At 69.9% G+C, this 55,776-nt stretch carries 53 protein-coding genes, 1 pseudogene and 1 riboswitch (1 of these 55 cut by a window edge); of the genes and pseudogenes, 34 read left to right on the top strand and 20 right to left on the bottom strand.

The window, feature by feature from the left end; genetic code table 11:
• On the top strand, positions 1–172 hold the 3' portion of the coding sequence (locus EV670_RS01305; protein WP_130430011.1) for a hypothetical protein. 197 nt of this gene lie to the left of the window's left edge; 172 of the gene's 369 nt are visible here — the last part of the coding sequence; its start codon lies beyond the left edge, outside the window; it ends in the stop codon at positions 170–172.
• A 16-nt stretch (positions 173–188) separates the two neighbouring features.
• Here the strand turns inward: EV670_RS01305 and EV670_RS01300 are convergent, their stop codons facing one another.
• The 3 genes from EV670_RS01300 to EV670_RS01290 all read right to left on the bottom strand — a co-directional run bounded on the left by EV670_RS01300 (position 189) and on the right by EV670_RS01290 (position 5,229).
• Positions 189–1,577, bottom strand: a complete 1,389-nt coding sequence (locus tag EV670_RS01300; protein WP_242616796.1) for an MFS transporter — start codon at positions 1,575–1,577, stop codon at positions 189–191.
• A 244-nt stretch (positions 1,578–1,821) separates the two neighbouring features.
• Positions 1,822–3,669 (bottom strand): tetratricopeptide repeat-containing diguanylate cyclase, encoded by a 1,848-nt coding sequence (locus EV670_RS01295; protein WP_130430010.1) that lies wholly within the window; start codon positions 3,667–3,669, stop codon positions 1,822–1,824.
• Positions 3,670–3,705: 36 nt separating this feature from the next.
• Positions 3,706–5,229, bottom strand: coding sequence for an AMP nucleosidase (locus tag EV670_RS01290; RefSeq protein WP_130430009.1), 1,524 nt, complete (start codon positions 5,227–5,229; stop codon positions 3,706–3,708).
• A gap of 182 nt (positions 5,230–5,411) precedes the next feature.
• Here EV670_RS01290 and EV670_RS01285 point away from each other — a divergent pair, with 182 nt between their 5' ends.
• Positions 5,412–6,008 (top strand): restriction endonuclease, encoded by a 597-nt coding sequence (locus EV670_RS01285; protein ID WP_242616795.1) that lies wholly within the window; start codon positions 5,412–5,414, stop codon positions 6,006–6,008.
• A 25-nt stretch (positions 6,009–6,033) separates the two neighbouring features.
• On the opposite strand, the gene EV670_RS01280 is transcribed toward EV670_RS01285, so the two are convergent.
• Positions 6,034–6,921 (bottom strand): MBL fold metallo-hydrolase, encoded by an 888-nt coding sequence (locus EV670_RS01280; RefSeq protein ID WP_130430008.1) that lies wholly within the window; start codon positions 6,919–6,921, stop codon positions 6,034–6,036.
• Between the two features lie 114 nt (positions 6,922–7,035).
• On the opposite strand from EV670_RS01280, the gene EV670_RS01275 reads away from it, so the two are divergent.
• Entirely contained in the window at positions 7,036–7,587 is a 552-nt protein-coding gene (locus EV670_RS01275; protein ID WP_130430007.1) for a DUF3280 domain-containing protein, read from the top strand.
• Here the strand turns inward: EV670_RS01275 and EV670_RS01270 are convergent.
• The 8 genes from EV670_RS01270 to EV670_RS01235 form a co-directional block, all read right to left on the bottom strand.
• Positions 7,572–8,465, bottom strand: coding sequence for a quinoprotein dehydrogenase-associated SoxYZ-like carrier (locus EV670_RS01270; RefSeq protein ID WP_242616794.1), 894 nt, complete (start codon positions 8,463–8,465; stop codon positions 7,572–7,574). The two genes, EV670_RS01275 and EV670_RS01270, sit on opposite strands and share 16 nt — an antisense overlap.
• 61 nt (positions 8,466–8,526) lie before the next feature.
• Positions 8,527–9,477 carry a quinoprotein relay system zinc metallohydrolase 2 gene (locus tag EV670_RS01265; protein WP_130430005.1) on the bottom strand — a complete coding sequence of 317 codons (951 nt, stop codon included), beginning with the start codon at positions 9,475–9,477 and terminating at the stop codon, positions 8,527–8,529.
• Positions 9,474–9,848 carry a hypothetical protein gene (locus tag EV670_RS01260; RefSeq protein WP_242616793.1) on the bottom strand — a complete coding sequence of 125 codons (375 nt, stop codon included), beginning with the start codon at positions 9,846–9,848 and terminating at the stop codon, positions 9,474–9,476. The genes EV670_RS01265 and EV670_RS01260 overlap by 4 nt, the downstream gene beginning before the upstream one ends.
• An 11-nt stretch (positions 9,849–9,859) precedes the next feature.
• Positions 9,860–10,627 carry a hypothetical protein gene (locus tag EV670_RS01255; RefSeq protein ID WP_130430004.1) on the bottom strand — a complete coding sequence of 256 codons (768 nt, stop codon included), beginning with the start codon at positions 10,625–10,627 and terminating at the stop codon, positions 9,860–9,862.
• A 23-nt stretch (positions 10,628–10,650) separates the two neighbouring features.
• Complete coding sequence (locus EV670_RS01250) at positions 10,651–11,694, bottom strand: S1 family peptidase (protein ID WP_130430003.1); 1,044 nt, start codon at positions 11,692–11,694, stop codon at positions 10,651–10,653.
• A gap of 33 nt (positions 11,695–11,727) precedes the next feature.
• Positions 11,728–12,627, bottom strand: a complete 900-nt coding sequence (locus tag EV670_RS01245; RefSeq protein WP_130430002.1) for a substrate-binding domain-containing protein — start codon at positions 12,625–12,627, stop codon at positions 11,728–11,730.
• On the bottom strand, positions 12,624–13,031 hold the full coding sequence (locus EV670_RS01240) for a c-type cytochrome (protein WP_130430001.1): 408 nt from the start codon (positions 13,029–13,031) through the stop codon (positions 12,624–12,626). Before EV670_RS01240 ends, EV670_RS01245 begins: the two co-directional genes overlap by 4 nt.
• 108 nt (positions 13,032–13,139) lie before the next feature.
• Complete coding sequence (locus EV670_RS01235) at positions 13,140–14,960, bottom strand: methanol/ethanol family PQQ-dependent dehydrogenase (protein WP_130430000.1); 1,821 nt, start codon at positions 14,958–14,960, stop codon at positions 13,140–13,142.
• A 545-nt stretch (positions 14,961–15,505) separates the two neighbouring features.
• Here EV670_RS01235 and EV670_RS01230 point away from each other — a divergent pair.
• The 11 genes and pseudogenes from EV670_RS01230 to EV670_RS01180 form a co-directional block, all read left to right on the top strand.
• Positions 15,506–17,323 (top strand): annotated as a pseudogene (locus tag EV670_RS01230) (carboxyl transferase domain-containing protein); the annotation flags it as partial.
• On the top strand, positions 17,320–17,628 hold the full coding sequence (locus EV670_RS01225) for an antibiotic biosynthesis monooxygenase family protein (protein ID WP_130429998.1): 309 nt from the start codon (positions 17,320–17,322) through the stop codon (positions 17,626–17,628). The pseudogene EV670_RS01230 and the gene EV670_RS01225, both read left to right, overlap by 4 nt.
• Before the next feature lie 55 nt (positions 17,629–17,683).
• Complete coding sequence (solA, locus tag EV670_RS01220; protein ID WP_130429997.1) at positions 17,684–18,853, top strand: N-methyl-L-tryptophan oxidase; 1,170 nt, start codon at positions 17,684–17,686, stop codon at positions 18,851–18,853.
• Between the two features lie 286 nt (positions 18,854–19,139).
• Complete coding sequence (locus EV670_RS01215) at positions 19,140–19,745, top strand: carboxymuconolactone decarboxylase family protein (protein ID WP_242616791.1); 606 nt, start codon at positions 19,140–19,142, stop codon at positions 19,743–19,745.
• Between the two features lie 78 nt (positions 19,746–19,823).
• The gene (locus tag EV670_RS01210) at positions 19,824–20,645 is read left to right on the top strand and encodes a dienelactone hydrolase family protein (protein WP_130429996.1); all 822 of its coding nucleotides are present in this window, start codon (positions 19,824–19,826) and stop codon (positions 20,643–20,645) included.
• 238 nt (positions 20,646–20,883) lie between these two features.
• On the top strand, positions 20,884–21,333 hold the full coding sequence (locus tag EV670_RS01205; RefSeq protein WP_130429995.1) for a protease complex subunit PrcB family protein: 450 nt from the start codon (positions 20,884–20,886) through the stop codon (positions 21,331–21,333).
• A 96-nt stretch (positions 21,334–21,429) separates the two neighbouring features.
• Positions 21,430–21,825 carry a DUF1801 domain-containing protein gene (locus tag EV670_RS01200; protein WP_130429994.1) on the top strand — a complete coding sequence of 132 codons (396 nt, stop codon included), beginning with the start codon at positions 21,430–21,432 and terminating at the stop codon, positions 21,823–21,825.
• A gap of 6 nt (positions 21,826–21,831) precedes the next feature.
• A complete protein-coding gene (locus EV670_RS01195) occupies positions 21,832–22,242 on the top strand; it encodes a GFA family protein (RefSeq protein ID WP_130429993.1) in 411 nt (136 codons plus the stop codon).
• Between the two features lie 114 nt (positions 22,243–22,356).
• Positions 22,357–22,797, top strand: a complete 441-nt coding sequence (locus tag EV670_RS01190; RefSeq protein ID WP_130429992.1) for an SRPBCC family protein — start codon at positions 22,357–22,359, stop codon at positions 22,795–22,797.
• Positions 22,798–22,822: 25 nt separating this feature from the next.
• Positions 22,823–23,188 carry a GFA family protein gene (locus EV670_RS01185; RefSeq protein ID WP_207224975.1) on the top strand — a complete coding sequence of 122 codons (366 nt, stop codon included), beginning with the start codon at positions 22,823–22,825 and terminating at the stop codon, positions 23,186–23,188.
• Between the two features lie 230 nt (positions 23,189–23,418).
• Positions 23,419–23,973 (top strand): DUF2087 domain-containing protein, encoded by a 555-nt coding sequence (locus EV670_RS01180; protein WP_130429991.1) that lies wholly within the window; start codon positions 23,419–23,421, stop codon positions 23,971–23,973.
• Between the two features lie 18 nt (positions 23,974–23,991).
• Here the strand turns inward: EV670_RS01180 and icmF are convergent, their stop codons facing one another.
• Positions 23,992–27,282, bottom strand: coding sequence for a fused isobutyryl-CoA mutase/GTPase IcmF (gene icmF, locus EV670_RS01175; RefSeq protein ID WP_130429990.1), 3,291 nt, complete (start codon positions 27,280–27,282; stop codon positions 23,992–23,994).
• Positions 27,283–27,398: 116 nt separating this feature from the next.
• Here icmF and EV670_RS01170 point away from each other — a divergent pair, with 116 nt between their 5' ends.
• From EV670_RS01170 to EV670_RS01125, 9 genes are all read left to right on the top strand, one after another.
• Complete coding sequence (locus EV670_RS01170) at positions 27,399–27,995, top strand: ANTAR domain-containing response regulator (protein ID WP_130429989.1); 597 nt, start codon at positions 27,399–27,401, stop codon at positions 27,993–27,995.
• A 163-nt stretch (positions 27,996–28,158) separates the two neighbouring features.
• On the top strand, positions 28,159–29,412 hold the full coding sequence (locus EV670_RS01165; protein WP_207224974.1) for a CmpA/NrtA family ABC transporter substrate-binding protein: 1,254 nt from the start codon (positions 28,159–28,161) through the stop codon (positions 29,410–29,412).
• 27 nt (positions 29,413–29,439) lie between these two features.
• Positions 29,440–30,351 carry a nitrate ABC transporter permease gene (ntrB, locus tag EV670_RS01160; RefSeq protein ID WP_130429988.1) on the top strand — a complete coding sequence of 304 codons (912 nt, stop codon included), beginning with the start codon at positions 29,440–29,442 and terminating at the stop codon, positions 30,349–30,351.
• Positions 30,352–30,367: 16 nt separating this feature from the next.
• Positions 30,368–31,177 carry an ABC transporter ATP-binding protein gene (locus EV670_RS01155; RefSeq protein WP_130429987.1) on the top strand — a complete coding sequence of 270 codons (810 nt, stop codon included), beginning with the start codon at positions 30,368–30,370 and terminating at the stop codon, positions 31,175–31,177.
• Positions 31,178–31,193: 16 nt separating this feature from the next.
• Positions 31,194–33,656, top strand: coding sequence for a nitrite reductase large subunit NirB (nirB, locus tag EV670_RS01150; RefSeq protein WP_278044404.1), 2,463 nt, complete (start codon positions 31,194–31,196; stop codon positions 33,654–33,656).
• 3 nt (positions 33,657–33,659) lie between these two features.
• Complete coding sequence (gene nirD / locus EV670_RS01145) at positions 33,660–34,037, top strand: nitrite reductase small subunit NirD (protein ID WP_130429986.1); 378 nt, start codon at positions 33,660–33,662, stop codon at positions 34,035–34,037.
• 143 nt (positions 34,038–34,180) lie between these two features.
• Entirely contained in the window at positions 34,181–37,042 is a 2,862-nt protein-coding gene (locus tag EV670_RS01135; RefSeq protein ID WP_130429984.1) for a nitrate reductase, read from the top strand.
• On the top strand, positions 37,039–37,845 hold the full coding sequence (gene cobA / locus EV670_RS01130) for a uroporphyrinogen-III C-methyltransferase (protein WP_130429983.1): 807 nt from the start codon (positions 37,039–37,041) through the stop codon (positions 37,843–37,845). Before EV670_RS01135 ends, cobA begins: the two co-directional genes overlap by 4 nt.
• Before the next feature lie 64 nt (positions 37,846–37,909).
• A complete protein-coding gene (locus EV670_RS01125) occupies positions 37,910–38,683 on the top strand; it encodes a type III pantothenate kinase (protein WP_130429982.1) in 774 nt (257 codons plus the stop codon).
• 390 nt (positions 38,684–39,073) lie between these two features.
• On the opposite strand, the gene EV670_RS01120 is transcribed toward EV670_RS01125, so the two are convergent.
• Together EV670_RS01120 and EV670_RS01115 are read right to left on the bottom strand one after the other, a co-directional pair.
• Complete coding sequence (locus tag EV670_RS01120; RefSeq protein ID WP_130429981.1) at positions 39,074–39,946, bottom strand: LpxL/LpxP family acyltransferase; 873 nt, start codon at positions 39,944–39,946, stop codon at positions 39,074–39,076.
• Positions 39,947–39,950: 4 nt separating this feature from the next.
• Positions 39,951–40,865 (bottom strand): lysophospholipid acyltransferase family protein, encoded by a 915-nt coding sequence (locus EV670_RS01115; protein ID WP_130429980.1) that lies wholly within the window; start codon positions 40,863–40,865, stop codon positions 39,951–39,953.
• Positions 40,866–41,118: 253 nt separating this feature from the next.
• On the opposite strand from EV670_RS01115, the gene metK reads away from it, so the two are divergent.
• From metK to EV670_RS01100, 3 genes are all read left to right on the top strand, one after another.
• Positions 41,119–42,303 carry a methionine adenosyltransferase gene (gene metK, locus EV670_RS01110; protein WP_130429979.1) on the top strand — a complete coding sequence of 395 codons (1,185 nt, stop codon included), beginning with the start codon at positions 41,119–41,121 and terminating at the stop codon, positions 42,301–42,303.
• Between the two features lie 23 nt (positions 42,304–42,326).
• Positions 42,327–43,412, top strand: coding sequence for an aromatic ring-hydroxylating oxygenase subunit alpha (locus tag EV670_RS01105; protein ID WP_130429978.1), 1,086 nt, complete (start codon positions 42,327–42,329; stop codon positions 43,410–43,412).
• Positions 43,413–43,482: 70 nt separating this feature from the next.
• The gene (locus EV670_RS01100) at positions 43,483–44,121 is read left to right on the top strand and encodes a DUF2238 domain-containing protein (protein WP_130429977.1); all 639 of its coding nucleotides are present in this window, start codon (positions 43,483–43,485) and stop codon (positions 44,119–44,121) included.
• Between the two features lie 7 nt (positions 44,122–44,128).
• Here the strand turns inward: EV670_RS01100 and EV670_RS01095 are convergent, their stop codons facing one another.
• Positions 44,129–44,848 (bottom strand): Hcp family type VI secretion system effector, encoded by a 720-nt coding sequence (locus tag EV670_RS01095; protein WP_130429976.1) that lies wholly within the window; start codon positions 44,846–44,848, stop codon positions 44,129–44,131.
• 104 nt (positions 44,849–44,952) lie between these two features.
• Here EV670_RS01095 and EV670_RS01090 point away from each other — a divergent pair, with 104 nt between their 5' ends.
• A complete protein-coding gene (locus tag EV670_RS01090; RefSeq protein ID WP_130429975.1) occupies positions 44,953–46,080 on the top strand; it encodes a DNA glycosylase AlkZ-like family protein in 1,128 nt (375 codons plus the stop codon).
• Positions 46,081–46,094: 14 nt separating this feature from the next.
• Here EV670_RS01090 and EV670_RS01085 read toward each other — a convergent pair whose 3' ends face one another.
• Together EV670_RS01085 and EV670_RS01080 are read right to left on the bottom strand one after the other, a co-directional pair.
• Positions 46,095–47,249, bottom strand: a complete 1,155-nt coding sequence (locus EV670_RS01085; protein ID WP_242616790.1) for a YbfB/YjiJ family MFS transporter — start codon at positions 47,247–47,249, stop codon at positions 46,095–46,097.
• 33 nt (positions 47,250–47,282) lie between these two features.
• Positions 47,283–48,914, bottom strand: a complete 1,632-nt coding sequence (locus EV670_RS01080; protein ID WP_130429973.1) for a peptide chain release factor 3 — start codon at positions 48,912–48,914, stop codon at positions 47,283–47,285.
• Positions 48,915–49,041: 127 nt separating this feature from the next.
• A riboswitch (S-adenosyl-L-homocysteine riboswitch) is annotated at positions 49,042–49,120 on the top strand.
• A gap of 85 nt (positions 49,121–49,205) precedes the next feature.
• Here EV670_RS01080 and ahcY point away from each other — a divergent pair.
• From ahcY to EV670_RS01050, 6 genes are read left to right on the top strand one after another with little or no spacing between them, the layout of a single operon-like run.
• A complete protein-coding gene (gene ahcY, locus EV670_RS01075; protein ID WP_130429972.1) occupies positions 49,206–50,633 on the top strand; it encodes an adenosylhomocysteinase in 1,428 nt (475 codons plus the stop codon).
• A 57-nt stretch (positions 50,634–50,690) separates the two neighbouring features.
• Complete coding sequence (locus EV670_RS01070) at positions 50,691–50,978, top strand: FitA-like ribbon-helix-helix domain-containing protein (protein WP_130429971.1); 288 nt, start codon at positions 50,691–50,693, stop codon at positions 50,976–50,978.
• Positions 50,975–51,415: a type II toxin-antitoxin system VapC family toxin gene (locus tag EV670_RS01065; protein WP_130429970.1), complete on the top strand. Its 441-nt coding sequence runs from the start codon at positions 50,975–50,977 to the stop codon at positions 51,413–51,415. The genes EV670_RS01070 and EV670_RS01065 overlap by 4 nt, the downstream gene beginning before the upstream one ends.
• A 6-nt stretch (positions 51,416–51,421) precedes the next feature.
• Positions 51,422–52,195, top strand: coding sequence for a TlyA family RNA methyltransferase (locus EV670_RS01060; RefSeq protein ID WP_130429969.1), 774 nt, complete (start codon positions 51,422–51,424; stop codon positions 52,193–52,195).
• Entirely contained in the window at positions 52,192–53,037 is an 846-nt protein-coding gene (gene metF / locus EV670_RS01055; protein ID WP_130429968.1) for a methylenetetrahydrofolate reductase [NAD(P)H], read from the top strand. The genes EV670_RS01060 and metF overlap by 4 nt, the downstream gene beginning before the upstream one ends.
• Positions 53,034–53,606 carry a GNAT family N-acetyltransferase gene (locus EV670_RS01050; protein WP_242616789.1) on the top strand — a complete coding sequence of 191 codons (573 nt, stop codon included), beginning with the start codon at positions 53,034–53,036 and terminating at the stop codon, positions 53,604–53,606. The genes metF and EV670_RS01050 overlap by 4 nt, the downstream gene beginning before the upstream one ends.
• A 13-nt stretch (positions 53,607–53,619) precedes the next feature.
• On the opposite strand, the gene EV670_RS01045 is transcribed toward EV670_RS01050, so the two are convergent.
• Positions 53,620–54,453 carry a PPK2 family polyphosphate kinase gene (locus EV670_RS01045; protein WP_130429967.1) on the bottom strand — a complete coding sequence of 278 codons (834 nt, stop codon included), beginning with the start codon at positions 54,451–54,453 and terminating at the stop codon, positions 53,620–53,622.
• Between the two features lie 10 nt (positions 54,454–54,463).
• Positions 54,464–55,111 carry a 5-formyltetrahydrofolate cyclo-ligase gene (locus EV670_RS01040; RefSeq protein ID WP_130429966.1) on the bottom strand — a complete coding sequence of 216 codons (648 nt, stop codon included), beginning with the start codon at positions 55,109–55,111 and terminating at the stop codon, positions 54,464–54,466.
• Between the two features lie 117 nt (positions 55,112–55,228).
• On the opposite strand from EV670_RS01040, the gene EV670_RS01035 reads away from it, so the two are divergent.
• Positions 55,229–55,612: a TfoX/Sxy family protein gene (locus EV670_RS01035; protein WP_130429965.1), complete on the top strand. Its 384-nt coding sequence runs from the start codon at positions 55,229–55,231 to the stop codon at positions 55,610–55,612.
• Positions 55,613–55,776: the final 164 nt, after the last annotated feature.

Below are 55,776 nucleotides of genomic sequence, written 5' to 3'. Positions count from 1 at the left end.
CTGGATCGTCGCCGCCCAGCGCTGCCTCGAACTCACCGACGCCGAACTCATCGAGCATGGCCTGGGCCCGCGCCGGCCGCTGCGCGACACGCGCGGCCGCCAGGTAGCGCTGCTGTTGCTGCTGGCCACCGGCGGCATCTGGGTGCTGCTCGGCATGCACGACCTGCGCTGAGGAGCCCGCGGCTCGCTCAGGCCCGCCCTTCCACTACGTCGCGCAACTCGCCCGCCTCGACGCCCAGCGTCGATTCCACGTCTTCCGTCGCGGGCAGCTCGCTCACGGTGCGGATCAGCGTCAATCGCCAGGCCAGCAGCGCCAGCAGCAGCGCGCCGCCGCCCGAAAAGGCCAGCGCCGCGCGCAGCCCCACGTGCTCGCCGAGCCAGCCGGCGAACAGCGCGCCGGGCGCGGCGGCGAGCGTGGTGAGCCAGCGCATCGCGCTGGTCATGCGGCCGAGCAGTTGCGCCGGCGTCACCGCCTGGCGCAGCGCGAGGAAGTTGATGAAGATCAGCGTCGCACCGAAGCCGAAGCACAGCAGCATGAAGGCGAAGGCGGCAATGCCGACCGTGTTCGCCGGTGCCAGCGCCAGCTGGCCCCAGCCGAGGCCGCAGATCGCAATGCCCATCAGCAGGCAGGGTCCGGGCCCGAGCCGGCGCGAGATGCGGTTGCCGAACACGCTGGCGCCGACAGTGCCGACGCCGAGCACGACGTAGCTCAGGCCGACCTGCGAGGCCTCGAGGCCGAGCGTGCGAGTGGCGAACAGGATCTGCACCACCAGTGCGCCGTGATAGAACATCTGCCACAGCCCGACCGTGATCGACAGCGCCAGCAGCAGCGGCGTGCCGACCACGAAGCGCAGGCCGGCCTTGAGGTCTAGCCAGAAGTGCTGGTCCTTGCGCCGCTCGATGCGCTCGTGCACGCGGATGCCGCGCAGGATGCCCACCGAGATGACGAGCAGCAGCGCGTCGACCAGCAGCGCCAGCGGCGCACCGACCAGCTTGATCAGCGCGCCGGCCACGCCCGGGCCGGCGACCTCGGCGCCGGAACTCGCCAGTGCGTTCTTGGCATGCGCCTCGACCAGCCGGTCGCGCGTGACCACCTGGGTCAGCACGATCTGCGCCGCCGAGCCGGCCACCACGTAGACGCTGCCGAGCAGGAACCCGGTGGCATACATCCACGGCATCGACAGCCAGCCCAGCCAGTGCGCCAGCGGCACGCCGGCCACCAGCAGCGCGATGGTGAGCTCGCCGTAGATGTAGACCGGCAACTTGCGCACCCGGTCGAGCCAGACGCCGGCCGGCAGCGAAAGCAGCACGAAGGGCGCGATCTCGATCGCGGTGAGCAGACCCATCTGGGTCGGCGTGGCGTGCAGCAGCACGGCCGCGGTCAGCGGCAGCGCGAGCATCGTGACCTGGCCGCCGAAGGAGCTGATCAGGATCGAGCTCCACAGGCGGCGATAGGTGACGTCGTGCAGCAGGTCGCCGGCCGGCAGCCGCAGGCAGGCACGCAGGCGCTCGATCAGGCTGCGCCAGAGGCCGGGGGCCGCGCGCGGCGCGGCCAGAGATTCTTCTTGGGTCCTCACGGACTCGTCCTTCCTGGCGCGATCCGGGAACGGATCGCGACGGCATTCTTCAGCAGGGCATGAAGGCGCGATGGGCCATCGCGCCAGGCTCGAGCGTTGCGCCGGCCGGCGCTCGCGAGCCGCAGGAACTGCCGGCTACCGACGAGCGCGGACCGCACGCAACGCGGCGTGCGCGCCGGGTGCGATTCGTCGGTCCTTGTCGAGCAGCGTGGTCATCGGCTTCGCGTCCTGTGCAGCGACTTTATCAGCGTCCGGAGCCGGTCAGTTGGCCGAGCGGCGCGGCACTCGCCACCGGCCCCAGCAGCACGCGGTTGCGGCCCTCGCGCTTGGCCGCGAGCAAGGCCTCGTCGGCCGCCTTGAGCAGCGCCGCCGCCGATTCGCCGACCGCGCCGGAGTCGCAGACCCCGGCCGAGAAACTCAGGCCCTGCAGGCGCACATGGCCGAGCGTGAAGACCTCGGCGCGCCAGCGCCGCAGCAGCGCGGCGATCTTGCGCTGCGCCGCGGCGGCACCGGTGCGTGGCATCAGCAGGCAGAACTCCTCGCCGCCCCAGCGGCAGGCCACGTCGCTGCGTCGGCTGCTGCCATCGAGCAGGCGGCCAAAGGCGGCCAGCACCGCGTCGCCGGCGTCGTGGCCATGCTGGTCGTTGACGAGCTTGAAGTGGTCGAGGTCGATGATCGCCACCGCCAGCGGCTGGCGGTCGCGCTGCGCCAGCGCCCACATCGCGGGCAGCGTGTCGTTGAGGTGGCGACGGTTGAAGAGGCCGGTGAGCGCGTCGCGCGAGGCCTGCTCGCGCAGCGCCGACTGCAGCGCCTGGACCTCCTGCACCGTGCGCGAGAGCTGCTCGTTGCTGGCCTGCAGCTCGCTGCGCGCGCGCTCGACAGTGCGGCGCTGGGCGTCGTTCTCGGCCAGCTTGTGCTGCAGCCGCAGCAGTTCGGTCTGCAGCGCCGCGGCCTGGTAGCGCGCCTGCGAGGCCAGGCGTGCGCGCTCCACGTGCAGGCGCTTCCAGTGGCGCATCGACTCGAGCGCCGCCGCCACGTCGCCGCATTGCTGCTGGATCTCGGCGCGGGTCAGGAAGAACAGGCAGCGCACGCGCAGGCTCAGACCATCGATGTCGTCGCTGGCGGCCAGCGGCAGCGCCTGCGCGAGGTGATCGTCGGCCTCGCGCCAGCGTGCATGGCGCCCAGCCAGCAGCGCGGTGGCCAGGGCCAGCTCGAGCTGGCCCTCGGGCAGCAGCGGCCGGACCTGGTGCTGCGCCTGTGCCTGGGCCACCAGGTCGGCGCCGAGCGCGACATCGCCGCCATGCAGCGCGGCGATCGCCAGCGTCTCGAAGTGGGCCGCCAGCGCGCCGCGACCGGTGGCGTCGGGCGGCAGCGCGCAGACCCGGTCGATGTCGGGCAGCGCCTCGACGGTGCGGTCGAGTTCGATCAGGCAGATGATGCGGTTGATCAGCAGCACGCAGTGCAGGCGCGCGTTGTTGAGGCTGGCGCAGCGGGCCAGGCCCTCGTCGACATGGCGCAGCGCCTCGTGGTAGTCGCCGATCTGCAGCAGCTCATGGGCGAGGTTGCAATGCAGCACCACGTCGAAGCCGTGGCTGCGCGCCGGGCCGGTGCCGCGCAGCGCCTGGTACATGTAGGCGAAGGCCTGCTCCGAGCGGCCCTGGGCCGAGTAGCAGCCGGCGATGGTGTTGAGCAGCACGCTGCGCTGCTCGTTGCGCAGCAGGCCCAGGCCCTCGTCGCGCAAGGGCAGCACGATCTGCAGCGAGTCCTCGAAGCGCCCGTCGCGCCAGGCCGAGCGCGCCATGCCGGCGCGGGCGAGGACGTGGCCGGCACGGTCGGCCACCGCATCGCAGCAGCGCACCGCGCGCTCGAGTTCGGCGATCGCCTCGGCCGGCGTGGCGAAGTGCAGCAGGTGGTAGCCGCGCACCAGGTGGGCCCGGCCCTGCGCGGCGATGTCCTGCTGCGCCTGCGCGCGCACCAGCGCCCGCTCGGCGAGTTCGGCGGCCTGGACCGAGTCGACATGCAACAGCTGCCAGGCACGACGCGCCAGGCGCATCGGCTCGGAAGCGGTGGAGCGTGTCGTCGGCCCGTCCATCGGATCGATTATCGGCAGCGAAGCCCTGCGCCCGCCTTACTGGAACGCCACCTCGGCAAAACTGCGCAGCTTGCGGCTGTGCAGCGCGTCCATGCCCTGCGCGCGCAACAGTTCGACCGCGCGCAGCCCGATGCGCAGGTGCTGGTTGACGCGCTCGCGGTAGAAGTGGTTGGCCATGCCGGGCAGCTTGATCTCGCCGTGCAGCGGCTTGTCGCTGACGCACAGCAAGGTGCCGTAGGGCACGCGGAAGCGAAAGCCGTTGGCGGCGATGGTGGCACTTTCCATGTCGAGCGCCACCGCGCGGCTCTGCGAGAAGCGCCTCTCGGGCGTGGTCGCCGAATCGTGAAAGGGCAGCAACTCCCAGTTGCGGTTGTCGGTGGTGGCGACGGTGCCGGTGCGCAGCACGCTCTTGAGCGCGTAGCCCGAGAGCTGAGTCACGTCGGCCACCGCCTGCTCGAGCGCGACCTGTATCTCGGCCAGCGGCGGGATCGGCACCCACAGCGGCAACTCCTCGTCGAGCACATGGTCCTCGCGCACGTAGCCGTGGGCCAGCACGTAGTCGCCGAGCTGCTGGGTGTTGCGCAGGCCGGCGCAGTGGCCGAGCATCATCCAGGCATGCGGGCGCAGCACCGCGATGTGGTCGGTGATGGTCTTGGCGTTGCTCGGTCCGACGCCGATGTTGACCATCGTGATGCCGGCGCCGTCCTTGCGCACCAGGTGGTAGGCCGGCATCTGCGGCAGCCGCGGCGGCGCGGCACCGAGGAAATCGGCCGGCTCCAGTGGCAGCCCCTTGCGCCGCGAGACCACGTTGCCGGGCTGCACGAAGGCGGTGTAGCCCTCGTCGGCACCGCTCTCGAACAAGCCGCCCTGCCCCGGCGGCTCGGACATCAGCTCGGCACCGAGCTTGATGAACTCGTCGATGTAGAACTGGTAATTGGTGAACAGCACGAAGTTCTGGAAATGCTCGGGTGCGGTGCCGGTGTAGTGGCGCAGGCGGTGCAGCGAGTAGTCGACGCGCGGCGCGGTGAACAGCGACAGCGGCTTGGGCTCGCCCGGTGCCGGCTCGTGGGTGCCGTTGGCGATACCGTCGTCCATCGCCGCCAGGTCGGGCAGGTCGAACAGGTCGCGCATCAGCAGGCGGCGCTCGGCGCTGAGCGTGCCTTCGACGTGGTCGTTCTCGGCGAAGGAGAAATGCACGGGAATCGGATGCGTGCCGGGCCCGACCTCGAGCGCCACCGCATGGTTGCGCAGCAGCAGGCGGAACTGCTCGCGGTAGTAGTCGCCGAACAGGTCGAGCCGGGTCAGCGAGGTCTCGTAGCGCCCGGGCCCGGCAACGAAACCGTAGGCCAGGCGCGAGTCGGCACGCGCGACGGTATCGGTCTGCACCCGCAACTGCGGATAGCAGGCACGCACCCGCAGGCCCATCGAGGCGCCGCCGACGAACTCGGCCATGCGCTGGCGCAGGTGCCGGATGCCGGCGTCGTAGATGGCACGGGCGTGCTCGAGGGCAGCATCGGGATCGCTGAACTCGCGGCGGGGGAGCGTGACGGGCAGGTCCATGAACGACGACGGCGGGTGGACGACGACCCATCCTAGCGTGCGCCGATGGCAGGCCGTCGCGATGTCCATCGACGCTGCGCGAACGCAACTGGCGCGGCGCGGCCAAGCCGCGCCGGCGACCTACCATCGCGGATGATCGACAGGGCGCGACGAGCGCCAGCCCTCACCCACAGGAGACCCGATTGAAGTTCCAGATGGCGAAGAACTCGCTCTTTGCGATCCTGCTGCGCTCGCCGTGGTGGATCAGCATCGTCATTGCGCTGCTGATCGTCCTGCTCTGCATGGCGCTGCTGCCGGTGCAGTTTCGCGTGATCGGTGCGCTCTCGGGCCTGCCCTTCGTGGTGATCAGCGTCATCGCGGCGCGCCGGCAGTGGCGCCTGCCGAGCGCCGAGCGCGTGGCCAGCACCCGGCAGGCCCTGGCGACGATGGCTTGGCCGGCCTTCGCCGCGCTGCTCGAGCAGGCCTTCCGCCGCGACGGCTACACGGTGCGGCCGGGCAAGACCGGTGCCGTCGATTTCGAGCTGGAGCGCCAGGGCCGCCGCATGCTCGTCTGCGCGCGACGCTGGAAGTCGGCCCACACGGGCCTGGAACCCTTGCGCGCCCTGCAGGCGGCGCGCGAAGCCGCCGACGTCCCGGATGCGCTCTACATCGGCCTGGCACCGCTCAGCGACAACGCGCGGCCCTTTGCCGCCGAGCACCGCATCGCGATCTGGCAGGCCGCCGAGCTGACCCAGGCGCTGCGCGGCCTGCCGCTCGAACCGACCGCGACCGCGCGCTGAGGCTCGACAGCCTGCGCGAGGCGGATCAACGGCCGCCGTCGCCGCCCTTGAGTTCGCTCCTGCCGGCCCCCAGCCACTCGGCCTCGTGCCGCAGGTAGAGCTGCTGCACGTTGCGCGGGTGCACGGCGTCGAAGCGGGACCAGCCGGCGTAGGCCGGCATCGGTGCCCGCGCAGGCGCGTCGATCAGGCTGACGCCGCTGTCGACCAGGCCACCAACGACCAGGTCGAGTTGCTGCAGATAGTCCCGCATCGGCGTGTCGGCATCGGCCGCGCCGACCGGGCCGTAGCCGGGCACCACGATGCGCGGCCGCAGCGCCTGCAGCCCATCGAGCGCGGCCAGCCAGCCGGGCAGCCGTGCGTCGCGCAACTCCGGCAGGCGGCCGACACCGACCAGCGCGCCGGCAAACAGCACCCCGCTCTGGTGGTCGAAGACCACCAGGTCGCCCGGCGTCGTGCCCCAGCCCGGGTGCAGCAGCGTGACCCGGCGCTCGCCCAGGTCGATCTCCTCGCTCGCCGCGCCCAGCGTGCGCTCGGGCACCACCACACGAGTGCCGCGCATCAACTCGGGACCGAGATCGCGCTCGAGGTTGCGCAGGCAGGTGTCGCAGCGCTGGCCGATCAGGCGCGCGCCTTCCGCGTGCGCAATGAGCGGGATGCCGCGTTCGCGCAGCGCGGCGTTGCCCATCAGGAACTCCTGCAGCGGCTGCTGGATCACGGCGGCGACGATCGGCCTGCCGCCGCCCAGGCGCTCGGCCGCCTCGATCATCTCGCGCCCCAGCAGGTAGGAGCCGCCGCTGTTGACGAGCAGGCTGGCGCGGCTGCCGACGATCAGCCCGCCATTGCCGACGGCGCCGCGATTGGCGGCGTCGGGCTCGCCGAGCGCACCGATCCAGGCGTAGACGCCCGGCGCCACCGGCACCGGCTCGGCCGCGCGCGCGCCGCCCGCGACCGCGCCTGCAAGAAGCAGCGCCGCCCCGTAGCATGCGAGCCAGCGGCAGGCCGCCGCCCACAGGCTCGCGACACCATCATGACGAACAAGCTCCCGCGCCGCCCGGTGCTGCTGTTCCTGGGCTCGCTGCCGCTGGCCGCGCTGGCCCAGACCGGCCCCTTCGCCGCCCTGCCCACGCTGGTGATGCCCGACATCGACCTGCTCGAGGACCATCCCAACCCGGCGCTGGCGGCCGACAACGCGCGCCGCGTGAAGGCCGTGAGCCAGCAGTTGCGCGAGGGCCTGGCGCAGGCCGGGCTCTACCGGCTGGTCGACCCGGCGCCGGCGCAGGCCACCATCACCGAGCTGCGCGCGGCTCATGCGAATCTTTTCGAATGCAACGGCTGCGCGCAGAGCATCGGCAAGGCGGCCGGCAGCGACCTGGTTCTGGTGGGCTGGGTGCAGAAGGTCAGCGAGCTGATCCTCAACCTCAACGTCGAGTTGCGCGAGGTCGCCGGCGACCGCACGCTGCTCAACAAGTCGGTCGACATGCGCGGCAACAACGACGAGTCCTGGCAGCGCGCGGCGCGTTTCATGCTGCGCGACTGGAGCGAGAAGCGGGCCGCCAATCCGCGCTACGGCTTGCCCTGAACCAGACTCTGGCGCGGACCATCGGCGGAGCCGGGACGCAGCGCCACGCTGTTCTGGAAGCGCAGTTCGTTGGAATCGACGACCTCGGCCCTGAGTTCCCCGCCGGCCTCGCGCGGCACGAACCAGAAGCGCAGGTTCGGGTTCTCGCTGATCGAGAAGTCGAGGTCGGCCGACAGCACCGGCTCGCCGGCGTAGCTGACGTCGACCCGGCGCACGAAATGCGGTGGCGTGAACTGGCGCGTGAACTGGTCCATCACCATGCCGGAGTCGTTGGGGTGACTGATCATCAGCTGCGCCAAGGCCGGCTGCGCGGCGCCGCCGCTGGTGTCGGCGCGCAGCCGCATCTGGCCGAGCGTGGCCCTGGCGGCGGCCGGATCCTTGCCCGGCGGCGCCGAGCAGCCGCCCGAGGCCTTGACCCAGCGCGTGCTCATCCAGAGCTGGCCGTCGTCGGTCTCGGCGATCGCCCGCACGTGGGTGTATTCGTCGATGCGCACGCGGGTCTCGATGTCGGCCTTGCCGCTGGCCAGCGTGTAGCTGAACACCGCCGATACCGGCGAGGGGTTGTTGTCGATGATCAGCCAGACCTTGCGGATCGAGCGCTGTGGGCTCTGCGCGAAGGCGCTGCGGATCGCGATCGGCACGATCGCCGCGTCCTCGGCGCGCAGCGGCGCCTCGAGCGCGATCACGCCGTCGGCCGGGGTCTTGATCTGGCGGCCGGCGAACAGGCTCTTGCGCACCTGCTGCCAGCGCTCGCTGGCCTCGGGGTTGTCGCCACTCTTGAGCTGGGCCAGCACCGGGGCCGAACTCATCAGCGCGACGGCACCCGCGAGCGAACCGAAGGTGCGGCGGGACAAGGAGCGGGAATCGGGCTTGTGCATCAACATCTCCTCGTGCATGACCGATGGGTCGACGGCGGCCGCTGCACCTTGCACTGCGTGTTCATTCGGCCCATTCCAGTTCGGCAAAGGCCGCGGTCAGGTTGCGCCGGTGGAAGCGATCGGTCAAGCGCCATCCTTGGAGCCCGCGACCATCGAGTTCGTTCACCGTCTGGCTCAGCGTGAGGTTGCGCGCGATCGCGTCCTTGACCCCGTCGCGCAGGCCCAGCAGGTAGGCCCGTTGCGGCGCCAGCGCGGCCGGCCAGTCGCGGCTCGGCGCGCCGTGGCCGGGAACGACCAGGCGCACCGGCTCGCGCGCGAGCGCGTCCATCACGCCGAGCCAGCCAAGCAGCTTGCCGTCGAGCGCCGGCAGATGCTCGACGAACAGCAGGTCGCCGGCGAACAGGGTGCCGCTCTGCACGTCGGTCACGGTGAGATCGGCGTCGGTGTGGGCGGTGGGCCAGGCGCGGATCAGCAGCGTGCGCCCGCCGATGTCGAGATTCAGCGCGTCGCCGACGGTGCGGGTCGGCAGCACGATCTCGCTGCCGGCGCCGGCGGCGCCGAAGTCGCGCTCGAGCGCCTTGAGGTAGTACGGCCCGCGCGCGGCCAGCGCCGCCGGCAGCCGTGCGTGGCCGATGAATTCAGGACTGGCGCCACCCGCGCCGGCGCCGAGGAAGGCGGCGTTGCCGAGCACATGGTCGGGATGGGCGTGGGTGTTGACCACCGCGCAGACCGGCTTGTCGGTGCGGCGCGCGATCGCCGCTCGCAGCGCCTCGCCGACCGCGCGGCTGCCGCCGCTGTCGATCACCGCGACGCAGCGCGCGCCGACCACGAAGCCGAGATTGGCGACGTCGCCGGCGTTGTCGGGACCCCAGTCCTCGATCGCGCCCACATGCACGTGCACGCCCGGCGCCAGCTCCTGCGTCTCGATGCGCAATGCCGGCGCGGCGGCGGTAGATGCCGCGAGCGCGCCCCACCCCACGGTGAGTGCCAGCGCCCGCAGCCAGGGCCTCATCTGGGATCGGCCGGCCGGATCATGCAGGCCTTCTTGGCGTCGGCCTGCATCTGTCGAAAGCGCCGCACGTTCTTCTGCACGCCCTCGTTGTCGCGCAGCACCGCGCCACGCTCGCCGCCGATGCTGGTGGCGTTGGTGTCGGTGCTGAGCTCGACGAAGTCCTCGTAGTTCAGCTGCTCGGCCAGGCGGTCGAGAACACACGAGCACTTGTGGATCATCTCGAACTGCGGGCCCGGGTTCTCGCGCAGGCAGCTCTGCACGAAGAGCACGCGATCGACGGTGGCGTAGTCGTGGGCCATCAGCGGGCCGGCCGCCAGCAGCAGCATGGCCGCCACCAAGCCGACGAGCGAAGGGTTGCGACGGTGGGTCAAGGGCGGGCTCCTCAGCGGGATGTTGGCGGCGCTGCCGCGGCGGCACTGGCGGGCAGGGGCTTGGCGCCCGACGGCAACAGCGTGAGCACTTCTTCGGCGCGCGGCGCGCCGCCGGCTTCGGCGGCCGGCAGCACGGCGCGCAGCTCGAGCACGCCGCCGGGCACTTGCGGCGACAGCGTGAAGCGGTACTGCATCGTCGCCAGTTCCGGGAAGCGGCCACGGCTTGGATCGTCGAGGAAGGGCGAGATGCGCACCTCGGTGGCCTCGATCTCGCGGCCGTCGAACTGCGTGCGGATGCGCGTCATGCTGGCCTGGTCGACCAGCGCCAGCCGGATGCGCTTGCGAAAGTGCGCCGCCTGCCCGCGCGTCAGGCGCTGCAGCTCGCGCACCTCGCGCTCGAGGAAGAACAGCGTCACCGGATTCACGCTCGCGTCGTCGAACTGGGGCAGCTGCAGCGCACGCGGTCCGCTGAGGAACTCGGCGCGCACCGAGCAGCAGCTGCCATCGTTGCCACGGCGCAGGAACATCTGCGCCGAATCCTCGAAGCCAGGATCGAGCGCCGGGTCGCGGCTCTCGCGCACGAAACGGTAGCGCAGTTCGCTGGGCAGGGGCAGTGAGCTCAGCACCGGTTCGTTGAACACCGCGCGCTCGGCGGCCGAGGGCGGCGCCGGCGCCTCGGCGGCCCCGGCCGGCGCGCCGCCGACGCCCAGCCAGACGCAGGGGCCCAGCAGCAGCGCACGCAGCAGCTGACGAAGGGGTTTGTTGGTGGTCACTATCATGTCTTTGGATTCGGTGCGGCGGGTCACTGTGCGCGCAGGCGGGCCTGGAGCCTTTGCGCGAGTTCGGTATCGAGCGCGTCGAGCTGCTCGAGCGCGGCGCGCGCCTGCGCATCCTGCCCGAGCCGATGCTGGAGCGCCCCGAGTTGAAACCAGGACGGGGCGTCGCCCGCGTCCAGCGCCAGCGCGCGCTGGTAGGCCACCACGGCCTCGGCCGGACGTTCGAGGCGCGTCAGCGCCAGCCCGAGCAGCCGCTGCGGTTCGGGGTCCGTGGCATCGTCGGCCGCCCAGCGCAGGGCGACGTCGAGCAACTGCTCCCACTCTGCGCCCTGCACCAGCGCCGCCGCGCGCAGGAACGGCGGCTGTCGTTCGTCGCGCAGTTCCCAGAAGGTCTGGCCGCTCAGCGGCGCGACCGGTCGTTCATCGCTGAGCGGCGCGTCGACCAGGGCGCGCAGCCACTCGACCGGCGCCGAATAGTAATGACGCTCGCCGCCGCGCAGCCTGAAGGTCAGCACGCCGACCAGCTTGCCCTCGGCATCGAACAGGCCGCCGCCGCTGGCACCCGAGCTGAACCAGTTGCTGCTCTGGATGACCGCGCCGTCATCGAGCCGATGGGTGTCCACCAGTTCACCCTCGCTGAACTGCAAGCCTGCACCGCCGGTGTAGCCGATCGCCAGCATCGGCTGGCGTCGACGCAGCGAACTGGCGGCACCGAGCTTGACCGGCTTGGCGCCGAGGCCGGGCGCGCGCAGCAGGCACAGGTCGCGCGCCATGTCGGCACGCTGGCCGCGCACCGGGTAGCGCAGGCCGCCATGCAGGACCTCGATGGCACGCGCGTCGCGGGTGACGTGGCAGTTCGTCACCACCAGTTCGGGTCCGACCACCAGCGCCGAGCCGACCGCGTAGCGCCCCGGCAACGCGGCCTCGATCTTCAGCACGCTCGGCGCCAGCCCCAGATGCAGTTCGCGCGAGCGGCTCGCGTCCACGTCGTCCGTGGCAGCCGCAACCGTGGTCACGAGCGAGGCCAGGCACGCCAGCCCCGAACCCAGCAGTGTTCGATTCCAGGCCATGTGGGCGGCCCCTCACTGCGGCCGCGTCGCGCCTCAGGGCTTGCCGCCCGGCTCGAGATCGAGCAGCGGCACGCCGTAATCGCGCAGGATGGCCTGGATCTCGGGGCGCCGCTTTTCGATCAGCGCCTCGATCTGCTGCTTCCACTGCGGTTCGCCGTAGCGCACGCCCATGGCCATCGGGTAGTCGAAGCGCACGCCGGGTTCGGAGGCCAGCGGCACCACCGTCAGCGGCGGGCTCTTGACGCGGCGCGCAAAGAAGCCGGCAATCGGCCCCCAGACGATGGCGGCGTCGATCTTGCCGGCGGCCAGGTCGCGCTCGATGATCTCGCCGGGGTACTGCGCCGGATCGGGATTCATGATCGGGTACGGCACGCCCTGCTCGACGAGGTTGTGCTTGACCAGCCACTCGCTGGCCGGCGATCGGTCGTAGAGGCCGATGCGCAGCTTCTTGAGTCGGGCCGGATCGAGCGCGAGGAAGTCCGCGCCGCTGTTGACGCCATCGAGGCCCTTGCCCTGCGGGAACACCAGCGCGTAGGTCGAGCGGTAGTAGGGCTTGGTCGCCGAGACCTGGTCGTAGCCGGCCGGCACGCCCATCACGATGTCGCAGCGGAAGTCCTCGCCTGGCAGCTTGTAGCGCAGGGTGTTGCGGATGAAGGCAAGCCGCTGCGGAAACGAGAAATAGCTGACCGGCAGCCCGAGATCCTTGGCGAAGAGCTCGGCAATGCGGTTCTCGATGCCCTCGCCCTGCGTGTTGGAGAACGGCAGGTTGTTCGGGTCCTGGCAGACCCTGAAGGCCTCCCGCTTGGGCGCGGCGTCCTGCGCCGCGGCAGCCACCGGCGCCAGCGCCGTCACCGCCAGCGTCAGTGCGCCAAGGTATCGCAGGACGGCGGCGGCTCGCCGCCGGGAGGACGGGGCACGCGGGCAACCCCTCATGGAGCCAGCTCTTCGACCTTGGCGCGCGTGATCGCGCCATCGGAGCGGCCCTTGAGGTAGGCGTAAAGGTGATCCATGTTGTCCATCACGATCGGGCTGTTGCCGAAGCTCTGCATGCCCTTGTCGAGGCGCCCATTCTTGACCGTGGCGACGAACTCCGCCTTGGTCAGGGTCTTCATGCTGACGACCAGCGACGGGCCGACCATGCCCTCCTGGTTGGCGCCGTGGCAGCGGTCGCAGGCAGCGGCGCGCCAGGCACGGAAGCCCTTCATCGTGTTCGGGTCGACCTTGTAGCCGTCGGTGACGGTGTAGAGCGGCGTCTTGACAACGTTGGGTTGGGCCAGCACCGGAGTGGAGGCAAGCACTGCAAGCGTGGCGAGAAGGAGGCTGGTTCGAAAGCTCATGTCAGCAGATACACATCCAGGCAGAAAAATGGGGGACGGCGCGCGAGCGCCATCCCCCGTGACGCGATCGGCGGGCACCGCGCGGATGCCCGCTGTCTCTTGAGGTACTCAGTTGGGCAGGGTGAAGATGGTCAGCGAACCACCCAGCTCGGTGAACTGGTTCAGTTCCTTGTAGCCACCCACCGCGCCGAGGCCGTCGGAGTCCTTCTCGAGCCCGGCCGCCATGCCGATACCGGCCCAGCCACCGATGCCCGAGAACACGCCGAGGTACTGCTTGCCCTTGTGCATGTAGGTGAACACGTTGCCGATGATCCCGGACGGGGTCTTGAACTTGTAGAGCTCCTTCTTGATGTCCTTGGCATCAACGCACTTGAAGTGCCCCTCGAGACCACCGTAGCACGACAGACCGCCCGCGGTGTTGAGCACGCCGCTCCACACCGAGAACTTCTCCGGCTTGCTTTGCACGATCTTGCCGGTGCCGGCGTCCCAGCTGATGAAGTTGCCCATGCCGCCGTGACTGCCCGGCGACGGGAACATCGACAGCGTCGCGCCGACGAAGGGCTGACCCGCCACGTACTCGACCTTGAACGGCTCGTAGTCCATGCAGACGTGGTTGGTCGGCACGTAGAAGAGCTTGGTATTGGGATCGAAGGAGGCCGGTTGCTGGTCCTTGGTGCCAAGCGCCGCCGGGCAGATGCCCTTGACGTTGACGTCGGGTCCGGCTGCCGCGGTCGAGAACTTCTTGACCACTGCCGGCCGCCCGGTCTTCATGTCGACGTGGGTCGCCCAGTTGACCGTCGGGTCGTACTTCTCTGCCACCAGCAACGCACCGGTCACGCGGTCCATCGTGTACGCGAATCCGTTGCGGTCGAAGTGCACCAGCGCCTTGGTCGGCTTGCCCTTGACGTTGATGTCCGCGAGGATCATCTCGTTGACGCCGTCGAAGTCCCACTCGTCGAACGGGGTCATCTGGTAGACCCACTTGGCGACGCCGGTATCGACATCACGCGCGAAGATGGTCATCGACCACTTGTTGTCGCCGGGGCGCTGCGACGGGTTCCAGGTCGACGGGTTGCCGGTCCCGTAGTACATCAGGTTGGTCGCCTTGTCGTAGCTGTACCAGCCCCAGGTGGTGCCGCCGCCGATCTTCCACTGATCGCCCTTCCAGGTCTTGAGCGACGAGTCCTTGCCGACCGGCTTCATGGCGCCGTCGGTCCAGACCATGGTCTTCTCGGGGTCCATCAGCATCTCGGCATCGGGACCGACGCTGTAGGCCTTCCAGACCTGCTTGCCGGTCTTGATGTCATAGGCATTGATGAAGCCGCGTACGCCCCACTCGCCGCCGGAGATGCCGGTGATGACCTTGTCCTTGAAGACGTGCGGCGCATTGGTGTTGACCGCGCCCAGCTTCGGGTCGCCGTTCTTCACCGACCACACCAGCTTGCCGGTCTTGGCATCGAGCGCCACCAGGTTGCTGTCGGCCTGCTGCAGGAACACCTTGCCGTCCGCGAGCGCGAGGCCACGATTGACCGTGTCGCAGCACATCTGCGGAATCACCGCCGGGTCCTGCTTCGGCTCGTACTTCCAGACGATCTTCTGGGTGTCGAGGTCGACCGCGAAGACCTTGTTGGGGAACGGCGTATGCAGGTACATCATGCCGTCGACCACCAGCGGCGAGCCTTCGTGGCCGCGCAGCACGCCGGTCGACATGGTCCAGGCGACCTGCATCTTGCCGGCGTTGCCGGTGTTGATCTGGTCCAGCTTGCTGTAGCGCTGGTTGAACATGTCGCCGGCCTGCATGGCCCAGTTGCCGGGGTTGGCGATGTTCTTCTCGACGTCGGCGTTCGCGAGGGCCAACGCCGGCAATGCAAGAACAGCAGCGGCCAGGGGCCGCAGCGGAAGCCGCTTCGAATGCCAAAGTGATTTCATCGATGTCTCCGTGGTTGGTGTGGTCAAGATGCCTTCCAAGGCATGGCTCATCACTCCTCACCGACGGGGCGCACCAACGCACACGTTCCCTCATGTCGTGGCCGTCCCAACGGGGCGATCCGCTCGACCCCCGGCATGACACAAGCCTCGGGCCGATCGAATGCGACGGTTCTACTCCCCGCAGGAATGAGCGTCAACGCCGCTGACGAGAGTAGGAATTGAGCGATTCTTGCTGCGCCGCAGCAAGTAATTTCGAGCACTGTTCGGATGGCGTGACAGTCACCTTCGTCGCCAGAGGACAGGATGAGTCATGCACGATTCACAAGCGGCCGCGCGAACGCCGATTGCTGCGCTGCGACGGCCGGACGCGCACAGGCTGTCCCGTGTCGCAATGCACCAAAGCAATTGATCGGGACTTTTCCCTAGGTGGAAATCTGAGCCCTGTCTCACGTGCCGAGCACTGTCACGCAGGGGTCGGGCGCGGCCCGAGGCGACCGCTACAGTGGCTCTTTCACTGCCGCCGCTTCGCGATGCGCCCGACATTGATCCGAGCCCCGATGGCCGCCACCGTCGTGCAACTGTGCGTCGCCCCCGGCGACGCGGTCGGCGCCGGCGCGTTGCTCGCCATCGTCGAGGCGATGAAGATGGAGCACGAGCTGCGCGCGCCGGCGCCGGGCCGCGTCGTGGCGCTGCGGGTCGCGGTCGGCGAACTGGTGGCCGAGGGCGACACGCTGTGCGAACTCGGGCCCGACGCGCAGGCCGGCACCGGCCACCCGCCCGTTGCCGACGACCCGGCGCTGATGCCCGACGCGCGCCTCGCGCAGTCGCTGGCGCGCCACGCGCTGACCCTGGACGCGGCCCGGCCGCAGGCCATGGCTAGGCGGCACGCGCTCGGCCTGCGCAGCGCGCGCGAGAACATCGCCGATCTCTGCGCGCCCGGCAGCTTCGTCGAGTACGGAGCACTGGCCTACGCCGCCCAGGAGCAGCGCCGCCCGCGCGAGGAACTGATCCGCCAGACCCCGGCCGACGGCATCGTCACCGGCGTCGGCGAGGTCGATGCCGGCAGCGCCGGCGAGCCGGCTCGGCGCCGTTGCGCGGTGCTGGCCTACGACGCCACCGTGCTCGCCGGCACCCAGGGCTTCAGGAGTCACCAGAAGACCGACCGCCTGCTGCAGATCGCCGCCGAGCAGCGGCTGCCGCTGGTGCTGTTTGCCGAGGGCGGCGGCGGCCGGCCGGGCGACAGCGATCTGCCGATCGTCGCCGGCCTGCACGTGGGCACCTTCGCCGCGCTCGGCCGACTGGCCGGACGCGCGCCGACCATCGGCATTGCCGCCGGCCGCTGCTTTGCCGGCAATGCGGCGCTGCTCGGTGCCTGCGACCTCGTAATCGCCACCCGCGCCAGCAACATCGGCATGGGCGGACCGGCGATGGTGGAAGGCGGCGGGCTCGGCGTGTTCGCGCCCGAGGCGATCGGGCCGAGCGAGGTGCAGCAGGCCAACGGCGTGATCGACGTGCTGGTCGACGACGAGGCCCAGGCGGTCGCCGCGGCGCGCCGCTGCCTCGGCTTCTGGCAGGGGCCGTCGCCCGACTGGCACACCGACCGCGACGACGGCGCCGCGCTGCGCACGCTGCTGCCGGCCCAGCGCAACCGCGTCTACGACATGCGCGCGCTGCTGCAGCGACTTGTCGACCACGACTCGCTGATCGAGCTGCAGCCGGGCTACGGCGCCACGCTGATCACCGTACTGGCACGCCTCGAGGGCCGACCGCTGGCGCTGGTCGCAAGCAACCCGGCCCATCTCGGCGGCGCGGTCGATGCCGAAGCGGCTCAGAAGCTGGCCCGCTTCTGGCAGCTCGCCGATGCCTGGGGGCTGCCGATCGTCTCGCTGATCGACACGCCGGGCTTCATGGTCGGGCCCGAGGAGGAAGCGCGTGGCCATGTGCGCCATGCCAGCCGGCTGTTCGTCGCCGGCGCGCGGCTGCGGGTGCCGAAGGTGGCGCTCGTGGTGCGGCGCGCCTTCGGCCTAGGCGCGATGGCGCTCGCCGGCGGCGGCTTGCACGAGACGCTGGCCACCGCGGCCTGGCCGAGCGCCGAGTTCGGCGCGATGGGGCTCGAGGGCGCGGTCAAGCTCGGCTATCGCAAGGAGCTCGAGGCACAGCCCGAAGGCGCGCCGCGGCAGGCGCTGTTCGAGCGCCTGCTGGCCGAGCAGGTCGAGCGCGGCCAGGCCATCCGCATGGCCGAGACGCTCGAGATCGATGCCGTGATCGACCCGGCCGACTCGCGCCGCTGGATTGCCACGGTGCTGGCCGGCGCCTCAGCCGCTCGCTACGATCGCAGCAACTCCCGGGAGACGCCACCGTGATCCTCGAACTCGCCGACATCCGCATCCAGCCCGGCCGCCAAGCCGAATTCGACGCCGCCATCGAGCGCGGCATTGAGACCGTGATCGCGCAAGCCAAGGGCTTTCGCGGCTACAAGATCAACAAGGGCATCGAGTCGCCCGAGCGCTACCTGCTGATGATCTTCTGGGACACGCTCGAGAACCACATGGTCGACTTCCGCGAAGGCCCGGCCTTCGCGCAATGGCGGGCCATCGTCGGCCCCTTCTTCGCCCAGCCGCCGCAGGTGGAGCACTTCACGCTGCTGAGCAAGTCGGCCGAGCGCTGAGCGCCCCGTGCCCGGCGTCGGCCGCGGCAGGAGCGAGGTTCAACACCCGATCGACGTGACTGCAGCCACAGCGCCCGACGTCATCGTCGTCGGCCTCGGTGCCGTCGGCAGCGCGGTGGCCCACCACCTGGCGCGCCGCGGCGCGCGCGTGCTGGGGCTGGACCGCTTTCATCCGCCGCATGACCAGGGCTCGAGCCACGGTCGCACCCGCATCACGCGGCTGGCGGTGGGCGAAGGCGTGGCCTACGTGCCGCTGGTGCAGCGCTCGCACCTGCTGTGGCGCGAGCTCGAGGCCGAGACCGGCGAGCACCTCTACCAGCGCACCGGCGGCCTGGTGATCGCGTCGAGCGCGGCCGACGCCGCGGCCTTTCACGGCCAGGCCGGATTCTTCGCGCGCACCCTGGCGCTGGCGCAGCGCTTTGGCATCGAGCACGAGCTGCTCGACGCGGCGGCGCTGCGCGAGCGCTACCCACAGTTCCTGCTGCGCGACGACGAGAGCGCGTACCTCGAGCGCGAGGCCGGGATGCTGTTTCCCGAGCGCTGCGTGGCGGCGCAGTTGCAGGCGGCGCAGCGCCACGGCGCCACGCTGGTCTACGGCGAGACGGTGCAGCGCATCGAATGCCACCCGCAAGGCGTCAGCGTCCACACCGACCGCGCCACCCACCATGCCGCGCGGGTGGTGCTCAGCGCGGGCGCCTGGCTGCCGGCGCTGGCCGGGCCCGCGCTGGCCGCGCGGCTGGCGGTGCGGCGCCAGGTGTTGCAGTGGTTCGGCACCGACACGCCGGCGCTCTACGCGCCGCAGCGCTGCCCGGTCTTCATCTGGCTACACGGCCCGGAGCCGGCCGATTGCCTCTATGGCTTTCCCACCGGCGATGGCGTCGACGGCGTGAAGGTCGGCACCGAGCAGGTGGCCACCCGCACCGCGCCCGACGCCGTCGATCGCCAGGTGCGGCCCGAGGAGGTGCGGGCCGTCTACGAACGCCACGTGCGCGGCCGCCTGCACGGCCTGCGGCCGGACTGCGTGGCCAGCGCCACCTGCCTCTACACCAGCACCGAGAACGGCGACTTCATCGTCGACGAGCACCCGGACGCGCCGCGCGTAACCCTGGTCTCGGCCTGCTCCGGCCACGGCTTCAAGCACTCGGCGGCGCTGGGCGAGGCGGTGGCGCAGCGGGTGCTGGGCGAGGCGCCGCGAGTCGACCTGGGGCCGTTTGCGCTCGGCTGAGGTGTCGACTGCCGTTGGCGCGGGCGACCGGCGGCGCGTTGTGGCGTCCACGCCATGCACGGCAACGCCTTGCAGGCCGCGGCACCCAGCGTTCTTGGCGAGGTCGATGCCCACATACAGAATGCTCTTGGACTCCTCTTTCGAGCAGGTCGATGAGACTCGCAACCCCATCGTGGCACCCGTTGCTGGTCACCGCTTCGCAGCGGTGGACTCGGGACGCGGAAGTCCCATTCATCCGTTGAGCGACACGGACCTCCACCGTCATTCATTCACAGAGGAGCGACTCATGCTTCTGCCGCCACCCGAGACCACCGACGCAGTAGCGCGGGTTTACAAGTCAAGCCAGGCCGCACAGGGCTTTGTCATGAACCTCGTCTCGGCGTGGGCCTCGCGACCTGATGTCTTCGAGTCCTTCGCAGCCCTTCGCGGCCAACTCACTGCGAGCGCGAGCCTTTCGAAGCGCGATCAGGCGGTGCTGGTGTGTGCGGCTGCCTCGCAGTTGCAGGACTCGTACTGCTCCCTGGCCTGGGGCAAGACACTGGCCGCCCAGGCCGGCGCCGCACCCGCCGCGGCGGTGCTCTCAGGCAGCGACCACGCCGCGCTCACGGCCCGGGACCGTGCGCTCGCGGCCTGGGCTCGAAAGGTCGTGTCGGATCCGAACAGCGCAGGGCCTTCGGACATCACCGCGCTTCGCGGCGCCGGGCTCGACGATCGCGCGATCTTCGAGGTGACGGCCTTCATCGCGTTTAGGCTCGCCTTCTCGACGGTGAACGACGCCTTGGGCGCGATTCCGGACTGGCAGGTGGCCGATGCCGCCCCGCCCGAGGTCCGTTCGGCAGTCACGTACGGGCGGCCTCCACAGACGGCCCCGGCGGAAGCCAGGCCGCAATGACGCCCACCGGTCGTTGCACCCGAGGTGTTCCGGCTTGCGACTGTCGCCCGCGCTGACCTCAGACCCTGGGGCGCGTGGATGCGGTCTCTTCTTCTCTTCCTTGCATTTCTGCTGCCCGCCGCGCTGCATCACGCCAACGCTGGAAACGCGGAGATCCGGGTTCGCGATGACGCCACCGGCCGGACCGTCGCTCGCCTCGAAGCCTTCACCTATCTCCCAAGCGGCAAGGGACCGTTCCCCGTCCTCGTTCTCAGTCACGGATCGGCCGGCGGTTCGCCCAAGGCATCCATTTCCTGGAAGAGAGACGGCCGGCACTGGGCCAAACAGGGCTACCTCGTCGTTGCGCCCATGCGCCAGGGCCGCGGCAAGAGCAGTGGCATTTCGCCCGAATCCGAAGAGAAGGACTGCGACGTCGAACACTGGCACGACGCACTGCCGCTTTCCTTTGCCGACCTCGACGCCACCATCGAGTACACGCGGAGCTTGCCGCTGGCCAGGCAGGACGGCGTCACGCTAATCGGCGTGTCTCGCGGCGGCTTCCTGTCGGTGGCCTATGCAGCCGAAGGAAAGCATCGATCCCGGGTTCGCGCGGTCGTCAACTTCGTTGGCGGATGGACGGCACAGGCGGAAGACCAATGTCCGGTCGACTTCAACCTCGCCGCGTTTGCGCGATACGGCGCCAACGCAAAGGCCCCGATGATCTGGCTGTATGGCGCTCGCGACCTGTTCTATGGCGACGACGCGGTTCATCAGTATGTTGATGCCTTCTCGCACGCCGGCGGAAACCTCGAGTTCCACTTCTTCCCCGGGGTTCCAGAGAACGGGCACTGGCTGCCCAGCTATCCAGCCCGATGGCAGTCTGTCGTGGACGCATTCCTGCGGGCGAACAATGCACCCTGAGCCTTCGCAGATGGAATCTGCACCAGCGCGGCGTCAGGCGCTGCAAGCGGCAGGCATGAAGCTGCCTGAAGGGTCATCAGCGTCTGGCGCCATGCGAGGCCCTGATGTCTGAATCGATACCGTGGCGTTGCTTGTGCGGTCGGGACCGGCGATCGCGCCAGAAGGGGGGCGGTGAGTCAGCACACCCGGTTCTTGCGGACGGCCGCTGGTGAGGACCAGGCAGCACAGAATGCACAGCATGCGAACTGCAATCTCACTGGTCGTCGCTTCGTTGCTCGCCGCTTGCGGCGGCGGCGAAGCCAGCTCCGAAACCCGGAACGTGCCGTTCACCACGGTGGCGCAATCCGGCAACTCCGGCGTGACGGCCGGCGAGGGTGTGGTCGCGCGAAATCAGGCGGAGTTCAACACCGTCTGGGCCAGGTTCAGCTCCAACCTGCTGCCGCCTCCGCAAGCACCGGCCATCGACTTCGGCAGCCAGCAGGTGGTCGGCTACTTCCTCGGTAGCCGACCGAACGGCTGCTACTCCATGTCGATCACGCGCGTCACCCAGAGCGATGATCGCCTCGTCGTCTCGTACAAGGAGCAGGTCCCGGCCGCGGGTGCGATCTGCACCATGCAGGTGGTCAATCCTGCTCATCTGGTCGCGGTGCCGCTGTCGCCGTTGCATGTCGAGTTCAGGGCCGAGTGAGGCGCGCCGGCATTGGTCTCTCGCACAGCGCACCCGCGGAGGCCAACGCAGAATGACGCAGAGGCCGTCCTCCCACCACCGCACAAGAGCAACGACATGAAGCAGAGCGGGTCGCAAGAAGGCAAGTCTCCTTCGCAGTTGATCGACGCAAGAATCGCCGAGCTCGGCGACTGGCGGGGCCAGATGCTCGGCCGGCTCCGTGCCCTGATCAGGGAGGCCGATCCCGATGTCGTCGAGGAGTGGAAGTGGAACGTTCCGGTGTGGTCGCACGCGGGATTGATCTGCACTGGCGAGACCTACAAGAAGGTCGTGAAGATGACCTTCGCCAAGGGCGCCGCCCTGGAGGATCCCTCGGTCATCTTCAACGCCAGCCTCCAGGGCAACACCCGGCGCGCCATCGACTTCCACGAGGGCCAGGCCTTGGACGAGCATGGGTTGAAGGCTCTCGTGCGCGCCGCCGTGGCCCTGAACAGCTCCAAGGCCCCGGGTTAAGAGCTCATGATCACGTCCGTTGGCGGCGTGGCCGTCCTGCCGAGGCACCGGCTGTCGTGCCACTGTGGCGCCGTGGTGCTCGAACTGGCGCTCCCGGACGGCATCGTCGAGCCGCGGCGCTGCGACTGCTCGATCTGCCGGCGCAAGGGCGCCATCGTGGCCTCGGTGCCGCTGGCCGGGATCAGCGTGGTCGAGGGCGCGGAGTTCCTGCAGCTCTACCAGTTCAACACCAAGGTGGCCAGGCACTACTTCTGCTCGCGCTGCGGCATCCACACGCATCACCAGCGGCGCTCGTTCCCCGACCAGTACAGCTACAACGTCGGCTGCCTCGAAGGCATCAACCCCTTCCTGCTGAACGATGTACCGGTCTACGATGGCGTCGAGCATCCGGCCGACCGCAAGCGCCCCGCCGCCTGAGGCTCCGTTCGGCGGGCTTTGGCACCGCGCGCCGTCAATGTGTCGATTCCCACCTCGCCCGTTCGTCGTGCCTTCTGAGGGCCTTCCTCTGCCAACCCGCCACCGAGCCCGCCCATGAGCACCGTTCAACTGCACCGCGTCCTGCGCACCACCCCGGCCCGCCTGTACCGCGCCTTCCTCGACCCTGACGCGCTGGTCAAGTGGCTGCCGCCGCATGGCTTCACGGCCAAGGTGCATCACTTTGACGCCAAGGTGGGCGGCAGCTACCGGATGTCGTTCACCAACTTCTCGACCGGCCACAGCCACGCCTTCGGCGGCACCTACGTCGAACTCGTGCCGGATGAGCTGATTCGCCACACCGACGCCTTCGACGACCCCAACCTGCCCGGCGAGATGCTGACCACCATCGCGCTGACGGCGGTGTCCTGCGGCACCGAGATCCACATCACGCAGGAAGGCATTCCCGCGATGATTCCGGTCGAGGGCTGCTACCTGGGCTGGCAGGAGTCACTGGTGCTGCTGGCCAAGCTGGTCGAGGCCGAGATCCCCGATTGAGATTGCGCGGAGCCGCTACGCAGCGATGACGAACCCCAGGTCACTGCAGACTTATCGCGGCAACTGCCATTGCGGCGCGGTCCGCTTCGAGATCGAGACCGACTTTCCGGAGCTCACGATGTGCGACTGCTCCATCTGCCGCCGCAAGAACGCGCTGATGGTCAAGGTCCACGAGAGCCGCTTCAGGCTGCTCGCCGGCGCGGATGCGCTCACCGAGTACCGCTTTCACACGATGACGGCTCGCCACTACTTTTGCAGCGTCTGCGGCATCTACCCCTTTCATCGCAAGCGGGTGACGCCCGACCACCTCGGCATCAACGTCCATTGCCTGGACGGCTTCGACCCGGCCGGGATCCCGGTGCGCCAGGCGGTGGGCGCGGCGATGCCCTGACCTGGCGAGCCGGCGCGGCGAACGCGCGCTAGACTTCGCGCCGGTCGGCAGTTCACCCAGGCATCGCCGCGCGGCCCGTCCGCGAGCTAAACCTGCCACGGCATCCTTGACCCCTCCTCCGCCATGCACGCTCCCTGCGGCAGCGGCTCGGGCTCGGCAAGACGGCGATCCCCGACATCGTGCGCATGCACGGTCGTCCCGAGCGGCTGCCCGCATTTGGAGTCATTGCCATGGCCCGAGAAGCCACCACGCTCGTCATCGAGGACCTGTCCGCCTTCGCCCGCAGCCTGGGCCGCGCGCTCAAGGCGCGCGCGCCGGCAAGCACCGAAGCGCCCGGCCACGTCGAGTTGCTCAACCTGATCGCCGCCGCTGCCGGCTACCGCAACGTCCAGGCGCTGAAGGCCGCGCCGCCGGTGGCACGCCCGGCGCAGGCGGCACCGCCGCCGCTGTCCGACAACGCGCGGCGCACGCTGATGCAGTTCGACGCCGAGGGCCGCCTGCTGCGCTGGCCCACCAAGTTCACGGTGCAGCGCATGGCGATGTGGGTGCTGTGGACCCGCTTCGAGGCCAAGCGGCCCTACACCGAGCGCGAGGTCAACGCGGTGCTGCGCGCGGCCAACGCCTTCGGCGACCACGTGACGCTGCGCCGCGAGTTGGTCAACCACCGGCTGCTGACCCGCAAGAGCGATTGCTCGGAGTACTGCAAGCTGGCGGCGCGACCCGACGAGGAGGTGCGGGCGCTGTTGACGGCGTGGCGGGCGCGGCAGGCGGCAGGCGCTGCCTGAGCGCCGCGCGACGGCCGCCTACATGCTCCGCCGGTACTGCCCGCCGACCTCGAACAGCGCGTTCGTGATCTGCCCGAGCGAGCAGACGCGCACCGCGTCCATCAGCACCTCGAAGACGTTGCGGTCCTCGATCACCGCCTGCTGAAGCCGCGCCAGCATCACCGGCGCTGCCGCCGCGTGCGTCGCGTGGAACTCGGCCAGCCGCTTCAGCTGCGACTGCTTCTCTTCCTCCGTCGAGCGCGCCAGCTCCAGCGTCTCGGCGACCGCGTCGCCATGCGGGTTGCGGAAGGTGTTGACGCCGATGATCGGCAGCTCGCCGGTGTGCTTGAGCATCTCGTAGTGCATGCTCTCGTCCTGGATGCGACCGCGCTGGTAGCCGGTCTCCATCGCGCCGAGCACGCCGCCGCGCTCGCTGATACGCTCGAACTCGGCCAGCACCGCCTCCTCGACCAGCTCGGTCAGCTCGTCGACGATGAAGGCGCCCTGGTTCGGGTTCTCGTTCTTGGCCAGGCCCCACTCGCGGTTGATGATCATCTGGATCGCCATCGCGCGGCGCACGCTGTCCTCGGTCGGCGTCGTGATCGCCTCGTCGAAGGCATTGGTGTGCAGCGAGTTGCAGTTGTCGTAGATCGCGATCAGCGCCTGCAGCGTGGTGCGGATGTCGTTGAACTGGATCTCCTGCGCGTGCAGGCTGCGGCCGCTGGTCTGCACGTGGTACTTGAGCTTCTGCGAGCGCTCGTTGGCGCCGTATTTCTCCTTCATCGCGACCGCCCAGATGCGACGCGCCACGCGGCCCATCACGGTGTACTCCGGGTCCATGCCGTTGCTGAAGAAAAAGCTCAGATTGGGCGCGAAGTCGTCGATGTGCATGCCGCGCGCCAGATACGCCTCCACGAAGGTGAAGCCGTTGCTGAGCGTGAAGGCGAGCTGCGAGATCGGATTCGCGCCAGCCTCGGCGATGTGATAGCCCGAGATGCTGACCGAGTAGAAGTTGCGCACGTCGTGATGCACGAAGTACGAGGCAATGTCGCCCATCACCTTGAGCGAGAACTCGGTGCTGAAGATGCAGGTGTTCTGGCCCTGGTCTTCCTTGAGGATGTCGGCCTGCACCGTGCCGCGCACGTTGGCCAGCGTCCAGGCGCGGATCTTGGCGGCCTCGTCGTCGGTCGGTTCGCGACCGTTGTCGGCGCTGAACTTGCCGATGTTCTGGTCGATCGCGGTGTTCATGAACATCGCCAGGATCGTCGGCGCCGGGCCGTTGATCGTCATGCTGACCGAGGTGCTGGGGTTCGTGAGGTCGAATCCGCCGTAGAGCACCTTCATGTCGTCGAGCGTAGCGATGCTCACACCCGAGTTGCCGACCTTGCCGTAGATGTCGGGCCGCGGCGCCGGATCGGCGCCGTAGAGGGTGACCGAGTCGAAGGCGGTGCTCAGCCGCTTGGCCGGCAGACCCTCGCTGAGCAGCTTGAAACGGCGGTTGGTACGGAAGGCATCGCCCTCACCGGCGAACATGCGCGTGGGGTCCTCGCCCTCGCGCTTGAAGGCAAAGGTGCCGGCGGTGTACGGGAAGCTGCCCGGCACGTTCTCGAGCATCAGCCACTGCAGGATCTCGCCATGGTCGGCCCAGCGCGGCAGCGCGACCTTGCGCACCTTGGTGCCCGACAGCGTGGTGTGGACCAGCGCGGTGCGGATCTCCTTGTCGCGGATCTTCACCACGTACTCGTCGCCGGCGTAGGCCTTCTGCATCTCGGGCCACATCGCGAGCAGCTTCTTCGCGCCGGGTTCGAGCAGCGTCTCGCGCTGTTGCACCAGGTCGAGCACCGCCTCGACCGCGCGATGGCGCTCGGGCTTGTCGGTCTGCAGCATCGCCGCACTCGCCTGCAACTGCTGCACCGCGCGCGCGACCTGGGCCTGCTGAGCAACGCGCTTCTTGTAGCCATGCACCGTGTCCGAAATCTCGGCCAGGTAGCGGCCACGCGCAGCCGGCACGATGCTGGCCTGGTGCGTGCTGTGGCGCACCGCCACCTTCGGCAGGCGGCCTTCCTTCAGCGGCAGGCCGAGTTCCGACAGCCGCGCCGCCAGGCCATGCCAGAGCGCCGTGACGCCGTCGTCGTTGAAGCGGCTGGCCATGGTGCCAAACACCGGCATCTTGTCGGGTGGCGTGCTCCAGGCCTCCTTGTTGCGCTGGACCTGCTTGGCGACGTCGCGCAACGCATCGGCCGCGCCCTTGCGGTCGAACTTGTTGATCGCGACGAACTCGGCGAAGTCGAGCATGTCGATCTTCTCGAGCTGGCTGGCGGCGCCGAACTCGGGCGTCATCACATACATCGGCACGTCCACGTGCGGCACGATCGCCGCGTCGCCCTGGCCGATGCCCGAGGTCTCGACGATCACCAGGTCGAAGCCGGCGGCCTTGCAGGCGGCGACCACGTCGGGCAGCGCCTGCGAGATCTCGGAGCCGGCCTCGCGCGTGGCGAGCGAGCGCATGAAGACCCGCGCGCCCTTCGACCATGGCGAGATCGCGTTCATCCGGATCCGGTCGCCGAGCAGCGCGCCGCCGCTCTTGCGGCGCGAGGGGTCGATCGAGATCACCGCCACGCGAAGCGCGTCGTCCTGGTCCAGCCGCAGGCGCCGGATCAGCTCGTCGGTCAGGCTGCTCTTGCCGGCCCCGCCGGTGCCGGTGATGCCGAGCACCGGGATGCGTGCGCCCTTGGCCTTGGCATGCACCGCCGCCTTCAGCGCGGCGTCGGCCGTGCCCTCTTCGAGCGCGCTGATGGTTTGCGCCAGCGCGCGCCACGCGGCCTCGCCGTGGCCGGCGAGCGCCTCGACGCTCGCCGGTGCCCCGTCGCGCGGGCCCTGGTCGGCGCGCATCAGCATCTCGCCGATCATTCCCGGCAGGCCCATGCGCTGGCCGTCCTCGGGGCTGAAGATGCGCACGCCCTGCGCCGCCAGCTCGCGGATCTCGGCCGGCACGATCACGCCGCCGCCGCCGCCAAAGACGTTGATGTGCTCCCCGCCACGGCCGCGCAACAGCTCGACCATGTACTTGAAGTATTCGACATGGCCGCCCTGGTAGCTGCTGACCGCGATGCCATGCGCGTCTTCCTGCAGCGCGGCCGTGACCACTTCGTCGACCGAGCGGTTGTGGCCGAGGTGGATGACCTCGGCGCCCATGCTCATCAGGATGCGTCGCATGATGTTGATCGACGCGTCATGGCCGTCGAACAGCGAGGCGGCGGTGACGAAGCGCAGCTTGCGCGTGGGGCGATAGTCGGCGAGCGCCTTGTGGTCGGCGGACAGGTCGGTCATGGGGGTCTCCCGCGGGGCAAGCCGCAATCCTAAGGGAAAGCGGGTCAACGTTGACGTTTACGTAAACGTCAGCCAAAAACGGGGGCACGATCTTTGCTGCGTTGCAGCAGCCAACCATGAAGTCGGAATCCTCCCCCACCCTGCGCGTGCTGCTGATCGACGACGGTGCCCATCGCACCGGCCTGATCCGCGACGAACTCGCGCGCCAGGGCTGCGAGGTGGTCGGCGTGATCGAGCAGGCCACGCTGATCCACGACTGCGTGCTGCGGCTGCAACCCGACGTGGTGATCGTCGACAGCGAGTCGCCGACCCGCGACACGCTCGAGCACCTGGCGCTGCTCGGCAGCCGCAACCCGCGCCCGGTGGTGGTGTTCTCGGAGGACGATGCCGAGGACCCGATGCGCCTCGCGCTCAAGGCCGGCGTGAGCGCCTACGTCGTCGCCGGGCTCCAGCCCGAGCGGCTGCAACCGGTTCTGAAGGTGGCGATCGCGCGCTACGAGCAGGAGGCCGAGCTGCGCGCCCAGCTCGTGGATGCCACGTCCCAACTGGCGCAGCGCAAGACCGTCGAGCGCGCCAAGGGCCTGCTGATGAAGAGCGCCGGCCTCGACGAGGACGCCGCCTTCGCCCGCCTGCGCAAGCTCGCGATGGACAAGGGCCTCAAGCTGCACGAGGTGGCTGCCAAGGTGATCGAGGCCCACGAACTCCTCGGCTAGGAGTCCTGGCACGGTTGCTGCAATGCAATAGGCACGAAGGCGGCAACGGCGTCGCCCTCGCACCAGACAGGTTCGGACAAAGGCGTCCGGTCGGCTCAGCGCACCAGCGCGGAGCGACCGCGACGCCTTTTTGCTTTTTTGCGGTGCTTCCAGGGGAATCGAGATGACGAACACGCGTGAGGGACTGATGAGCGAACAACGACGCCAATTCATCAAGCAGGGCTCAGTCATTGCAGCGGCCGGGCTGACCGCCGGCGTGGCGCCCAGCGCCTGGGCCGCCGGCTCGGACGCGCCGGAGAAGAAGGAAGTGCGCATCGGCTTCATTCCGCTGACCGACTGTGCCTCGGTGGTGATGGCCTCGGTGCTCAAGTTCGACGAGAAGTACGGCATCAAGATCATCCCGACCAAGGAAGCCTCCTGGGCCGGCGTGCGCGACAAGCTGGTCAACGGCGAGCTCGACATGGCGCATGTGCTGTGGGGCCTGCTCTACGGCGTGCAGATGGGCGTCGGCGGTCCCAAGAAGGACATGGCGGTGCTGATGAACCTCAATCAGAACGGCCAGGCCATCACGCTGTCGAAGAAGCTGGCCGAGGAGAAGGCGGTCGACGGCGCCTCGCTGGCCAAGGCGATGGCGGCCGACAAGCGCGAGTTCACCTTCGCCCAGACCTTTCCCACCGGCACCCACGCGATGTGGCTGTACTACTGGCTGGCGACCTACGGCATCAACCCGCTCAAGGACGCCAAGGTCATCACCGTGCCGCCGCCGCAGATGGTGGCCAACATGCGGGTGGGCAACATGGACGGCTACTGCGTCGGCGAGCCCTGGAACCACCGCGCGATCGCCGACGGCATCGGCATCACCGCCGCCACCACCCAGGACATCTGGCAGGACCACCCCGAGAAGGCGCTCGGCACTTCGCTCGACTTCGTGCAGAAGAACCCCAACACCTGCCGCGCGGTGATCGCGGCGGTGCTCGAGGCCAGCCGCTGGATCGACGCCAGCCTCAAGAACAAGAACCAGATGGCCGAGACCATCGCCGACAAGGCCTACGTCAACACCAGCGTCGACGTCATCAACCAGCGCATCCTCGGCCGCTACCAGAACGGCCTCGGCAAGACCTGGGACGACCCGAACCACATGAAGTTCTACAACGACGGCTCGGTGAACTTCCCGTACCTGTCGGACGGCATGTGGTTCCTGACCCAGCACAAGCGCTGGGGTCTGCTGAAGGAGCACCCCGACTACCTGGCGGTGGCAAAGAAGGTCAACCAGGTCGAGCTCTACAGGCAGGGCGCCGCACTCGCCAAGGTGAACGTGCCCAAGGATGTTCTGCGCACCAGCAAGCTGATCGACGGCACCGCCTGGGACGGCAAGGACCCGGCGAAGTACGCCGACGGTTTCAAGCTGCGCGCCTGAAGCGGATCACGCACCGAAGGAGTTGTCATGGTCAGTGCAGTCTTCCACTCCCCGCTGGCGGCCGTTGCCGCCCCCGAACGCAACGCCTCGAGTTCGAAGCCGGCCGGCGCCGCCGCGGCGGGCACGCCGCCCCGCCCGGCCCGGCGCCCGCCTCTGATCGAGCGCGTCGACGGCCGCGCACTGGCGATCGGCATCTTCGCGCCGCTGGCCGGCATCGGCCTGCTGATCGCGATCTGGGCTCTTCTGACGATGAAGCCGGGCGGCGGCTTCCCGTCGCCGGCGGTGACCTTCGCCTCCGCGGTCGAGCTGTTCAGCGACCCCTTCTACAGCCGCGGCCCGAACGACCAGGGCATCGGCTGGAACATCCTGGCCTCGCTCAAGCGCGTGAGCATCGGCTTCGGACTGGCGGCGCTGGTGGGCATTCCGCTCGGCTTCGTGCTCGGCCGTTTCGCGGTGCTCAACAAGATGGCCTCGCCGCTGATCAGCCTGCTGCGCCCCGTGAGCCCGCTGGCCTGGCTGCCGATCGGCCTGCTGGTGCTCAAGAGCGCCAACCCGGCGGCGATCTGGACCATCTTCATCTGCTCGATCTGGCCGATGATCCTCAACACCGCCGAGGGCGTGAAGCGGGTGCCGCAGGACTACCTCAACGTGGCGCGGGTGCTGAACCTTTCCGAGTGGAAGGTGATGACCAAGATCCTGTTCCCGGCGGTGCTGCCCTACGTGCTGACCGGGGTGCGGCTGAGCGTGGGCACCGCGTGGCTGGTGATCGTCGCCGCCGAGATGCTGACCGGCGGCGTCGGCATCGGCTTCTGGGTCTGGGACGAGTGGAACAACCTCAACGTCCCGCACATCCTGATCGCGATCCTGATCATCGGCGTGGTGGGCCTGGCGCTCGAACAGCTGCTGATGCTGATCGCGCGACGCTTCTCGTACGAATGAAGGCTGGAGCACGCCCATGACTGCCTACCTCGAGATCGACAAGGTCGAGATGCACTTCGAGACGAAGCGCGGCCGCTTCCACGCGCTGCGCGACATCAACCTCAAGGTCAACCGCGGCGAGTTCATCACGCTGATCGGCCACTCGGGCTGCGGCAAGAGCACCTTGCTCAACCTGATCGCGGGCCTGATCAAGCCGACCGCCGGCACGCTGATCTGCGACCGCAAGGAGATCAACGCGCCCGGCCCCGATCGTGGCGTGGTGTTCCAGAACCACTCGCTGCTGCCGTGGCTCTCGTGCCGCGACAACGTGCTGCTCGCGGTCGAGCGCGTCTTCGGCGATCGCGAGACCAGGGCCCAGCTGATAGCGCGCGCCCGCGCCGCGCTGGCGCTGGTCGGCCTGACCGCCGCCGAGGCCAAGCGCCCGCACGAGATCTCGGGCGGCATGAAGCAGCGCGTCGGCATCGCGCGCGCGCTGGCGATGGAGCCCAAGCTGCTGTTGATGGACGAGCCCTTCGGCGCACTCGATGCGCTGACCCGCGCGCGGCTGCAGGACGAGTTGATGAAGATCGTCCAGGCCACCGGCTCGACGGTGGTGATGGTCACGCACGACGTCGACGAGGCCGTGCTGCTGAGCGACCGCGTCGTGATGATGAGCAACGGCCCGGCCGCCACCATCGGCGAGGTGCTCGACGTGCCACTGGCGCCGGTACGCGAGGCACCGCGGCTGCGGCTCGAGCTGGCGCACGAGCCGGCGTATCTGCAGAGCCGGGAGGCGGTGCTGGAGTTCCTGTATCGCAAGCAAGCCCACCTCGAAGCGGCGGCCTGAGCGCGGAGCGACCACGATGAAGAACGACGACATCAAGCTGCCGCGCCCGCGTCTCGTGCTGATCGGCAACGGCATGGCCGGCGTGCGCACGCTCGAAGAGCTGCTGAAGATCGCGCCCGGGATGTACGACATCACGGTCTTCGGCGCCGAGCCGCATCCCAACTACAACCGCATCCTGCTGTCGCCGGTGCTGGCCGGCGAGCAGACGGTCGACGAGATCATCCTCAACTCGCGCGAGTGGTACGCCGAGCAAGGCATCAAGCTGCACACCGGCAAGGCGGTGACGCAGATCGATCGCGTCAGACGCGTGGTGCGCGCCAGCGACGGCACCGAGGCCGGCTACGACCGGCTGCTGATCGCCACCGGCTCGCTGCCCTTCATCCTGCCGGTGCCGGGCAAGGAACTGGTCGGCGTGATCGCCTACCGCGACATCGCCGATACGCAGGCGATGATCGATGCCGCCGCCAGCTACCGCCACGCGGTGGTGATCGGCGGCGGTCTGCTCGGCCTCGAGGCCGCCAACGGCCTGAAGCTGCGCGGCATGGACGTCACGGTGGTCCACATCGCGCCCTGGCTGATGGAGCGCCAGCTCGACGAGACCGCCGGCACGCTGCTGCAGCGCTCGCTCGAGGCGCGCGGCATCCGCTTCGAGATCGGCGCGCAGACCTCGGCGCTGATCGGCGACCAGGCCCATCGCGTCATGGCGATCCAGTTCAAGGATGGTCGCGAACTGCCGGCCGACCTGGTCGTGATGGCGGCCGGCATCAAGCCCAACACCGCGCTGGCAGAGGCCGCCGGCCTGCACTGCAGCCGTGGCATCGTGGTCAGCGACACGCTGCAGACCGTGACCGACGCGCGCATCTACGCGATGGGCGAATGCGCCGCGCATCGCGGCATCGCCTATGGCCTGGTGGCGCCGCTGTTCGAGCAGGCCAAGGTCTGCGCCAACCACCTGGCCGAGCATGGCATCGGCCGCTACCAGGGCTCGCAGGTCAGCACCAAGCTCAAGGTCACCGGCATCGACCTGTTCTCGGCAGGCAACTTCACCGGCGGCGAGGGCCACGAGGAGATCGTGATGAGCGATCCCTTCGCCGGCGTCTACAAAAAACTTGTCATCAAGGCCGACAAGCTGGTCGGCGCCTGCCTCTACGGCGACACGGTCGACGGCGCCTGGTACTTCAAGCTGCTGCGCGACGCCAAGCCGATCGGCGAGATCCGCGACCGCCTGATGTTCGGCGAGAGCAACCTCGGCGACACCGGCCACCAGGGCGTGAGCCGCGTCGCCGCGATGGCCGACGAGGACGAGGTCTGCGGCTGCAACGGCGTCACCAAGGGCACGATCTGCAAGGCGATCAAGGAACAGGGCCTGTTCACGCTCGACGAGGTGCGCAAGTGCACCAAGGCCAGCGCCTCGTGCGGCTCCTGCACCGGCCTGGTCGAGCAGTTGCTGATGAGCGTGGCCGGCGGCGACTACTCGGCCGCACCCAAGACCAAGGCCATGTGCGGCTGCACCGAGCATGGCCACCAGGCGGTGCGCGACGCGATCCGCAAGGAGCACCTGACCAGCATTCCGCAGGTCATCGAGGCGCTGGCCTGGCGCACGCCCAACGGCTGCGCGAGCTGCCGCCCGGCGCTGAACTACTACCTGCTGAGCACCTGGCCCAAGGAGGCCGTCGACGATCCGCAGAGCCGCTTCATCAACGAGCGCTCGCACGCCAACATCCAGAAGAACGGCACCTACAGCGTGATTCCGCGCATGTGGGGCGGCGAGACCACGGCGGCCGAGCTGCGCCGCATCGCCGACGTGGCCGACAAGTACCAGGTGCCGACCGTCAAGGTCACCGGCGGCCAGCGCATCGACCTGCTCGGCATCAAGAAGGAAGACCTGGGCGCGGTCTGGAAGGAACTCGACATGCCGAGCGGCCACGCCTATGCCAAGGCGCTGCGCACCGTGAAGACCTGCGTCGGCAGCGAGTGGTGCCGCTTCGGCACGCAGGACAGCACGCAGATGGGCAAGCACCTCGAGCGGGCGCTGTGGCGCATGTACGCGCCGCACAAGGTCAAGCTCGCGGTCAGCGGCTGCCCGCGCAACTGCGCCGAGAGCGGCATCAAGGACGTCGGCATCATCGGCGTCGACTCCGGCTGGGAGCTCTATGTCGGCGGCAACGGCGGCATCAAGACCGAGGTCGCCCAGTTCTTCTGCAAGGTGAAGACCGCGGCCGAGGTGCTCGAGTACTCCGGCGCCTTCCTCCAGCTCTACCGCGAGGAGGGCTGGTACCTGGAGCGCACCTGCCACTACCTGGCGCGCGTCGGCCTCGACTACGCCAAGCGCGAAGTGGTCGACAACGCCGAGCGCCGCCGCGCGCTGTGGGAGCGGCTGCAGTTCACGCTCGATGGCGAGCCCGATCCGTGGTTCGAGTTCGACAAGGCCAAGGTCGATGCACGTCAGTTCGAGGCCTTGAGCCTGGCGGGGGTCTGAGCGATGAGCGACTGGAAGCAACTCTGTGCCGTCGACGACATCCCTGTGCTCGGCGCGCGGCGCCTGAAGCGCGCGCGCGGCGCCGATGTCGCGATCTTTCGCACCGAGGGCGAGCGCGTCTTCGCGCTGCTCGACCGCTGCCCGCACAAGGGCGGGCCGCTGAGCCAGGGCATCGTCTTCGGCGAGCGCGTCGCCTGCCCGCTGCACAACTGGAGCATCGGCCTGGCCGACGGCTGCGCCGCCGCGCCCGACGAGGGCAGCACGCAGCGCTTCTCGCTGAAGGTCGAAGACGGCCAGGTCTTCGTCGATGTCGAGGAACTGGCAACGCTGGCGATCGACGAGCTGCCGGCCTGCGCCGGGGCTTGCGAGCACGCGGCCTGAGCCCGCGATGACAGAGACGAAATCCACCTGCCCCTACTGTGGTGTCGGCTGCGGACGCGCGCTGCCGCGCGGTCCGCTTTGCGGGGACATGGCGCACCCCCCTGCCCCCCGCCGAGCGGGGGAGCACGCCGCAGGAGTTGCTCTTGGCTGAGACCCGTTCGACCTGCCCCTACTGCGGTGTGGGCTGCGGCGTGCTCATCCAGAGCGAGGGCAACCGCATCACCGGCGTGCGTGGCGACCCCGATCACCCGGCCAACTTCGGCCGACTGTGCAGCAAGGGCAGCACGCTGCACCTGACCGCGACCGAGCGGGTCTTGCGCGACGAGCGTCTGCTGCGGCCGATGCTGCGCCCGCAGCGCGGCGGCGCGCTGCAGCCGCTGGGCTGGGAAGGCGCCAGCGCGCTGCTCGCCGATCGCATCGACGCGGTGCTGCGCGACAAGGGTCCGCAGGCGATCGCCTTCTACCTCTCGGGCCAGCTGCTGACCGAGGACTACGCGGTCTTCAACAAGCTGGCGCGGGCGCTGGTCCAGACCAACAACATCGACACCAACTCGCGGCTGTGCATGAGCAGCGCGGTGGCCGGCTACAAGCAGAGCCTGGGCGCCGATGCGCCGCCGGCCTGCTACGAGGATCTCGCGCACGCCGGCTGTCTCTTCATCGCCGGCGCCAACAGCGCCTGGGCCCATCCGGTGCTGTTTCGCCGCATCGAGGACGCGCGTGCCGCCAATCCGCGCCAAAAGATCGTCGTCGTCGACCCGCGCCGCACCGAGACCGCCGACGAGGCCGACCTGCACTTGCAGCTGCAGCCCGGCACCGATGTCGCGCTGTTCCACGCGATGCTGCACGTGATGGTGTGGGAAGGCTGGCTCGACGAGCGCTTCATCGCCGAGCACACCGGTGGCTTCGCCGCGCTGAAGTCGCTGGTCGCGGCCTGGACGCCGCGCGAGGCGGCGCGCGTCTGCGGGCTCAAGGCCGAGCAGATCGAACAGGCGGCGAGGTGGTTCGCACTCGGCGGCGAAGGCGCCGACGTGAGGGCCGGTGGCGACGAGACCACGCCGGCCGCGCGTGCGCCGACGCTGAGCCTCTACTGCCAGGGCCTGAACCAGAGCACCAGCGGCACCGCCAAGAACAGCGCGCTGATCAACCTGCACCTGGCGACCGGCCAGATCGGCAAGCCCGGCGCCGGGCCGCTGAGCCTGACCGGCCAGCCCAACGCGATGGGCGGCCGCGAGGCCGGTGGCATGGCCACACTGCTGCCCGGTCATCGCGACCCGACCGACGCCGCGCACCGCGCTGAGGTCGCCGCGATCTGGGGCGTCGATGCCCTGCCCGAGCAGCCCGGCCTGAGCGCCGTGCCGATGTTCGAGGCCGCCGCGCGCGGCGAGATCGAGCTGCTCTGGATTGCCTGCACCAACCCGGCCCAGTCGCTGCCCGACCAGGCGCTGGTGCGTGCCGCGCTGGCGCGCTGCCCCTTCGTCGTCGTGCAGGAAGCTTTTGCCCGCACCGAGACCACCGGCTATGCCGACCTGCTGCTGCCGGCCGCCACCTGGGGCGAGAAGGACGGCACCGTCACCAACAGCGAGCGCCGCATCAGCCGCGTGCGCGCCGCGGTGCCGGCGCCGGGCGAGGCGCGCGGCGACTGGCAGATCGCGGCCGAGGTCGCACGCCGGCTGGAGGCCAAGCTGCGCCCGGGCGCGCCCTCGCTGTTCGACTACGCCGGCACCGAGGCAGTCTGGAACGAGCATCGCCAGACCACCGTCGGCCGCGATCTCGACATCGGCGGCCTGAGCTGGACCGTGCTCGACCAGCGCGGACCGCAGCAGTGGCCGATGGCCGCGGGTTGGTCGTCGGGGCGCGTGCGGCTCTACCAGGATGGGCGCTTCCCCACGCCCGACGGCCGCGCCCGTTTCATCGCCGCGCCCTACAAGCCGGTCGCCGAGGCTACCAACGCCCAGCATCCCTTTGCGCTCAACACCGGCCGCCTGCGCGACCAGTGGCATGGCATGAGCCGCAGCGGCAGCGTGCCAGCGCTGTTTGCCCACGCGCCGCAGCCGGCGCTGCAACTGCACCCGCAGGACATGGCCCGGCGCGGGCTGCGCGAGGGCGAACTGGCCGAACTCAAGAGCAAGCGCGGCTCGCTGGTGCTGCCGGTGGCGGCCGACACGCGCGTCGCGCCGCTGCAGGCTTTCGTGCCAATGCACTGGGGCAGCCAGTTCGTCGGCGGCACCGACGCCAAGGGCCAAAGCCGTGCCGGCATCAACGGCCTGATGCACGGCAAGTCCTGCCCGCAATCGCTGCAGCCCGAACTCAAGCATGCGGCGATCAACATCGCGCCGGCCGTCCTGCCCTGGCGGCTCAACGCGGCGGCCTGGTTGCCGGCCGAGCGCCTGGCCGAGGTGCGCGAGACGCTGATCGCGCTGATGCCGGACTTTGCCTACGCGAGTTGCGTGCCGGTGCCGGCGCGCGCCGGCGCAGAGCCCGAGCGCATCGGTCTCCAGTTCAGTGCCGCGCATGCCACCGCGCCGGACGCAGCGCTGGTCGCCCGCATCGAGGCCGCGCTCGGCCTCGATCGCGGCGCGATGCTGCTGCGCTATGCCGACGCCCGCCGCGGCCACAAGCGCACGGTGCGCCTGCGCGGCGAGGGCGAGGCCGCGCGCGTCGACGCGCTGCTGCTGGCCGGGCCTTCGGAGGCCGCCGCCTGGCTGCTGCGCTGGTGGGCCGAGGCGCTGCCGATCGCCGAGCATGCGCGTGCCCTGCTGCTGCCCGACCCGCAGCCGCCGGGCGGCATGACGACCCAGCGCGCGCGCCAGGTCTGCAACTGCCTGGACATCAGCGAGCCGCAGATCCGCAGCGCGCTCGCCAGCATCGACGGCAACCCGGCCGAGCGCCTGGCGCTGCTGCAGACGCAGTTGCAGTGCGGCACCCAGTGCGGCTCGTGCAAGCCCGAGTTGAAGCGCCTGGTCGGCAGCGTGCCGGCCGCCACACCGCAGGAGATCGAGGCATGAACGCCATCCGTAACGAGCAAGCCCGCGTCTGGCTGGTCGGTGCCGGTCCCGGCGACCCGGAACTGCTGACCGTGCGCGCCGCGCGCCTGATCGCCCAGGCCGAGGTGCTGCTGGTCGACGACCTGGTCGACCGCCGCGTGCTCGAACTCGCCAGCCCCGAGGCGCGCGTGCTCGCCGTCGGCAAGCGCGGCGGTTGCGTCAGCACCTCGCAGCGCTTCATCCACACGCTGATGATCCGCGAGGCTCGCGCCGGCCATCGCGTGGTGCGGCTCAAGGGCGGCGATCCCTTCGTCTTCGGGCGCGGCGGCGAGGAGGTCGATGCACTGCGCGCCGAAGGCATCGAGGTCGAGGTGGTGCCCGGCATCACCGCCGGCATCGCGGCCCCGGCCGCGGTCGGCATCCCGGTCACCGATCGCCGCTGCGCGCCAGGCGTGGCCTTCGTCACCGGCCACACCCAGGACGGCGGCGCCGGCGCCGACTGGTCAGCGCTGGCGGCGAGCCGGCTGACGCTGGTGGTCTACATGGGCGTGGCGCATGCGGCGGCGATCGCGCAGGCATTGGTCGAGGGCGGGCGCGCACCCGACACCCCGGCCGCCGCGATCAGCGCGGCCCACACGCCGCAGCAGCGCCAGGTGCGCGCGACGCTGGCGACGCTGGCGTCGGCGCTGGCCGCGCATGGCGTCAAGAGCCCGGCAATCCTCGTGATCGGCGAGGTGGCGGCGCTGGGGGCCGACACGCTGGCCGCGGTCGCGGCCGGTGCGCCGACGCCGACGCTCGCCGCGCCGGCCCGCGGGGTGGCATGATCGCGCCGCCGCCCGCGCCAGCCGACTGTGGGGTGCGGCAAGCCTGCCCACCCTCACGCGATCCATGCTGCTCGCCATCGACATCGGCAACACGCGCCTCAAGTGGGCGCAGTACACGCACCTGAGCCTCGGCAGCGCGCCGGTGGCGCAGGGCGCGGTGTTCCTCGAGCAGATCGACACCCTGGCCGATGCCGAATGGGCCGGTGCTTCCGTGCCGCAGACGATGCTCGGCTGCTGCGTCGCCAGCGACGCGGTGCGCCGCCGCACCGAGGAGCAGATCGGCCAGTTGTGGGACGTGGAGCCGCGCTGGGTGGTACCGAGCCTGCGCGAGGCCGGCCTGGTCAACGGCTACGACCACCCGCTGCGCCTGGGCAGCGACCGCTGGGTCGCCGCGATCGGCGCCCGCCGTCACCTGCTGGCGCGCAACCAGGGGCCGCGGCCGCTGCTGGTGGTGATGGCCGGCACCGCGGTGACGGTCGACGCGGTCGACAGCGAGGGCAACTTTCTGGGCGGCCTGATCCTGCCCGGCCACGGCATGATGCTGCGCGCCCTCGAGGCCGGCACCGCCGGCCTGCGCGTGCCGACCGGCGAGGTCAGCGAGTTTCCGACCAACACCAGCGACGCGCTCACCAGCGGCGGCACCTACGCGATCACCGGCGCGATCGAGCGCATGCACCGGCATCTGGCGCAGCGCTGCGGGATGGAGCCGCTGACGCTGGTCACCGGCGGCGCCGGCTGGAAGGTGGCGCCGGCACTGGCCATCGAGCACGAGTTGATCGACTCGTTGATCTTCGATGGGCTGCTGGAAGTGGCTTCGTCGCGCGGGCTCGCGGCCTGAGTTTGTTTTGCCGCTGCCGCCGCTGGGCTCCTTGACTGTGTGAGGGCGCGCCGGGATTTCGCCCCGGCGGGCGAGTAACTTTCTTCTGCTGGCCCAGAAGAAAGTCACCAAAGAAGAGGGCCAAACACGATTTGGCTGTAGCAGGAACAAGAGCACCTGCGTGTTCAAAGGCGAACGACTGCTCTCGCGTGCTGGGCAGAGAAGGTACGGTAAAGCGTTGCTTGACAGGCCCACAACGCGATCGAGCAAGATCGTATTCGGGGCCTTTCTTTGGTGACTTTCTTTGGCCCCGCAAAGAAAGTTACTCGCCGGCCGGGGCGAAATCCCGGCGCGTCCTCGCACAACAAGCGAGCACCCCCGCCGGCAGGCACAAGAGAACAGCCCGCCCCGCTAGTAAAGCCCCGGCTCCCCCTCCGGCCTCGTCTTGAACCTCTTGTGCACCCACAGATACTGCGCCGGCTTGCCGCGCACGCGGTTCTCGATCCAGTGGTTGAGCCAGGCCGTGTCGGCCTCGGCATCGGCCGATGGGAAGTGGTCGAAGGGCTCGTAGAAGCGCACCACGTAGCCGCGCCCGCCGGGCAGCATCTCGCCGATCACCGGCTGCACCGTCATGCGCATCGCGCGCGCCATGCGCGAGGGCGCCAGCAGCGTCGCGGCCGGCACGCCGAAGAAGGGCACGAAGGCGGCGTCGCGGGCGCCGAAGTCCATGTCGGGCAGGTTGAAGAAGCCCATGCCCTCCTTGACCGCGCGCATCAAGGGCTTGGCGGTCTCGTTGCGGGCAAAGATCTTCGCGTTGCCGAAGCGCAGCCGACCCTGCTTCATCGCGGCGTCGAAGACCTTGTTGCTCTGCGCCTGGTAGATCGAGGCACCGGGCCGCTTGATGTAGAGCTGGACCGCGGCACCGGCCACGTCGAGCGCCAGGAAATGCGGCGCCAGCCACATCAGCGGCTGCTCGGGATGCGCGTCGGCGTAGCCGACCGCGCCCTCGACCTTGATCAGCCGCCGCAGCCGCGCCTCGCTCGCGTACCAGAGCACGCCGCGCTCGAGGATGCTGCGGCCGAGCCAGCCGAAGTGGTCGCGCGCCAGCGCGCGCCGCTCGGCCTCGGGCATCTCGGGCAGGCAGAGCTCGAGGTTGCGCAGCGCGATGCTCCGGCGCGAACCGGCCAGCCACCACAGCAGGCGGCCGAGGCCGCGGCCGATGGCGGCCAGCAAGGGCAGCGGCAACCAGTGCAGCAGCCAGACGAGGGCAAGGACGAGGCGCATCGGATCAGGGTTCGGGGTTGGCGGGCGCGGGCGGCGCTACGGCCTGGGCCCGCGGTTGCTTGTAGCGGTGGTAGCCCCAGAGGTACTGCTCGGGGCACTGGCGCACCAGTTGCTCCATCGCGCGGTTGACGGCGCTGGCGGCCAGCACGCCGTCGGGGTCGTCGGCCGCCACCGGCAGCGCTTCGGCCAGCGGCAACACCTCGATGCGATAGCCGGCGCCGTGCGGCAAGCGCTCTGACCAGATCAACAACACGGCACAGCCGGTTTGCTGCGCCAGTCGCGCGGCGAGGGTCATCGTGTAGGCCGGTTTGCCGAAGAACGGCGCCCAGACACCCATGCCCTCGGGCGGCACCTGGTCGGGCAACAGGCCGACCACTTCGCCCCGGCGCAGTGTCCGGATCAGTTGCCGAACCCCGGCCAGGGTGGCCGGGGCGGTATCGAGCCGGGGGCGCCTGCGCGACTCGTCGACCAGTTCGCGAAGCCAGGGCTTGCGCGCGGGTCGATACAGCACCGTGGCAGGCGCGCGTGCGCCAAAGCGCTCGGCGTAGGCCTGTCCGATCACCTCGAATCCACCCAGATGGGGTGTCAGCAGCAGCACCCCCTTTGCGCCACCCAGCGCCGCATCGACATGCTCGCCGCCGCCCCATTGAACCGGCATCGGCAGTGGCGCGCCCTGCGGCCGTCGCCACAGCGGCGGCAGTTCGAGCATCAGCCGTCCAGCGGCTGCAATCGCCGGTCGCGCTCGCGACCACGGCACGCCGGCCTGGAGGGCGTTGGCGCGAAAGCGCCGTCGATAGCTCGGTGAAGCCAGGTAGGTCAGCCAGCCGACCAGCGACCCGATGGCATGCAGCAGCCACAGCGGCCAGCCGGCCAGCGTGTCGAGCAGGGCCCGCAGCGCGCCGGGCACGAAGGCGCTCATCGGCGCCCTCCTCGGGCCCAAGCATTGGTAGGGATCATCGGCAGGACTAGAATTGAGGCATCGCCGGGTTAAAGAACAACTTGCGGGGCGATGCAGGCCGGCACCGGCCTGCCGGGTGGCGGGAAGACAAGATCCGCAACTCTACAAATGCCGCTAAAGCGTTCGCCGCTCCTCCCCCACGACACCCAAGGGCCCGGCAACGCAACCGGGCCTTCGTGTTTTTCTTGGTGTCGTTTTGGATTGGAGTTCAAGAGTGGCCAGCAGCGATTTTCTTTTCACGTCCGAATCGGTCTCCGAGGGTCATCCCGACAAGGTCGCCGACCAGATCTCCGACGCCATTCTCGACGCGATCTTCGCCCAGGACCCGCGCTCGCGCGTGGCAGCCGAGACGCTGACCAACACCGGCCTGGTGGTGCTCGCCGGCGAGATCACGACCAACGCCCACGTCGACTACATCCAGGTCGCGCGCGACACCATCAAGCGCATCGGCTACGACAACACCGAGTACGGCATCGACTACAAGGGCTGCGCGGTGATGGTCTGCTACGACAAGCAGAGCAACGACATCGCGCAGGGCGTCGACCACGCCAGCGACGACCACCTCAACACCGGCGCCGGCGACCAGGGCCTGATGTTCGGCTACGCCTGCGACGAGACGCCCGAGCTGATGCCGGCGCCGATCTACTACGCGCACCGCCTCGTCGAGCGCCAGGCCCAGCTGCGCAAGGACGGCCGCCTGCCCTTCCTGCGCCCGGACGCCAAGAGCCAGGTCACGATGCGCTACGTGAACGGTCGGCCGCACAGCATCGACACCGTCGTGCTGTCGACCCAGCACAGCCCCGACCAGAGCGAGACGCCCACCAAGATGAAGGCCTCGTTCAACGAGGCGATCATCGAGGAGCTGATCAAGCCGGTGCTGCCCAAGGAGTGGCTCAAGGACACCAAGTACCTGATCAACCCGACCGGTCGCTTCGTCATCGGCGGCCCGCAGGGTGACTGCGGCCTCACGGGCCGCAAGATCATCGTCGACACCTACGGCGGCGCCTGCCCGCACGGCGGCGGCGCGTTCTCGGGCAAGGACCCGAGCAAGGTCGACCGCTCGGCGGCCTACGCCGCGCGCTACGTGGCCAAGAACATCGTCGCCGCCGGCCTGGCGCGTCAGTGCCAGATCCAGGTCGCCTACGCGATCGGCGTGGCGCGGCCGATGAACATCACGGTCTACACCGAGGGCACCGGTGTCATCAGCGACGACAAGCTTTCGGCGCTGGTGGCCGAGCACTTCGACCTGCGCCCCAAGGGCATCATCCAGATGCTCGACCTGCTGCGCCCCATCTACACCAAGACCGCCGCCTACGGCCACTTCGGCCGCGAGGAGCCGGAGTTCAGCTGGGAGAGGACCGACAAGGCTGCGGCGCTGCGGGCCGCGGCCGGACTCTGATCCCTCGGTCGGACGCACCGTCCATGTTCAGCGTCGAGCCCGACATCCGCGTCGCCTCGACGCTCGACAAGCGCTTCTACCTCGACGAGGCGGTCTGGGCCCAGGCCCGCGAGCGCGTCTTCGCGCGCAGCTGGCAATGGATCGGCGAGCTGGCCGACGTCGCCGAACCCGGCTCGCTGGCGCCGCGCGAGTTGCTGCCCGGCCTGCTCGACGAGCCGCTGCTGCTGGCGCGCGACGGCGCCGGCGAGCTGCGCTGCCTGTCCAACGTCTGCACCCATCGCGGCAACGTGCTGGTGCACGCGCCCTGCCGCGCCGAGCAGATCCGCTGCGGCTACCACTCGCGTCGCTTCGACCTCGCCGGCAAGCTCTGCTTCATGCCCGAGTTCGAGCAGGCGCAGAACTTTCCGGCCGCCAGCGACCACCTGCCGCACGTGCCCTTCGGCAGCCTCGGCCCGCAGGGCTTTGCCTCGCTGACACCGGCGGCGCCGCTGGCGGACTTCACCGGTGACCTGCAGGCGCGGCTGGCCTGGCTGCCGCTGCACGAGTTTCGCGCCGACGCCACGCGCAACCGCGACTACGAGTTCGACGCCCACTGGGCGCTCTACGTCGAGAACTACCTCGAGGGCCTGCACATCCCCTTCGTCCATCCGGGCCTGATGCAGAGCCTCGACATGGGCGGCTACGAGGACGAGCTCTACCGCTACAGCACGCTGCAGCTCGCCACCGCACGTCCCGGCGAACCGGCCTTCGACCTGCCTGAAAGCTCGCCCGACCACGGCCGCCGCATCGCCGCCTACTACTGGTGGATCTTCCCGAACCTGATGCTCAACTTCTACCCCTGGGGGCTGTCGCTGAACCTCGTGATGCCGCTCGGCCCGAGCCGCACCCGGGTCGCGTTCCGCGCCTTCGTCTGGCGGCCGGAGCGGCTCGACAGCGGCGCCGGCGGCGGGCTCGACCAGGTCGAGATGGAAGACGAGGCAGTGGTGCTCGGCGTGCAGCGCGGGCTGCGCTCGCGGCTCTACTCGCGCGGCCGCTACGCGCCGACGCGCGAGCGCGGCGTGCACCACTTCCACCGCCTGCTCGGCGAGTTCATGGCGGCGCCGGCCTGAGCTCGGCAAACCGGCCCGGCACTGCCCCCGGGCACTGCCCCCGGCGCGGCGTTCTGGCAGCATCGGCGCCATGAACGACGCCAGCACCCTCTCGTCGCGCCAACTCTGGCTCTACTCGGCCGCCCTGTTCGTCCTGCTGGCGTGGTCCGCCGTCGGCGCTCACGAGACCGGCACCTGGCTGATGGAAGTGGCGCCGGTGCTGATCGCGGTGCCGCTGCTGCTGGCCACGCGTCACGGATTCCCGCTCACAACGCTGCTCTACGCGCTGATCTTCTTGCACGCCTGCGTGCTGATCCTCGGCGGCCACTACACCTACGCGCGGGTGCCGCTCGGCTTCTGGATGCAGGACTGGTTCGGCTTCGAGCGCAACCACTACGACCGCATCGGTCACCTGATGCAGGGCTTCGTGCCGGCCATCGCGGCGCGCGAGATCCTGCTGCGTAAGACGCCGCTGCGGCCCGGTGGCTGGCTGTTCACGATCGTCACCGCGGTGTGCCTGGCCGTCAGCGCGCTCTACGAGCTGATCGAGTGGGGCGCGGCGGTCGCGCTCGGCGCCGGCGCCGACGACTTTCTCGGCACCCAGGGCGATCCCTTCGACACCCAGAAGGACATGTTCTGCGCCTGGATCGGCGCGATGGCGGCCCAGTTGCTGCTGGGCCGCTGGCACGACCGCCAACTCGCCACGCTGCCCGGCCGCGGCGTGGCCTGAGGCGAGCTCAGCGGCGGCGCCGCTGCTGTTGCTGCGTCAGGACGCCCAGCAACAGCAGGCCGCCGAGCAGCAGCATCGCGGTGCTCGGCTCGGGCACGACGCCGACCGAGTCGGCCGCGGGCCGGGCCTCGGCACCGGCGGCAGCCAGCATCAGGCCCTCGAGCACCTGCGGGTCGCCGCTGAACAACGGGGCCGAGGCACTGGCCAGGTCCCAGCTGCCCTCGATGACGGCGCCGAGCGCGCCGGTCAGCGGATCCGTCGGCCAGTAGCGCATCGTGATCCGGCTGCCCGCCAGCGAACCGGAGACAAAGATGCGCTGATCGAAGCCGTAGCCGCTGAGCCGCAGGCTGGTCGCCTGGGCGTTGTCGAAGACCATCTGGAAGAAGGTCTGAGGCACCGCGCCGGCCGAACTGACCACGTCGAAGGTGGCCTGCGGGAACAGCTGGCCGCTGGCGACCGCCACGAACAGCGGCACGGTGCTGGTGTCGAGCGCCTGGTCCCAGCTGAAGTCGCTGAACGTGGCCCTGCCGACCGCGCCACCAACCGGTGGCGCCGGGTTGCTCAGGCCCCAGGAGAAGCTGTCGACGTCGATCCAGCCCGCATGATCGATCTGGGTGGACTCGCCGCGCAGATCACCGATCTTCAGGAAATGGTCGACCTGGGCCTCGGCCGCATCGATCCAGAGGCTGGCGAACAGGACGATCAGCAGAGCCGCAAAGCGCTTCATGATCCACTCCTGCCGCCGGCATGCCCGGGCCGCGCGGCGCGACGGCAGGCCGCGCGGACTACTAACTTAGGTGGCCCGGCGGCCCATCACAAGCCCCACAGACCGTGACTCTCATCAGCCTCGACCACCTGCGCCGCCATGCCGCGGCACGCACCCTGTTCGCGCCGACGACGCTCGGCCGCGCGATCGACCGGCTCGGCTTCGTCCAGGCCGACCCGATCCGCGCCCCGGCCAGGGCGCAGGACCTGACGCTGCGCCATCGCGTCAGCAACTACCTGGCCGGCGACCTCGAGCGCCGCTACGAGAAGCTGGCGATCGAGGAAGACTGTCTCGTCAACTACGGCTTCCTGCCGCGCGCGCATGTGGCGCTGATGCACCCGCGCGTGGCCCGGCGCGCCTGGGACGCCGCCACGCGCCAGCGCGCGCAGGAGGTGCTGGCCTTCGTGCGCGAGCGCGGTGCGACCCACCCGCGCGAGGTGCTGGCGGAGTTCGCGCACCATGGCCGCATCAAAGGCTACTGGGGCGGCACGCTCAACGCCAGCACCCAGCTGCTCGACGGCATGCACTACCGCGGCCTGCTGCGCGTAGCGCGGCGCGAGGCGGGCACCCGGGTCTACGAGGCGGTCGAGCGCGAGCCGGCCGACGACAGCCCGACCGGCCGCCGCGCCCGGGCCGATGCGCTGCTGGCACTGATCATCGCCAAGTACGCGCCGCTGCCCTCGGCCAGCCTGGGCTACCTGGCGAGCCTGCTGGGCTACGGTGCGCCGCAACTGCGCGAGGACACCCGCGCGGCACTGGCGCGCGCCCGCGCCACGTTGCCGAGCGCCGAGGTCGACGGCGTGCGCTGGTTCTGGCCCGAGGGCGAGTCGCCGGCCTCGAAGCGCTGGGCCACGGCGATCGAGCGCGACGCGGGCCGCGTGCGCCTGCTGGCCCCCTTCGACCCGATCGTCTGGGACCGCCGCCGCTTCGAGCTGCTCTGGGACTGGGCCTACAAGTTCGAGGCCTACACGCCGGCGCCGCAGCGCAAGCTCGGCTACTACGCGCTGCCGCTGCTGCGCGGCGAGCAGGTGCTCGGCTGGGCCAATGTCGATGCCAAGAACGGCGGGCTCGGCGTGGAACTCGGCAGCCCGCAGGGCCGGCCGCCGCGCGATGCGGCGTTCCGCCGCGAGCTGGAGGCGGAGGTCGAGCGGCTGCGCGAATTCCTGGGCCGGGCCGAGCTTCCGACGCGCTGAGCAGCGATCAGCGATCAGCGCACGGCCTCGGCCAGCGCGCGCTGGCGCGACGCCAGCAGCGCGCCGAAGGCCAGCACCGCGGCCGAGCAGATGAAGCCGCGCGCTAGGCCGCCGGGACCGTCGGCGACCCAGCCGACCAGGCTCGGCCCGACGATCTGCCCGGCGGCGAACACGATCGTGAAGGCCGCGATGCCGCCCGGCCACGCGGCCGGCGGCAGGTTGTGTCGCACCAGCGCGGTGGTCGAGGCAACGACCGACAGGAACACGCTGCCGAACAGCGCGCCCGAGGCGAACACGGCGACCGGATGGGTCGAGACGACCGGCAAGGCGGTGGCCAGCGCGAGCAGCGCGTTGAGCAGGCTCATCGGCCGGCCGTCGCGTCGGCGCTGCAGCAGCCCGGCCCACAGCCACGACGAGGCCATCACGCCGAGGCCGAGCAGCGCGTAGAACGCGACGACCTGGGCATCGCCCAGGCCCTGCTCGCGCAGCAGCGTGACGACGAAGGTCATGTAGCCGATGTAGCCGAGGCCGAACATCAGGTAGGCCGCGAGCCCGAAGGCCAGCGGCGCCAGCGGCGCGTGCCCGCGCGCCGCGGCCGCGACCGGCGCGCCATCGAGGCCGCGCGTGCCGCGCACCGTGACGAGCGTCGCGACGAGGGCCAGCGCGCCCAGCAGCCACCACGCGACCTGCCAGGCGTGCGGGCGCGCCAGCGCCACCAGCGGCGGCACCGCGAGCGCCGCGGCGACGATGCCGATGCCGGTGCCGCCGTAGTAGAGGCCGAGCACCAGGCCGCCACGGCCGGCCGCGGTCGTGGCCAGCCGGGCCGCGAGCAGCCCGCCGCCGACAAAACTGGCCGCGCTGGCAACGCCGGTGGCGGCGCGCAGCGCGTACAGCGCCGCGTCGCCGGCAACCAGGCCGTGCGCGACCAGCAGCGCCGCCACGGCGAAGCCGCCGGCGAGCATCGCGTGGCGCGCGTCCACGTGCACGAGCACGCGCGGCATCAGCAGCGCGCCGACCAGGTAGCCGGCCGCGTTGACGGTGTTCATCGCGCCGGCCGTCAGGTAGCTCCAGCCGAGGTCGGCGCGCATCGGCGGCAGCAGCAGCGCGTAGGAAAAGCGGGCCAGGCCGAGCGAGACGGCCGCCGCCAGCCCGAGGGCCAGCGCGGCCACTGTTGGCGAAACTGGGCCGGACCGCACCTGGGCTCAGTTCTTCTGCAGCGCCAGCCCCGCGTGCTCGCGCAGCGGGTGGAACACCACCTTCGGGTAGCGCTCCTGGCTCAACCGCAGGTCGTAGGCCGAGGTCAGCAGGTAGGCCAGGGTGTCGGCGGCGTCGAGCGCGAGCTTGCCCTCGTTCTCGTCGACGAACTTCTTCATCGCCGCCGCGTCGTCGCAGGTCACCCAGCGCGCGCCGGTGAAGCGGCAGGGCATCAGCCGGATGTCGACCGCGTACTCGGTCTTGAGCCGGTGCTGCACCACCTCGAACTGCAACTGGCCGACCGCGCCGAGCAGCATCGCGCCGCCGGTGTTGGGCCGGAAGACCTGGATCGCGCCTTCCTCGCCAAGCTGCATCAGGCCCTGCTGCAACTGCTTGCTCTTCATCGGGTTGGCCAGCTCGACGGTCTGGAACAGCTCGGGCGCGAAGAACGGCAGGCCGGTGAAGGTGCCGAAGTCGGCCGGCGCGTCACCGTGCGTGATGGTGTCGCCGAGCTGCACGCCACCATGGGTCGTGAAGCCGATGATGTCGCCGGCGTAGGCCTCCTCGACCGCCTCGCGCCGCTGCGAGAGGAAGGTCACGACCGAGGTCGGGCGCAGCTCCTTGGCGGTGCGCTGCACGCGCAGCTTCATGCCGCTTTCGTAGCGGCCAGAGTTGACGCGCACGAAGGCGATGCGGTCACGGTGCGAGGGATCCATGTTGGCCTGCACCTTGAACACCACGCCCGAGAAGCCCTCGCCATGCGGCGGCACCTCGTGCTCGGAGCCGTCGGCCCGGGTCACGTGGCGCGCGGCCGGCGGCGGCGCCAGGTCGACCAGCGCGTCGAGCACTTCCTGCACGCCGAAGTTGTTGACGCCGGAGCCAAAGAACACCGGCGTCTGCTGCGCGCCAACGAAGGCTTCCTCGTCGAAGGCGGGGGCGGCCTCGCGCACCAGCTCGATGTTGCCCTCGGCCTGCTCGAAGTCGTGGCCGAAACGCGCGCGCAGCTGCTCGGCCTGCGCCAGCGGCACGATCTCGTCGTCGTCGCCGCGCTTGGCCTCGCCCGGCGCGAACAGGCGCATCTGCTGCTTGCGCAGGTCGACGATGCCGCCGAAGGCCTTGCCCTGGCCGACCGGCCAGGTCATCGGCACGCAGGGCATGCCGAGTTCGCGCTCGACCTCGTCGAGCAGCTCGAGCGGCTCGCGGCCCTCGCGGTCCATCTTGTTGATGAAGGTGATGATCGGCGTGTCGCGCTGGCGGCAGACCTCGATCAGGCGCCGCGTCTGCGGCTCCACGCCGTTGGCGGCGTCGATCACCATCAGCGCCGCGTCGACCGCCGTCAGCACCCGGTAGGTGTCTTCCGAGAAGTCCTTGTGGCCGGGGGTGTCGAGCAGGTTGATGACGCAGTCGCGGTAGAGCATCTGCATCACCGAGCTGGCGACCGAGATGCCGCGCTGCTTCTCGATCTCCATCCAGTCCGAGGTCGCGTGGCGCGAGGCCTTGCGCGCCTTGACCGAGCCGGCGATATGGATCGCGCCCGAGAACAGCAAGAGCTTCTCGGTCAGCGTGGTCTTGCCGGCGTCCGGGTGCGAAATGATCGCGAAGGTGCGGCGGCGGCGGGTCTCTTGGAGGAAGTCGGACACGAGGAGCTTTCGATGGCGGCGCGCCGGCGGCAACTCCTGCGGCGCGCGAAGCGCGAGATGCTAACGGCATAAGGCCCCGCTGTTCAGGGTTAGCCCTCAAGCTTCGGCCGGCGACGCTACAATTGCGGCTTCCGAGGAGCGTTGCAACCGTCAGCTCATGACGGCCAGGCTCGGAACCTTTTCAAAGGCAACGGCGCTCACCCGCAGGCAGTTATCGTGCGCGGTGAGTGTGAGTCCACCCATTCCCTCGTGCGGCCCTGCGGTTCAACGAAGCTGAACCGGAGATTCCCCATGAGCGCCGTCCTCAAAGCCACGCCCGACCACGCCATTGCCGACCTTTCGCTCGCCGACTGGGGCCGCAAGGAACTGAAGATCGCCGAGACCGAGATGCCCGGCCTGATGGCGATCCGCCAGGAGTTCGCCGCCAGCCAGCCGCTCAAGGGCGCGCGCATCACCGGCTCGCTGCACATGACGATCCAGACCGGCGTGCTGGTCGAGACGCTGCAGGCGCTCGGCGCCAAGGTGCGCTGGGCCTCGTGCAACATCTTCAGCACCCAGGACCATGCCGCCGCCGCACTGGTGGCCCAGGGCACGCCGGTCTTCGCCTACAAGGGCGAGAGCCTCACCGACTACTGGGACTACACCCACCGCATCTTCGAGTTCGGCGCCAAGGGCAGCGAGGGCGAAGGCCCGAACATGATCCTCGACGACGGCGGCGACGCCACGCTGCTGATGCACCTGGGCCAGCGCGCCGAGAAGGACCTCTCGGTGATCGCCAACCCGACGAGCGAGGAAGAGACCTGCCTGTTCGCCGCGATCAAGGCCAAGCTGGCGGTCGATGCCACCTGGTACACCCGCAAGAGCGCGCAGATCATCGGCGTGACCGAGGAAACCACGACCGGCGTGCATCGCTTGAACGAGATGAGCGCCAAGGGCACGTTGCTGTTCCGCGCCATCAACGTCAACGACAGCGTCACCAAGAGCAAGTTCGACAACCTCTACGGCTGCCGCGAGTCGCTGGTCGACAGCATCAAGCGCGCCACCGACGTGATGATCGCCGGCAAGGTCGCCTGCGTGGCCGGCTACGGCGACGTCGGCAAGGGCTCGGCGCAGGCGCTGCGCGCACTGTCGGCGCAGGTCTGGGTCACCGAGATCGACCCGATCAACGCGCTGCAGGCGGCGATGGAGGGCTACAAGGTCGTGACGATGGAGTACGCGGCCGACAAGGCCGACATCTTCGTCTCGGCCACCGGCAACAAGAACGTCATCACCTACGCCCACATGGCGGCGATGAAGGACGAGGCCATCGTCTGCAACATCGGCCACTTCGACAACGAGATCGACGTCGCCTCGCTCGACAAGTGCGAGTGGGACGAGATCAAGCCCCAGGTCGACCACGTCAAGTTCCCGGACGGCAAGAAGATCATCTTGCTGGCCAAGGGCCGCCTGGTGAACCTGGGCTGCGCCACCGGCCACCCGAGCTTCGTGATGAGCTCCTCCTTCGCCAACCAGACCATCGCCCAGATCGAGCTGTTCACCAAGCGCGAGCAATACCAGGCCGGCAAGGTCTACGTGCTGCCCAAGCATCTGGACGAGAAGGTCGCGCGCCTGCACCTCAAGAAGGTCGGCGCGATGCTGAGCGAGCTGACCGACGAACAGGCGGCCTACATCGGCGTCAGCAAGTCCGGCCCCTACAAGGCCGACAGCTACCGCTATTGATTGACCACGCCGCTCCGTGGCTCCAAAATGGAACCACGGAGCCGGTATGGAGCCAACATGAGCGTCAACCTGTCGATCAAGAACGTGCCGGACGAGGTCGCGGAGCAACTGCGCCTGCGCGCCGAACGCAACCACCGCTCGCTCCAGGGCGAGCTGATGGCCATCGTCCAGCAGGCGGCCAGCGAGCGCGAGGCAACGCGTGCCGGCCCTGGGACCCAGTCCTTCATGCGCGGCACCCGAAGCATCGAGCAGACGGCGGCCGAGTTGCGCAAGCGCTTCCCGGCCCCCGCCGGCGTCGGCCCGCTCGCGGTGGACATCATCCGCGCCGATCGCGATTCGCGATGAGCGCGCCGGGCCCACGCCTCTACGTTGCCGAGCCGCCCGTGGTCTATGCATTGCGGCCGCCGGTGGTCGTCGATTGCAGCGCCATCGCGGCGATCCTGTTCCAGGAGCCGTTGCGCGACGAGGCGCAGATCCGCATCGAGGGCAAGGCGCTGCATGCGCCCAGCCTGCTCGACAGCGAGGTCGCCAGCGTGGCGCTGAAGAAGGCCAGGCAGGACTGGCCGGCCGAGTCGATCAGCGCCGCGATCGACTGCTACCTCGACCAGGCCATCGAACTCCATCGCGGCGATGTCTCGCTGCAGCTCGAGCTGGCGCTGCGCTTCGAGCTGTCCGCCTACGACGCTGCCTACCTCGCGCTGGCGGTGCAGTTGCGGGCGCCGCTGGTGACCTTCGACCGCCGGCTGGGCGAGGCCGCGCAGCGCGCGCTCGGCGAACTGTAGATCCCGATGCGCGCCGACCAACTCCTCGTCGAACGCGGCCTGGCCTCGACCCGCTCGCAGGCCCAGCGGCTGATCAAGGCCGGCGTGCGCTGGCTCGGGCCACAGGGCTGGCAGGTCGTCGCCAAGAACGGCGAGGAGCTGCCGGCCGAGGCGCAGATCGAACTGCAGGCCAGCGACGAGGCAAAGTGGGTCTCGCGCGCCGGACTCAAGCTCGAGGGCGCGCTGGCGCACACCGGCATCGATGTCACCGGCACGCTCTGCCTCGACGTCGGCCAGAGCACCGGCGGCTTCACCGAGGTGCTGCTGGCCGCGGGTGCGAAGAAGGTGGTCGGGGTCGATGTCGGCCATGGCCAGCTGCACCCGAAGCTGCGCGAGCATCCGCAGGTCAGGGCCTTCGAGGGGCTCAATGCGCGCGGTCTGACGCGCAGCGCGCTCAAGGGTGCGCTGCCCTCGCGCTTCAAGGGCTTCGACCTCATCGTCGGCGACCTGAGCTTCATCCCGCTGCCGCTGGTGCTGCCGGCGCTGGCCAAGCTGCTGGCGCCGACCGGCACGCTGCTGATGCTGGTCAAGCCGCAGTTCGAGCTGCAGCCCAAGGACATCGGCAAGGGCGGGCTGGTCAAGGACGCCGCGTCCTACGTCGAGGTCGAGGCCAAGCTGCGCAGCGCCGTCGCGTCGCTCGGCCTGCAAGTGGTCGACTGGTTCGACAGCGCCATCGCCGGTGGCGACGGCAACCGCGAATTCTTCATCCGGGCGCAGCCCGGAGCCGGGAGCAACGATTGAGCACGAGCAACAGCAGGCTGCCGCTGAGCCTGGAATTCTTTCCCCCCAAGACGCCCGAGGGCGCCGAGAAGCTGGCCACGGTGCGGCGCGAGCTGTATGCGGTGAAGCCCGAGTTCTGCTCGGTCACCTATGGCGCCGGCGGCTCCACCCAGGAAGGCACCTGGGCCACGGTGCAGGCGATCCGCGCCGAGGGCGTGGAGGCGGCACCGCACTTCAGCTGCATCGGCGCCACGCAGGACGCGGTGCGGGCCAGCCTGCTGCAGTTCAAGGCAGCGGGCATCCGCCGCATCGTCGCGCTACGCGGCGACCTGCCGAGCGGCTACGGCGGCTTCGGCGAGTTCCGCTACGCATCGGACCTGGTCGCCTTCATCCGGGCCGAGACCGGCGAGCACTTCCATATCGAGGTCGCGGCCTACCCCGAGGCGCATCCGCAGGCCAGGAGCCCGCAGGCCGACCTGAAGGCCTTCGTCGCCAAGGTCAACGCCGGCGCCAGCAGCGCGATCACGCAGTACTTCTTCAACAGCGACGCCTACTTCCGCTTCGTCGACGAGGCCGCGGCCGCTGGCGTCAGGCTCGACATCGTGCCCGGCATCATGCCGATCACCAATTCGACGCAGCTGATCCGCTTCTCGGAGGCCTGCGGCGCCGAGATCCCGCGCTGGATCCGCGGCCGGCTCGAAGCCTTCGGCGACGACCGCGCCTCGATCCAGGCCTTCGGCCTCGACGTGGTGACCGACCTGGTCGACCAGTTGCGCACGGCCGGCGTGCCGGGCATCCACTTCTACGCGATGAACCAAAGTACCGCGGTGCTGGAGATCTGCCGTCGACTGGGGCTCGCTTGAGCTTCTACGCGGGCTTGACCGATCTGCCGACGCTCGCGACCGAGCGTCTGAGACTGCGGCCGCTGCGCGAGGACGACGCGCCGGCGCTGCTGGCCATCTTCGGCAACCCGGACGTGATGCGCCACTGGAGCAGCCTGCCGTGGACCTCGGTCGATCGGGCTCTGACCCTGGTACAGGGCCTGCGCGAGGACTTCGCCGCGCGCACACTGTTCCAGTGGGGCATCGCGCTCGCCGATACCGACACCGTGATCGGCACGACCACGCTGCTCCATCTCGACGCGGCCAATCGACGTGCCGAGATCGGCTACGCACTGGATCAGGCGCACTGGGGCCGCGGCGATGCGCGCGAGGCGCTGCAACTGCTGATCGACCACGCCTTCGGCGAGCTGCGGCTGCACCGGCTCGAGGCCGACACCGACCCGCGCAACACGCGCTCCTGCGTGCTGCTGGAACGCCTCGGCTTTGCGCGCGAGGGCCTGCTGCGCGAGCGCTGGCACGTCGCCGGCGAGGTCTCCGACTCGGCGCTCTACGGCCTGCTGGCCGCGGACTGGCGGCGCGCCCGAGGCTAGGCCGCCGCGCGGCCTATTCGATGTGGATCGTCGCCGGATCGAAGTCCGGCTTCGGCGGCTCCAGCTTCATCGCCCTCAGGGCCTGCACCACCAGGCTCGCGATCATCAGGTTGCGCTGGCTCTTGCTGTCGGCCGGCACGATGTGCCAGCGCGCGCTCTTGGTCGAGGTGGCGGCGAGCGCGGTCTCGTAGGCGGACTGGTAGTCGCTCCACTTCGCGCGCGCATCGAGGTCGCCGGGCTGGAATTTCCAGCGCTTGGCCGGGTCGTCCAGCCGCGCCTGCAGGCGCTCCTTCTGTTCGTCCCTGGAGATGTGCAGGAAGCACTTGAGGATCGTGGTGCCGGTCTGCGCCAGCAGTTCCTCGAAGGCGTTGATGTGGTCGAGCCGGCGTTGCTGCTCGCGAGCGTCGATCCAGCCCTCGACCACCGGCACCAGCACGTCCTCGTAGTGGCTGCGGTTGAAGACCACGATCTCGCCCGAGCGCGGCACCACCGCATGAACCCGCCACAGAAAGTCGTGCGCGCGCTCGATCTCGCTCGGCGCCTTGAAGGCCGCGACCCGCACGCCGAGCGGACTGCAGCGCGTGAGCACCGCACGCGCGGTGCCGTCCTTGCCCGAGGTGTCCATGCCCTGCAGCACCAGCAGCAGCTTCGGACCCTTGGCCGGGTCGGCCTGGCCGTTGGCGTGGAGCAGATCCTGCAGCCGATCGACCTCGTTGGCGAGTTCGAGCAGGCGCGCGTCGTCGCGCTCGCGGCTGCTGCCGGCGAAGGGCCTGGCACGCGGATCGACATCTCCCAGCCGCAGCTTGCTGCCATCGACGCGCCAGGGCTTGAAGGGGTCGCTTGCCATCGGTCGGTGCTCAATCGCGGCGCAGCCAGGCCACGCCCTCTTCGGTGAGGATCGCGTCGAGCGGCATGTCGTGCGGCTCGGCTTCGAGCCAGGGCACGAAACCATGCGCGAAGCCGACGCCGACGGTGAACGGCCGCGGCTCGAGGCCGGCCAGCGTGCGGTCGTAGAAGCCGCCGCCGTAGCCCAGGCGCAGCCCGCCGGGGCCGAAGCCGACGCAGGGCACCAGCAGCAGCGTCGGCACCACCACGTCGGTACCCTTGGGCTTGGGGATCGAGTAGGCGTCTTCCTCCATCGGGCAGCCCGGATACCAGAGGTGGAAGCGCAGTTGCCTCGTCTCGCGGTTCATCACCGGCAGGCCGATGCGGCGCGGCGGCGCGTCCTCGGGATGCGGTTCCCGGTGCTGCTCGTCGCGCAGCGCGCCCTCGGCGCCCTCGGTCCAGCGAAACAGCGCCGGCAGCGGGTCGAACTCGCCCTTGATCGGCCAGTAGGCGCCGACGGTGGTGTCTTCCTCGCGCAGCGCGAGCCAGACCCGCAGCACCTCCTGCAACTGGGCGACACGCTGCTGGCGGTCGACCAATCCCAGGCGTTCGGCCTGCAGCAGGCGGCGCAATTGGGCCTTGTCGCGCGACGGCGCGGTCGGATCGAAGGGCAGCGGCATCGGCGGATCGGTCGCGTTGACGGCCTCGCATTTTGGGGCCGGCCATGGCGATCGGGCAAAGCCGCCGCGCTTTGCGCGAAACTGCGCGAGCCCTTCGACGCCGCCGACTCGACCCCCATGGCCACGCCGCCGCGCGCCCCGCCGCCCTACGTCTCGCTGTGCCTGGAACTGCTGTCGCCGCTCGGCCGCGTGACGGCGCGCGCGATGTTCGGCGGCTACGGGCTCTACGTCGACGGGCTGATGGTCGGGCTCGTCGCCGGCGAGCAGCTCTACCTGAAGACCGACGCGCAGAGCATCGAGGCCTGGCGCGCCGCGGGCTGCCACCCTTTCAGCTACGAGCGCGGCGGCGGCAAGCCGCCGATCGAGATGAGCTACTGGACGCCCCCGGTCGAGGCCTTCGACGGCGAACACGCGATGCAGCCGTGGGCGCGGCTGGCGCTGGCGGCGGCACTGCGCAAGCGGGCGGCCAAGCCCACCGGCGCGCGTCCGCGACGAGGCTAGGGCCTGTTAACGCTACCGGAGGGCTCGCGCCCGGGCCGCGCAGGCCGCAGGGCTAGGCGCGAGGGAGGACGCGTGCTCGTGCACGCAACGACCGAGCAACGCCGCCCAGCGGCCGGCGCGGCCCCGGGCCGAAGGGGGTTACCCCGAAAAAGCGGCCCCCCCCG

The sequence above is a fragment of the Rivibacter subsaxonicus genome (assembly GCF_004217215.1).
In the GTDB taxonomy this organism is placed as follows: Bacteria; Pseudomonadota; Gammaproteobacteria; order Burkholderiales; family Burkholderiaceae_C; genus Rivibacter; species Rivibacter subsaxonicus.
This window is presented reverse-complemented; position numbering and strand designations above follow the sequence as displayed.

What these genes read in the sequence shown, in the direction of transcription:
- EV670_RS01290 (WP_130430009.1), bottom strand. Translation starts at nt 5,229, where the DNA reads ATGGACCTGCCCGTCACGCTCCCCCGCCGCGAGTTCAGCGATCCCGAT.
- EV670_RS01120 (WP_130429981.1), bottom strand. Translation starts at nt 39,946, where the DNA reads ATGCGCCTCGTCCTTGCCCTCGTCTGGCTGCTGCACTGGTTGCCGCTG.
- ahcY (WP_130429972.1), top strand. Translation starts at nt 49,206, where the DNA reads ATGAGCGCCGTCCTCAAAGCCACGCCCGACCACGCCATTGCCGACCTT.
- EV670_RS01165 (WP_207224974.1), top strand. Translation starts at nt 28,159, where the DNA reads ATGACGAACACGCGTGAGGGACTGATGAGCGAACAACGACGCCAATTC.
- EV670_RS01275 (WP_130430007.1), top strand. Translation starts at nt 7,036, where the DNA reads ATGACGAACAAGCTCCCGCGCCGCCCGGTGCTGCTGTTCCTGGGCTCG.
- EV670_RS01255 (WP_130430004.1), bottom strand. Translation starts at nt 10,627, where the DNA reads ATGATAGTGACCACCAACAAACCCCTTCGTCAGCTGCTGCGTGCGCTG.
- EV670_RS01170 (WP_130429989.1), top strand. Translation starts at nt 27,399, where the DNA reads ATGAAGTCGGAATCCTCCCCCACCCTGCGCGTGCTGCTGATCGACGAC.
- EV670_RS01195 (WP_130429993.1), top strand. Translation starts at nt 21,832, where the DNA reads ATGATCACGTCCGTTGGCGGCGTGGCCGTCCTGCCGAGGCACCGGCTG.
- EV670_RS01095 (WP_130429976.1), bottom strand. Translation starts at nt 44,848, where the DNA reads ATGAAGCGCTTTGCGGCTCTGCTGATCGTCCTGTTCGCCAGCCTCTGG.
- EV670_RS01200 (WP_130429994.1), top strand. Translation starts at nt 21,430, where the DNA reads ATGAAGCAGAGCGGGTCGCAAGAAGGCAAGTCTCCTTCGCAGTTGATC.
- EV670_RS01035 (WP_130429965.1), top strand. Translation starts at nt 55,229, where the DNA reads ATGGCCACGCCGCCGCGCGCCCCGCCGCCCTACGTCTCGCTGTGCCTG.
- EV670_RS01265 (WP_130430005.1), bottom strand. Translation starts at nt 9,477, where the DNA reads ATGAGGCCCTGGCTGCGGGCGCTGGCACTCACCGTGGGGTGGGGCGCG.
- EV670_RS01180 (WP_130429991.1), top strand. Translation starts at nt 23,419, where the DNA reads ATGGCCCGAGAAGCCACCACGCTCGTCATCGAGGACCTGTCCGCCTTC.
- EV670_RS01060 (WP_130429969.1), top strand. Translation starts at nt 51,422, where the DNA reads ATGCGCGCCGACCAACTCCTCGTCGAACGCGGCCTGGCCTCGACCCGC.
- EV670_RS01245 (WP_130430002.1), bottom strand. Translation starts at nt 12,627, where the DNA reads ATGAGGGGTTGCCCGCGTGCCCCGTCCTCCCGGCGGCGAGCCGCCGCC.
- icmF (WP_130429990.1), bottom strand. Translation starts at nt 27,282, where the DNA reads ATGACCGACCTGTCCGCCGACCACAAGGCGCTCGCCGACTATCGCCCC.
- EV670_RS01045 (WP_130429967.1), bottom strand. Translation starts at nt 54,453, where the DNA reads ATGGCAAGCGACCCCTTCAAGCCCTGGCGCGTCGATGGCAGCAAGCTG.
- EV670_RS01040 (WP_130429966.1), bottom strand. Translation starts at nt 55,111, where the DNA reads ATGCCGCTGCCCTTCGATCCGACCGCGCCGTCGCGCGACAAGGCCCAA.
- EV670_RS01215 (WP_242616791.1), top strand. Translation starts at nt 19,140, where the DNA reads ATGCTTCTGCCGCCACCCGAGACCACCGACGCAGTAGCGCGGGTTTAC.
- EV670_RS01205 (WP_130429995.1), top strand. Translation starts at nt 20,884, where the DNA reads ATGCGAACTGCAATCTCACTGGTCGTCGCTTCGTTGCTCGCCGCTTGC.
- EV670_RS01210 (WP_130429996.1), top strand. Translation starts at nt 19,824, where the DNA reads ATGCGGTCTCTTCTTCTCTTCCTTGCATTTCTGCTGCCCGCCGCGCTG.
- EV670_RS01270 (WP_242616794.1), bottom strand. Translation starts at nt 8,465, where the DNA reads ATGCACAAGCCCGATTCCCGCTCCTTGTCCCGCCGCACCTTCGGTTCG.
- EV670_RS01125 (WP_130429982.1), top strand. Translation starts at nt 37,910, where the DNA reads ATGCTGCTCGCCATCGACATCGGCAACACGCGCCTCAAGTGGGCGCAG.
- EV670_RS01100 (WP_130429977.1), top strand. Translation starts at nt 43,483, where the DNA reads ATGAACGACGCCAGCACCCTCTCGTCGCGCCAACTCTGGCTCTACTCG.
- EV670_RS01250 (WP_130430003.1), bottom strand. Translation starts at nt 11,694, where the DNA reads ATGGCCTGGAATCGAACACTGCTGGGTTCGGGGCTGGCGTGCCTGGCC.
- EV670_RS01065 (WP_130429970.1), top strand. Translation starts at nt 50,975, where the DNA reads ATGAGCGCGCCGGGCCCACGCCTCTACGTTGCCGAGCCGCCCGTGGTC.
- cobA (WP_130429983.1), top strand. Translation starts at nt 37,039, where the DNA reads ATGAACGCCATCCGTAACGAGCAAGCCCGCGTCTGGCTGGTCGGTGCC.
- nirB (WP_278044404.1), top strand. Translation starts at nt 31,194, where the DNA reads ATGAAGAACGACGACATCAAGCTGCCGCGCCCGCGTCTCGTGCTGATC.
- EV670_RS01240 (WP_130430001.1), bottom strand. Translation starts at nt 13,031, where the DNA reads ATGAGCTTTCGAACCAGCCTCCTTCTCGCCACGCTTGCAGTGCTTGCC.
- EV670_RS01105 (WP_130429978.1), top strand. Translation starts at nt 42,327, where the DNA reads ATGTTCAGCGTCGAGCCCGACATCCGCGTCGCCTCGACGCTCGACAAG.
- EV670_RS01115 (WP_130429980.1), bottom strand. Translation starts at nt 40,865, where the DNA reads ATGAGCGCCTTCGTGCCCGGCGCGCTGCGGGCCCTGCTCGACACGCTG.
- EV670_RS01070 (WP_130429971.1), top strand. Translation starts at nt 50,691, where the DNA reads ATGAGCGTCAACCTGTCGATCAAGAACGTGCCGGACGAGGTCGCGGAG.
- EV670_RS01295 (WP_130430010.1), bottom strand. Translation starts at nt 3,669, where the DNA reads ATGGACGGGCCGACGACACGCTCCACCGCTTCCGAGCCGATGCGCCTG.
- ntrB (WP_130429988.1), top strand. Translation starts at nt 29,440, where the DNA reads ATGGTCAGTGCAGTCTTCCACTCCCCGCTGGCGGCCGTTGCCGCCCCC.
- EV670_RS01190 (WP_130429992.1), top strand. Translation starts at nt 22,357, where the DNA reads ATGAGCACCGTTCAACTGCACCGCGTCCTGCGCACCACCCCGGCCCGC.
- EV670_RS01155 (WP_130429987.1), top strand. Translation starts at nt 30,368, where the DNA reads ATGACTGCCTACCTCGAGATCGACAAGGTCGAGATGCACTTCGAGACG.
- EV670_RS01235 (WP_130430000.1), bottom strand. Translation starts at nt 14,960, where the DNA reads ATGAAATCACTTTGGCATTCGAAGCGGCTTCCGCTGCGGCCCCTGGCC.
- nirD (WP_130429986.1), top strand. Translation starts at nt 33,660, where the DNA reads ATGAGCGACTGGAAGCAACTCTGTGCCGTCGACGACATCCCTGTGCTC.
- EV670_RS01185 (WP_207224975.1), top strand. Translation starts at nt 22,823, where the DNA reads ATGACGAACCCCAGGTCACTGCAGACTTATCGCGGCAACTGCCATTGC.